The sequence below is a fragment of the Saccharothrix sabaoui genome (assembly GCF_051756985.1).
Taxonomy (GTDB): Bacteria; Actinomycetota; Actinomycetes; order Mycobacteriales; family Pseudonocardiaceae; genus Actinosynnema.
Window position 1 is genome coordinate 1 of sequence record NZ_JBPKJK010000017.1, and the last position, 56,548, is coordinate 56,548.

Consider the following 56,548-nt stretch of genomic DNA (forward strand, 5'->3'; position numbering starts at 1 on the left):
ATCACCCGACGCCGACGTCCTCGCCACCCGGACCGCCGCCCTGCCGGGCCCGCGCGGCCCGGTCGCGATCGACCCGCGCCCGCGCCCTCGCGCCGGTGAACGCCCTGGCCCACCTCGACGACGAGACCGCGCGCACCGAACTCCTCACCCTGGCCCGCTGACCGGCTCCCGCGTCCCGGACCGGCACCGCTCGCACCGGTCGCGCCCGGGGCGCAGGTAGAGCAGCGGGTTGCCGCACGCCGCGCACCACCGGTGCACCCGCTCGGGACCGGCGCCGGCGCCGCGCGCCTCCCCGGCGGGCTCGTACGCGCCGCGCCCGCCGGTCATCTCCCGGAAGCGCGCCAGGTCGCGCACCGGGACGAGGTAGACCCGGTCCGGGACGGGGGCCAGCAGCACGGCCTCGCGGGCCGGGACCTGCTCGGCCACGTCGTCGACCTTCATGCCGGGCCACGGGCGCAGGTACGGGTGGGACCGGCCGCACGGGGTCGACCCCCCGTCGGGGCAACGGTCGAAGGTCAGCACGTCGCACCGCTCCTCGGCCACCCGGCGGAGCCCGGTGGCGGTCAGCGCGCCGCGGCGGGGCACGTCGTCCCAGGAGGTCCTGTTGCAGCCGACCGAGGGCACCCGGTGGAACCACGACGGGGAGCGGTCGGCCCCGGAGAACCACAGCGGCAGCCAGCCCGCGCGGTGCGCCCGGACCGTCCCGCGCGCCACCCGGCCCGGCGGGAGGCGACCGGCCCCGAGCCCGATCGCGGTGTCGGCGAGGCCGTGCACCGCGATGTCCGGCACCGCGACGCCCGGCCCCGCGCCCGGAGCGATCCCGAACCCGGTGCGCGCCCGGAAGCCCGCCGCGGCGGCGGCCCGGAGCCAGTACTCCTCCTGCCGCTTGCGCTCGTCCTCGGCGCGGCGCCCCGCGCGGCCGTCCCCCGACACCCCCATGAGCACCGCCTCCGCGCTCGGCCCTCATCCCTGCATACCGCCGGCCCGGATTCCTGCATACCGCCGGTCCGGCCGGTGCTGTCCGCTTTTCGGGGGGTTCCGCCGAGGTGGCCGGCGCGTCCGCGCGGTCCCGGACCACCGCCGAGCGGTGCGGGAGGGTGGGGCGACCGGGCCGTGACGAGGGCCCGCGCGCCGCCATTGTCCCACATCCGAGCGGGCCCGGCCCCTTCGAGGTGGTGGAGTCGCTCCACGTCGACCGGTGCCCGGACCAGGCGTAACTTCGACCGGGTGACCCCTCAGCTCCCCACCACCGCCGGCGCCCTCCGCGCGGCAGGCCACCTGCCGCGCGGGGTGAAGGCCGAGATCCGCGAGAACCTGCTGGCCGCCCTGCGCGAGGGCCGCGACCCGTGGCCCGGGATCGTCGGCTTCGACCGCACCGTGCTGCCGCAGCTGGAGCGCGCCCTGCTGGCCGGGCACGACGTGGTGCTGCTCGGCGAACGCGGCCAGGGCAAGACCAGGCTGCTGCGCACCGTCGTCGGCCTCCTCGACGAGTGGACCCCCGTCATCGAGGGCGCCGAGCTGAACGAGCACCCGCTCGACCCCATCACGCCCGCCTCCAAGCGCCGCGCCGCCGAACTGGGCGACGACCTCCCCGTGGTCTGGAAGCACCGCGACGAGCGGTTCTCCGAGAAGCTGGCCACGCCCGACACGAGCGTCGGCGACCTGGTCGGCGACGTCGACCCGGTCAAGGTCGCCCAGGGCCGCAGCCTCGGCGACCCGGAGACCATCCACTACGGCCTGCTGCCCCGCTCCCACCGCGGCGTCATCGCCGTCAACGAACTGCCCGACCTGGCCGAGCGCATCCAGGTGTCGCTGCTCAACGTGATGGAGGAGCGCGACATCCAGATCCGCGGCTACACGCTGCGGCTGCCGCTGGACGTGCTGCTCGTCGCCACCGCCAACCCCGAGGACTACACCAACCGCGGCCGGATCATCACCCCGCTCAAGGACCGGTTCGGCGCCGAGATCCGCACGCACTACCCGCTGGAGGTCTCCACCGAGATCGACCTCGTGCGCCAGGAGGCCGACCTGGTCGCGGAGGTCGGCGACCACCTGCTGGAGGTCATCGCCCGGTTCGTGCGGCACCTGCGCGAGTCGTCGGCGATCGACCAGCGCTCCGGCGTGTCGGCCCGGTTCGCGGTCGCCGCGGCCGAGACGGTCGCCGCCGCCGCCCTGCGCCGCAGCGCCCTGATCGGCGAGACGCCGGCCGTCGCGCGCCCGGTCGACCTCGACTCGGTGCCCGAGGTGCTGCGCGGCAAGCTGGAGTTCGAGGCCGGCGAGGAGGGCCGCGAGCAGGAGGTGCTGACCCACCTGCTGCGCCGGGCCGTGGCGGACACGGCGCGCTCGACGTTCGCGGGCCTGAACCTGCGGCCGCTGGCCGAGCTGGTGTCCGACGGCCACCCGGTGGCCACCGGCGAACGCGTGCACGCGGGCGACCTGCTCGGCGCGCTGCCCGAGCTGCCGGTGCTGCACGAGGTGGCGCAGCGCGTCGGCGCGGGCCCCAAGGACCCGGCCGGCCGCATCGCCTCGGGCGTGGAGCTGGCCCTGGAATCGCTCTACCTCACCCGTCAGCTGGCCAAGGACAGCGACGACGACCGATCGGTGTACGGATGAGCGGCTACCGCTACGGCCGGTACGTCGACGGCCCCGACCCGCTGGCACCGCCGACCGACCTGCGCGCGGCGGTGGACGAGCTGGGCCGCGAGGTCATGGAGGGCTCCTCGCCCGAGTCGGCGCTGCGCGAGCTGCTGCGCCGGGGCGTGTCGGGCACCCGCGGCCTGGACGACCTGACCGCGCGGCTGTGGCGGAAGCGGTCCGCGATCACCCGGCGGCACCGCCTCGACGGCACGTTGCAGGAGGTCCAGCGGCTGCTCCAGGAGGCCGTCCAGGCCGAGCGGACGGCGCTGTTCCCCGACCCGGACGACGACGCCCGCTTCCGCGAGGCCGTGCTCGACGCGCTGCCGCAGTCCACGGCGGCGGCCGTGCGCGAGCTGGCCGAGTACGACTGGCGCTCGCCGCAGGCGCGCGAGTCGTACGGCAAGATCCAGGACCTGCTCGGCCGGGAGCTGATGGACCAGCGCTTCCAGGGCATGAAGCAGGCCATGGCGAACGTCGGCCCCGAGGACGTGCGGCGCATCCAGGACATGCTGCGCGACCTCAACGACCTGCTCGCCGCCCACGCCCGGGGCGAGGACACCACCGAGCGGTTCCAGGAGTTCATGGGGGAGCACGGCGAGTTCTTCCCGGAGAACCCGAGGACGGTCGACGAGCTGGTCGACGCGCTCGCCGCCCGGGCGGCCGCCGCCCAGCGGGTGATGAACTCGATGACCGAGCAGCAGCGGCAGGAGCTGGCCCAGCTGTCGCAGCAGGCGTTCGGCGACTCCGGGATCGGCTCCCAGCTCGGCCGGCTCGACTCGCTCCTCCAGGGCATGCGGCCCGGCGAGGACTGGAACGGCTCGGCGCGCTTCCGCGGCAACACCCCGATGGGACTCGGCGAGGGCGCCCAGGCGATGGCCGACCTGGCCGAGCTGGACGCGCTCGCCGAGCAGCTCGCCCAGTCCTACCCGGGCGCCGGCCTGGAGGACATCGACGTGGAGGCCCTGGTCCGCCAGCTCGGCGCCGAGGCGGGCGTGGACGCCCGGAGGCTGGCCGAGCTGGAGCGCGAGCTGCGGTCGCAGAACCTGCTGGAACGCGCGCCCGACGGTTCGCTCCGGCTCACCCCCAAGGCCCTGCGGCGGCTGGGGGAGACGGCGCTGCGCGGCGTCGTCGACGGCGTGCGGGCGCAGGGGCAGCGGGACAACAGGTCGGCGGGCGCGGCCGGTGAGCTGATCGGCTCGACCAGGCCGTGGGCGTTCGGCGACACCGAGCCGTGGAACGTGCCGCGCACCGTCACCAACGCCGTGCTGCGCTCGGCGGGCGGACCGGTGTCGCTGGACGTGGTCGACGTCGAGGTCAGCGAGACCGAGCAGCGGTCGAGGGCGGCGGTGGCGCTGTGCGTCGACACGTCGTGGTCGATGGTCCAGGACGGCCGGTGGGTGCCGATGAAGCGCACCGCGCTGGCCCTGCACCACCTGGTGCGCACCAGGTTCCGCACCGATGCGCTGGAGCTGATCACGTTCGGCCGGCACGCCGAGGCGGTCGACATCGGGCAGCTCACCGCCCTGGAGGGGGTGTGGGAGCAGGGCACCAACCTGCACCACGCGCTGCTCCTGGCGGGCAGGCACGTCCGCCGCCACCCCGACGCCCAACCGGTGGTGCTGGTGGTGACCGACGGCGAGCCGACCGCGCACCTGGAGGCGACCGGCGAGGCCGAGTTCCACTACCCGCCGCTGGACCGGACGCTGGGCAAGACCCTGGTGGAGGTCGACAACCTGGCCCGGCTGGGCGCGTCGATCACCGTGTTCCGGCTGGGTGACGACCCCCGCCTGACCAGGTTCGTGGACACGGTGGCCCGCCGCTCGGGCGGTCGCGTCGTGGCCCCGGACGAGGACGGGCTGGGCGCGGCCGTGGTGAGCGACTACCTGAGGTCCCGCAAGCGCCGCTGACGGCCGGGAGGCCGCCGGTGCGGGATGATCGGGTGCGTGGAACCTCGACGAGCGGGGCCGGTCGGACGCGGTGAGGGCGATCCCGCCCCCGCGCCGGCCGGCCCGGCGCCCGTCGGGGCCGCGTCGAACTCCTTCGACGGCACCGGCCCCCACGCCCGGGTCGTGCAAGCGGGCGTCGTCAACGGGGGCGTCCACCACTACGGCGCCCCGGCGCCCGGGACCCCCGACGAGGGGCGGTTCCCCCGCAGGTTCGGCCGGGTGCCCCTGCTCGCGGACGCGTTCCAGGTGCGCGGCACCGACATCGGCCCGGCCGGGTCCGACCCCCGGCACCACGTCCACGTCCTCTCCGGGATGGGGGGAGTGGGCAAGACCCAGCTGGCGGCCGATTACGCCGAGCGCGTCTGGGCGGACCGCGCGGTCGACCTGCTGGTGTGGGTGACCGCGTCGTCGCGGGAGGCGGTGGTCGGGGACTTCGCCCGACTGGCCGCGGACGTCACCGCGGTCGAGGACGACGACCCGGAGACGGGTGCGGACCGGCTGCTCGCGTGGCTGGCGACGACACCGAGGTCCTGGCTGGTGGTCCTGGACGACGTGCAGGACCCGGCCGACCTGCACGACCTGTGGCCGCCGCGCACCGACTCCGGTCGGGTGCTGGTGACGACCCGGCGCCGGGACGCCGCGTTGCGCGGCAACGGGCGCCTGCTGGTCGACGTCGGCCTGTTCACCCCGGCGGAGGCGAAGGCGTACCTGGAGGTGAAACTCGCCGACCCGGTCGCCGCGGCCGGCGGGGCCGGGGAGCTCGCCGACGCGCTGGGTTACCTGCCGCTCGCGCTGGCCCAAGCCGCCACCTACCTCCTGGACCGGCGTCTGACCTGCACCGAATACCTGGAGCGGTTCGAGGACCGGCGGCGTGAGCTGCGCGGGCTGCTGCCCGATCCGCGGGCGCTGCCCGATCAACACCGCGACACGGTGGCCACGACGTGGGCCCTGTCCGTCGACATCGCCGACCAGCTCCAGCCCGCGGGCCTGGCCGCCCCGCTGCTGGAGGTGATGGCGCTGCTCGACCCCAACGGCATACCGGTAGCCGTGCTCACGGGGCCGGCCGTGCTGTTCCACCTCCGGGGCGTGACGGGGGACCAGGTGACCGAGGAGCAGGCCAGGGACGCGCTGACCTGCCTGGACCGCCTGAGCCTGATCACGTTCGGCCCCGCCGCCCCCCACGTCGAGGTCGCCGTCCACGCCCTGGTGCAGCGCGCCGTTCGCGATCGGTGCCCCCGCGAGCGCCTGGTGGCGCTGTCCACGGTCGCGGCGGACGCGTTGTTGCACAGGTGGCCCTCGGTGGTCGACGCCGCGCTCCTCCGGTCGTTCCGGGCCAACGCCGCGGCCGTGCGCGCCGCCGCCGGGGACGGGTTGTGGCAGGACGGCAGGCACTCGTTGCTCGCCAGGGCCGGCGCCGAACTGGGCGGGAGCGGGCTGGTCGGCGCGGCGTGCGACTACTTCGAGCAGTTGCTCGCGGAGGCCGAGCACCACCTGGGCCGGTACCACCCCGACACCGTGGCGACGCTGGGCGACCTGGCCTTCTGGCTGGCCGAAGCCGGGAGGCCGGAGGCCGTGGCCGCGCACGAGCGGTGGTTCGCCGCGCTGCTCGCGCTGCGGGGGCCGAACCACCCCGAGACGCTGGCGGCTCTCGGCGACCTCGCCCACCACCTCGCCGAGGCGGACCGGGCGACCGAGGCCGCCGACGCGTTCCGGCGGTTCCTCGCCGACCACACGTCGGCCCTGGGGCCCGACCACCCGCTCACCCGGGGGCGGGGCGGCGACCAGTCCACGCGCGACGTCTCGTTGAGCGTGTCGACCCACGAGGCCCTGCTGCGGGTGCAGTCGACGGTGCTCAGCCCCGACGACCCCGCCGTCCTGACCACCCGCGGTCGTCTCGCGCGGTGGCTGGACAAAGCCGGGGACCGCCGCGCGGCCCGGTCCGCGTTCGAGGCGTTGCTGGCCGACCGGCAGCGGGTGCTGGGACACGACCACCCCGACACCCTCGCCACCCGCAACGAGTTGACCTTCTTCACGGGCGAGGGCCTGCCGGGTGAGGTCGGCGATCCCGCGGGTGCCGCGAACGCGTTGCGGGTCCTGGTCGCGGACCAGGAGCGCGTCCAGGGCCCGCGGCACCCGGACACCCTCGCCACCCGCAGCAACCTGGCGTTCTGGCAGCGGGCCGCCGGGGACCTGACGGGAGCGGTGCTGCTGTTGCGGCACCTGCTCGACGACCAGCGGGACACCCTCGGCCCGGACCACCCGAGCACGTTCACCACTCGCGGCCACCTGGCGCGGTGGCGCGGCGAAGCCGGTGACCCCGCCGGCGCGGCGGCCGACTTCGAGCTGCTGCTCGCGGATCGGCTGCGGGCGCTGGGGCACGAGCACAGGAGCATCCGGACCACCCGCAGCAACCTCGTCCACTGGCGCAGCAGGGCCGAGGAGGACCGGCGGACCGGAAGGGCCGGTCGCTGATCGACCTCACCGGCCCCGGTCGGCCGTCGCCGGCGCGGGGCCGCCGGTCGGCCGGCCTCGTGGTCAGCCGGACTCGCGGTCGGTCGGGGCCAGTGCCTTCTCCGTGGCCGGGTCGGTGCCCGCGCGGTGCGCGGCGCGGGAGCGGGAGAGCGAGAAGTGGGCCTCGTCGCGCATCCGCTCCACCATGTGCGGGTAGTGCAGCTCGAACGCCGGGCGCTCGCTGCGGATGCGGGGCAGCTCGGTGAAGTTGTGCCGCGGCGGCGGGCAGGAGGTCGCCCACTCCAGCGAGTTCCCGAAGCCCCACGGGTCGTCGTGCTCCGCCGGGTCGCCGAACCGGTAGCTGCGGAACACGTTCCACACGAACGGCAGCACCGAGGCACCCAGCAGGAATGCCCCGATCGTGGAGATGGTGTTCATCAGGGTGAACCCGTCGGACGGCAGGTAGTCGGCGTAGCGGCGCGGGAAGCCCATGTTGCCCAGCCAGTGCTGGATGAGGAACGTGAGGTGGAAGCCGAGGAACGTGGTCCAGAAGTGCAGCTTGCCCAGCGGCTCGTCCAGCATCCGCCCGGTCATCTTCGGGAACCAGAAGTAGATCCCCGCGTAGGTGGCGAACACGATCGTGCCGAACAGCACGTAGTGGAAGTGCGCCACCACGAAGTAGGTGTCGGTGACGTGGAAGTCCAGCGGCGGCGAGGCCAGGATGATGCCGGTCAGGCCGCCGAGCAGGAACGTCACCAGGAACCCGACGCTGAACAGCATCGGCGACTCCAGCGTGATCCGCCCCCGCCACATGGTGCCGATCCAGTTGAAGAACTTGATGCCCGTCGGCACCGCGATCAGGAACGTCATCAGCGAGAAGAACGGCAGCAGCACCGCGCCGGTGGCGAACATGTGGTGCGCCCACACCGCCACCGACAGCGCCGCGATCGCGAACGTGGCGAACACCAGCCCCTTGTAGCCGAACAGCGGCTTGCGGCTGAACACCGGGAAGATCTCGCTGACGATGCCGAAGAACGGCAGCGCCACGATGTACACCTCCGGGTGACCGAAGAACCAGAACAGGTGCTGCCACAGGATCACCCCGCCGTTGGCCGGGTCGAACACGTGCGCGCCCAGGTGGCGGTCGGCGGCCAGCCCCAGCAGGCCCGCGGTGAGGATCGGGAACGCCAGCAGGATCAGGATCGAGGTGACGAAGATGTTCCAGGTGAAGATCGGCATCCGGAACAGGGTCATGCCGGGCGCGCGCAGGCAGCACACCGTCGTCACCATGTTCACGCCGCCGAGGATCGTGCCGAGGCCGGACACGGCCAGCCCCATGATCCACAGGTCCGCGCCGACGCCCGGCGAGTGCACCGCGCTGCTCAGCGGCGTGTAGGCGGTCCAGCCGAAGTCCGCCGCGCCGCCCGGCACGAGGAACCCGGACAGCACGGTGAGCCCGCCGAACAGGAACAGCCAGTAGGAGAACGCGTTGAGCCGCGGGAACGCCACGTCCGGCGCGCCGATCTGGAGGGGCAGCACGTAGTTCGCGAACCCGAACAGGATCGGGGTGGCGTAGAGCAGGAGCATGACCGTGCCGTGCATGGTGAACAGCTGGTTGTACTGCTCGGTGGACAGGAACTGGAGCCCCGGCCGGGCCAGCTCGCCCCGGACCAGCAGCGCCATCAGGCCGCCGACCATGAAGAAGAAGAACGACGTCACCAGGTACAGCAGCCCGATCTGCTTCGGGTCGGTGGTGCGGAGCAGGCCCAGCAGCACCGCGCCCTTGGGCCGGCGGCGCGCCGCGCCGGGGTGGACGACCACGGGTTCCGGCCTGAGCGCGGTCATGACCGCCTCCCTCGTCCGACGACGTGAGCCGCGCCACATGCTCCTCCGTCGCCGGGCACGGGGCAATCGCGCTCCCGGGGGTGTCCGGGGCTTCCCGGCAGGTGGACGTTCTTCCCCCGCCCGACCCGCGAGTTAGGGTCGAGGGCATGCAGACCTGGTCATCCACCCCCGTCCCGCGGGTTGCGGGCGAGCCGCGCCCGCTGCGGCTGTACGACACCGCCACCGGCGAGGTGCGCCCGACCGCCCCCGGCGACACCGCCAGGCTGTACGTCTGCGGCATCACCCCCTACGACGCCACCCACCTCGGCCACGCGGCGACCTACCTGGCGTTCGACCTGGTCCACCGGGTGTGGCTGGACAACGGGCACGACGTGCACTACGTGCAGAACGTCACCGACATCGACGACCCGCTGCTGGAGCGCGCCGAGCGCGACCAGGACGACTGGGTGGTCCTCGGGATGCGGGAGACCGCACTGTTCCGCGAGGACATGGTGGCCCTGCGCGTCCTGCCGCCGCGCGACTACGTGGGCGCGGTCGAGGCGATCCCGGAGATCGTCGAGACCATCGCCAAGCTGCTGGCCGACGGCCACGCGTACCGCGTCGACGACGCCGAGTTCCCGGACGTGTACTTCGACCACGCCGCCTCGGGCCGCTTCGGCTACGAGTCGAACTACGACGCCGGCACCATGGCCCGCTTCTTCGCCGAACGGGGCGGCGACCCCGACCGCGCGGGCAAGCGCCACCCGCTCGACGCCCTGCTCTGGCGCTCCGCGCGCCCCGACGAGCCCTCGTGGACCACGGAGCTGGGCCCGGGTCGCCCGGGCTGGCACGTCGAGTGCAGCGCCATCGCCCTCAACCGCCTGGGCACGTCGTTCGACGTGCAGGGCGGCGGCTCGGACCTGATCTTCCCGCACCACGAGTTCTCGGCGGCCCACGCCGAGGCGCTGACCGGCGAGCACCCGTTCGCGCGGCACTACGTGCACGCGGGCATGATCGGCCTCGACGGCGAGAAGATGTCCAAGTCGCGGGGCAACCTGGTGTTCGTCTCCAAGCTGCGCGCGGAGAAGGTGGACCCGAACGCGATCCGCCTGGCCCTGCTGGCCGGCCACTACCGGACCGACCGGCCGTGGAGCGCGGAGCTGCTGGCGTCCGCCGAGGCCCGCCTGGCGACCTGGCGGCGCGCCGCGGCCCTGGCGACGGGCCCGAGCGCCCAGGGCACCGTGGCCCGCCTGCGCGACCACCTCGGCGACGACCTGGACACGCCGCGCGCCCTGGCGGCCCTCGACGGGTGGGCGGCGGAGGCCCTGTCGTCGGGCGGTCCGGACGCGACGGGCCCGACCCTGTTCCGGGCGGCGGTCGACTCGCTGCTGGGCGTGGAGCTGTAAGCCGTGGAGCTGTAGTCGACGGACGGGGCCGTCACCCGCTGGACGGGTGACGGCCCCTCGCTCAGGTCACGCGTCGAGCGTCCAGCTGTTGATGTAGCCGGTGTCCAGGGACGCGGCGTCGCGCACCCGGAGCTGCCAGGTGCCCGCCGCCGTCTCGGACGACGCGTTCACCGTGTAGGAGCGGTTGATGTTGTCGGTGCTGCTGCCGCTGCGGTTGTGCAGGTTGTAGACCGAGCCGTCGGGCGCGACGAGGTCCACGACGAGGTCACCGATGTAGGTGTGCACGATGTTCACCTGCACCGTGGTGGTGGCCGACGCCGTGCCCGAGCAGGTCAGGGCGATCGGGCTGTTCACCGTGCTGTTGTCGCCGATCGCGACGTCGGTGCCGTTGGTGACCGGGTCGCAGCCCGCGCCGACGGCGGTGACCGTCCAGGTGAACGAGGCGGTGCCGGTCCGGCCCGCCGAGTCCGTCACGGTCACGGTCACCGACGAGGTGCCGGTGGCGGTGGGCGTGCCGGAGATCAGGCCGGACGCGCTGATCGACAGGCCGGCGGGCAGGCCGGTCGCCGAGAACGAGTACGGCGCGGTGCCGTTGGTGGCCGTGAGCTGGAGGCTGACGGCGGTGCCGACGGTGGTGGACTGGTTGCCCGGGTTGGTCACGGCCGGGGCGCCGGGGGCCGAGGTGCCGGTGTAGAGCAGCTTGTTCGGCGAACCGGTGCCGGGCGAGGTGATCTTGTTGGACGTCGCGGCGGCGACGATCGCCGCGTTCACCGTCGGCGGGGTGGCCGTCGGGTTGGCGCCCAGGTAGAGGGCCGCCGCGCCGGCGACGTGCGGTGCCGCCATCGACGTGCCGCTGATCGTGTTCGTCGCGGTGTCGTTGGTGCTCCACGTCGAGGTGATGTTCTGGCCCGGCGCGAAGATGTCCGTGCAGGTGCCGTAGTTCGAGAACGAGGCGCGCGCGTCGGTGTTGGCCGACGCGTTCACGCTCAGCGCCTCGGCCACGCGGGCCGGGGAGAAGTTGCACGCGTCGGCGTTCGAGTTGCCCGAGGCCACCGCGTAGGTGACGCCCGACGCGATGGAGTTGCGCACCGCGGTGTCGAGCGCGGTGTCCACGCCGCCGCCCAGCGACATGTTCGCGACGGCCGGCTTGACCGCGTTCTGGGTGACCCAGTTGACGCCGTTCACGACGCCCGCCGTGGTGCCCGAGCCCGCGCAGTTGAGCACCTTCACGGCGATGAGCTGCACGCCCTTGGCGACGCCGTGCAGGGTGCCGCCGACCGTGCCGGCGACGTGCGTGCCGTGGCCGTTGCAGTCGGTGTTGTTGGTGTCGACGGTGTTGGTGCCCCAGGTCGCCCGCCCGCCGAAGTCGGAGTGGGTCGTCCGGATGCCCGTGTCGATGATGTACGCCCGCACGTTGGGCGCCGAGCCGTCGGCGTAGTTGTTGTCCAGCGGCAGGTCGCGCTGGTCGATGCGGTCCAGGCCCCACGACGGCGGGTTGGGCTGGGCGTTCAGCTTCACCGGCAGGTCGGCCTGCACGAACGCCACCCGCGGGTCGGCGGCCAGGCGACGGGCCTGGCCCTCCGACAGCGAGGCGTGGAAGCCGTTCAGGGCGTGCTGCCAGGCCACGCGGACCTGGCCGCCGTACTCGGCGACGAGCGAGGACGCCGTCGAGGCCGAGGCGGACCTGGGCGAGGCGGAGTCGTTCAGGGCCACGATGTACGACCCGGCGACGGCGTCGGCGCGCTCGGCGCCGAGCACGGGGCCCTCGGCGGCGGCGGCGACGCCGGTGTTGGCGAAGGCCAGGGCCGCGGCCGAGACCGCTGCCAGGCCGAGGACGGCGAGTCTTCCTGTGGTGCGGGCGTCTCCCATGACGGGGTCTCCCTCGGGCAGGGCTGCTCGACCGCGCCGGCGGGGTGCCGGTCGGTGCGAGCGTGCAGGGATGGGGACGTTCGCGCGAACGGGGTGTTGCGACCTGGTCACAAGCATGATCGGGACAAAAACGGCCCGGCAGTAGCGCCGTTAGTCGTAAATATTCCGAATCACAGGGGTCGGTTCGGGCCGAACTTCTCCTCGCGGTGCGCGCGCCAGCGCTCCAGCAGGGTCGGCAGCTCGCTGTGGACGAACTGGAAGAAGGCCCGCATCTCGGCGATGCGGCGACCGGCCGTGGTGTGCTCGCCGAGGGTCGCGACGCCCTCCTTGAGCGGCACCTCCCAGCGGCGGAACATGTCGTCGCGGCGGAACAGCGCCTCGTACCAGACGTCGTCGAGCACGGTGTAGACGTCGCGGCGGGTGCCGGTCTCGCGCTCGCGGCCGATCAGGCGCACCTGGTCGAGGTAGCGGACGGCCCCGGAGATCGCGGCGGGCGACACCCGGAGGAGTTCGGCCAGCTCGGCGGAGGTCATGCGCCCGCGGTCGGAGGCGAGGAGGGCGGTGAACACGCGGGCGGGCATCCTCGGCACACCGGCCTCGTTGAACACCGCGGCGAAGCGCTCGACGAACCGCAGCACGGCCTCGTCGTCACGCTCGGGCACGTCGGCCACTGGCGCATCATCCTTCCCCGGGGCGGCGGAACGGGGGGAGTTTATACGCTTCCTTAACTTCACGACTTTCTGAAAGCACTGTAACTTGCTGGTCATGACATCCGCGATATCCGTGTCGGGCCTGGTCAAGACCTTCGGCTCGACACGCGCGCTGGACGGTCTGGACCTGACCGTCCGGCAGGGGGAGGTGCACGGCTTCCTCGGCCCCAACGGGGCGGGCAAGTCGACCGCCATCCGGGTCCTGCTGGGGCTGCTGCGGGCCGACGCGGGCTCCGCGTCGCTGCTGGGCGGCGACCCGTGGCGCGACACCGCCGCGCTGCACCGCCGGCTGGCCTACGTGCCCGGCGACGTGGACCTGTGGCCGAACCTGACCGGCGGCGAGGTCATCGACCTGCTCGGCAGGCTGCGCGGCGGGCTCGACGAGAAGCGCCGCGCGGACCTGCTGGAGCGCTTCGAGCTGGACCCGCGCAAGAAGGGCCGCACCTACTCCAAGGGCAACCGGCAGAAGGTCGCCCTGGTCGCCGCGCTCGCGAGCGACGTCGAGCTGCTGATCCTGGACGAGCCGACCTCCGGGCTGGACCCGCTGATGGAGGCCGTGTTCCAGGACTGCGTCAACGAGCTGCGCGGCGAGCGCACCGTGCTGCTGTCCAGCCACGTCCTGGCCGAGGTCGAGGCGCTGTGCGACCGGGTCAGCATCATCCGCAACGGCCGCGCGGTCGAGTCCGGCACGCTCGCCGACCTGCGCCACCTCACCCGCACCAGCGTGTCCGCCGAGCTCGTCGCCGCGCCCGACGGCCTGGCCGACCTGCCCGGCGTGCACGACGTCGCGGTGGAGGGCTCGCGCGTCCGGTTCGAGGTGGACACCGACCACCTCGACGGGGCGCTGCGCCGCCTCGTGCAGGCGGGTGTGCGCACGCTCACCAGCCGGCCGCCGACGCTGGAGGAGCTGTTCCTCCGCCACTACCGGGACGACCTGCGCGAGGTGTCGTCGTGACCGGCCCGCTGACCGGCCTCGGGCCGCTGCTCGGCCTGGCGCTGCGCCGCGACCGGGTGCTGCTCGCGGCCTGGGTGCTCGGCCTGGTCGGCACCACCCTGGCCACCGCCTCGGCCATGGCCGACCTGTACGGCGCGGTCGAGTCGCGGCAGCAGCTCCAGGCCACCGCGGCGGTCACCCCCGCGTTCCTCGCCCTGATCGGCCCGCTGCACGACGCCTCCACCCTCGGCGGCCTGCTGGCCTGGCGCTGGGGCGTCTTCGGCGCGCTCCTCGCGGCCCTGATGAGCACGTTCACCGTCGTCCGGCACACCAGGGCGGAGGAGGAGACGGGCCGGGCGGAGCTGATCGGCTCGGCCGTCGTCGGGCGGCACGCGCCGCTGGCCGCGGGCGTCCTCACCGCGCTGCTGGCGAACACCGCCATCGGCCTGCTGATCGCGCTCGGCCTGGTCGGCCTGGGGGAGGGGGCGGCCGGGTCGGTCGCGTTCGGCGCGTCGTTCGCGACGGTCGGCTGGGCGTTCGCGGGCGTCGCCGCGGTCGCCGCCCAGCTGTCCGGGAGCGCCCGCGCGGCCAACGCGGTCTCCGGCGCGGTGCTGGGCCTGGCCTACCTGCTGCGCGCGGTCGGCGACGCGGCGGGCGACCGGGGCCCGACCTGGCTCACCTGGACGTCCCCGCTCGGGTGGGCGAGCCTGACCAGGCCGTTCGCCGACGAGCGCTGGTGGGTGCCGCTGCTGCCGCTCGCGCTGTGCGCGGTCCTGCTGGCGGTCGCCTCGGTGCTGGTGGCCCGGCGCGACTTCGGCGGCGGCCTGCTGCCGACCCGCCCGGGACCGGCCCGCGCGCCCGCGTCGCTGGGCGGCGCGCTCGGCCTGGCGTGGCGGTTGCAGCGGGGGGCGCTGCTGGGCTGGGCGCTCGCCCTGCTGGTGCTCGGCGGCGTGTACGGGTCCGTCGCCCGGGGTGTCGAGCAGATGCTGGCGGACAACCCCGCGCTGGCGGGCGTGATCGACCGCATGGGCGGGTCCGACGTGGTCGTGGACGCCTACCTCGCCGCGGTCCTCGGCATCATCGGCCTGTTCAGCGCGGTCTACGCGGTGCAGGCGCTGCTGCGGCTGCGCGCCGAGGAGACCGGGAACCGCGCCGAGCCGGTGCTGGCCACGGCCGTCAGCCGGTACGCGTGGGTCGGCGGGCACCTGGTGCTCGCGGTCGTCGGCACGGCCGTGGTGCTGGCCGCCGCCGGGCTGGGCGCGGGCCTGGTGCACGGCGCGCGCGTCGGCGACGTCGGCGGGCAGGTGGTCCGGCTGGTGGGCGCCTCGCTGGCGCACGCGCCGGCGGTGTGGGTCGTCGCGGGCGTGACGCTGGTGCTGTTCGCGCTGGTCCCGAAGCTGTCGTCGGCGAGCTGGGCGGTGCTGGTGGTGTGCCTGGTGCTGGGCCAGCTGGGTCCGCTGCTCCAGCTCGACCCGTGGGCGCTGGACCTCTCGCCGTTCACGCACGTCCCGAAGGTGCCGGGGGCCGAGCCGGCCGCCGCGCCGCTGCTGTGGCTCACCCTCGTCGCCGCGGCGCTGGTGGCGGTCGGGCTCGTCGCGTTCCGCCGGCGGGACGTCGGCCGCTAGGACCCGGGAGGACCCGGGAGAACCTTGAGCCGACCTTGAGGAAGCGCTGAGGAACGACGGAGGTCCGCGCTCCACGCTCGGTACCACCACCGAGTGAGGAGCACGAAATGCAGGAGAACCGCCGTCGTCCGGTCTGGCGCCCGATCGCCCTCGCCGCCATCGGCGGGTCCGTCCTCGTCGCCATGGGCGTCGGCGTCTGGGCCACCCTGACCGCGACCGCCGCGAACGTCACCCCCGAGCAGGTCACGAGCGGCACGCTGAAGCTGGCCCTCGGCAACAACGGCGCGGGCTTCGGCCAGAGCATCACCAACCTGGCCCCCGGCGACGTGGTCAACCGCTACGTGACGCTGACCAACAGCGGCAGCCTCGACGCGCAGGCGCTGACCGTGCAGGTCGCCGCCACCGGCTCGTCGGCGCTCATCGCCGACGGCGCCACCGGCAAGGCCCTGCGGGTCACGATCACCAAGTGCACCGGCGGCGCGTGGACGCCCGACACCGGCGCGTGCGGCGGCACCAAGTCCGTGCTGCTGACCGCCACCCCGCTGAGCGGCCTGGCCTCCGCCGCGTCCCTGCTGCCCGCCGTCACGACCGCCGGCGAGGTGCAGAACCTCCAGGTCTCCGTGCAGCTGCCCGACCAGAACGAGACCACGGTCAACGGCGTGCTGCCCGCCAACACCGTCCAGGGCCAGTCGGTGAACCTGACCTACACCTTCAGCGAGACCCAGCGGTCCGCGACCACCACCAACTCCTGACCCGCCCACCCGAACGGGGGAGACGATGACGGCGACCACCCGGCGACGCGCGAGCGCGGTGCTCGGCGGCGCCGCCATCGCCTGCCTGCTGGGCACCGGGGCCGCGGACGCGGCGGTCACGGCGTCGGCCGCCGCCGCGTCCGCCACCGGCACGCTGAGCTGGTCGGCCACCCTGACCGACCCGGGCGGCACGCTGCTCACCGGCCGGCCCCACACCGCCAACTACACCTCCCTGGCGCCCTTCACCACCTACCTGACCAGCCGCAACACCGGCACCGCCGCGCTGACCGGCCAGGTGTACTCGGTCACCGGCTCCGGGTTCGTGCTCTCCGGCGCGTCCCTGAACGCCTGCACGTCCGGCCCGTGGCAGAACGGCACGTGCCCCGGCGGTCAGGTCGTGCCGATCACCAGCGGCGCGACCGCCGCCCTGCCCGTCGCGCCCGGCGCCGCCGTCGGCCTCCGGCTCACGCTGCCCGCCGGGATCGGCATGTCGGTCTCGCTGTCCGTCGCCACCACCCGCGCGCACGTCCGCGCGGCCACCACCACCCAGTCCTGAGGAGCCGGTCGTGCGCCTGCTGTCCAACCTGGTGCTCGCCACCGCCGCACTGGGCGCGGTCGTCGCCTCGGCGCTCGTGGTGGTGCTGCACGTCGGGTTCGCCCCCGTGCTCTCGCCCAGCATGGAACCGGACTTCGCCCCCGGCGCGCTGCTCGTCACCAGGGCCGTCCCGGCGGCCGACGTGGAGGTGGGCGACGTCGTGGTGCTGCCCCGCCCCGACGCCGAGGGCGAGAGGTACGCCCATCGGGTGATCTCGAAGGACACCTCCAGCGGCGCCGTCGTCGTGCGCACCAAGGGCGACGCGAACGAGGCGGCCGACCCGCAGGCGCTGCGCATCGTCTCCGACACCGTCCCGGTCGCCGTCGGTGACGTGCCGTTCGCCGGCCGGGCGGCCCTGCTCGGCCGGTACGCCGGCGTCGAGGTCGCGCTCATCGTCCTGATCGGACTGGCCCTGCTGGTGGCCGCGAAGCGCGCCCTGCTGAGGCCCGCGCGGTGATGCCACCGCCGGCGCGACCCACCACACTGGACGGTGTGGGCGCCGCCAAGGTGATGGTCGTCGAGGACACGCCGGAGATCCGGCTCGTGGTCGAGCTGGCGCTGTTCGACGCGCTGTTCGACGTGCGCGCCGCCGAGGACGGCGACACCGCGCTGGCGCTGGCCCGCTCGTGGGACCCGGACGTGGTGGTGCTGGACCTCAACATCCCCGGCCCGGACGGGCTGGAGGTGTGCCGCCGGCTGCGCCACTTCTCCACCGCCTACGTGATCGTGCTGACCGCCCGCGCGGACGAGGTGGACAAGCTCGTCGGCCTGTCCGCGGGCGCCGACGACTACCTGACCAAGCCGTTCTCGCCGCGCGAGTTGGTCGCCCGCGTCCACGCCGTCCTGCGCCGCCCCCGCACCGCGCCGGAACCGGCCGCCCCGCCCGCCGACCGGCGCGTCCTGGGCCCGGTCGAGGTCGACCTCGACGCCCGCGAGGTCGTCGTCGGCGGCACCCGCGTGCCCACCACCCGGATCGAGTTCGAGCTGCTGGCCGCCATCGCCGAGCACCCGCGCCAGGTGCGCACCCGCGAGCAGCTGCGCCGCCGCGCCTGGGGCGAGGACTGGCTGGCCGACGACCACGCCGTCGACGTGCACCTGTCCAACCTGCGCCGCAAGCTCGCCGCCGCCGGCGCGCGGGACGTGATCACCACCGTCCGCGGCGTCGGCTACCGGGTCAACCAGGACCTCCTCCGGTGACCCGGCTGCTCGTCGTCGACGACGACCCGGACGTGCGCGAGCTGCTCGTGCTGTCCCTGCTCGGCACCGGCTGGGAGGTGGACTCCGTCGGCGCGGGCGACCAGGCCCTGGCCCGCGCGGACCGCGTCGACGGCATCCTGCTCGACCTGGAGATGCCCGGCCTGTCCGGGCGCGACGTGCTGCTGGCCCTGGCGGGGCGCGTGCCCGTCGTGGTCATCACCGCCGCCGCCCGCGACCCGGTGCTGGAGGCCGAGCTCGTCGCGCTGGGCGCGTTGGCCGTGCTGGCCAAGCCGTTCGACCCGCTGGGCATCGGCGAGCAGGTCGGCCGCCGGTTCGGCTGGGTCACCACCACGGGCGGTCCACCTGCGGCCCCGCCGCCGGCAGGCTCACGGTGAACGTGCTGCCGCCAGTGCCCGACCGCACCGACACGGTGCCGCCGTGGGCGTCCACGATGCCGCGAGTGATCGTCAGCCCCAACCCCGCCCCGCCCGGCCCGAGCTGCACGAACGGCTCGAAGATCCGCTCGACCTGATCGGCGGGCACACCGCCGCCCCGGTCGGACACGTGCACCAGCGCGTGCGCCCCGCCGGACTCGCACCGCACCCGCACCACCCCGCCCGGCGGCGACACCTTCACCGCGTTGGCCAGCAGGTTCGTCACCACCTGCACGAGCCGGTCGGCGTCACCGCGCACCCCCACCCGCGCGCACTCCGCCTCCAGCCGCACCCCGCCGCGCTCCGCCGTGCCCTCCACGGCGTGCACCGCCTGCCGGACCACCTCCCCCAGCTCCACGTCGTCCGGCCGCAGCCGCAGCCGCCCGCTCTGCACCCGCGACAGGTCCAGCACGTCGTTCGCCAGCCGCACCAGCCGGTCGGTGTTGTCCACCGCGATGGTCAGCAACCGCCCGGCCTGCGGCGGCAGCTCGCCGAACCGGCCGGACGCCAGCAGCTCCAGCGACCCGTGCACCGAGGTCAGCGGCGTGCGCAGCTCGTGGCTGACCAGCGCGGTGAAGTCCTGCTTGGCCCGTTCGGCGTCCCGCGCGGCCAGCGTCGACTGCACGACCGCGCACTCCAGCTCGGCCCACGCGGCCAGGTCGCGCAGCTGCCGGCGCTGCGCGTCGGACAGCCGGCGGACCCGCCGGTCCAGCACGCACAGGGTGCCGATCCGGTGCCCGGACGGCGCGCGCAGCGGGTGCCCGGCGTAGGAGCGCGCGCCGTGGTCGGTGACGATCGGGAAGTCCGCGAACCGCTCGTCGGCGAGCAGGTCGGGCACCTCGAACACGTCGTCGCCGCGGATCGCCCACGAGCACACCGACACCCCGCGCGGCGTCTGCTCCTCGGACAGCCCGACGCACGACTTGAACCACTGCCGGTCGAGGTCCACCAGGGACACCAGCGCGATGGGCGCGTCCAGCAGGTCGCCCGCGATGCGCGTGATCCGGTCGAACCGCTCCTCGCGCGGCGTGTCGAGCAGGCGCATCGCCCGCAGGGCCGCGACCCGGTGGACCTCCGCGTCCCAGGAGTCCTCGTTCACCCCACCGAGTATCAGGGGGCCGTCGGGGCGGTGCCGCGCCGTGACACCTTCGGGTGAAGCAGCGCGGCGGGGACGGTCAGCACCAGGGCCGCGGGCACCAGGAACGCGGTCAGCGGGTCCAGGTGGTACAGCGGCACGAACGCCACCGGTGACAGGGCCGCGCCCAGGAACCGCAGGGACTGCACCACCGACACCGCGCCGCCGGGGTTGCCCTCCTCGGTCGACAGCACCAGCGCGTTCAGGCCGACCACGACCGCCTGGCTGAACGCGCCCGTCACCGCCCACAGCGCCCACGGCCACCACCGACGGCAGCACGCCGACCCCGGCTGGCAGCACACCGCCCGCGACCGCGCCGACCAGCGCGCACCGCCGCGCCCCGACCCGGTCGACCAGCCACCCGGTGACCCGCGCCGTCACGATCGCGACCAGCCCGAACCCGGTCAGCACCAGCCCGCGCCGCCCCGAGCCCAACCCGAACGAGTTCCCCAGCCGCAGCGCCACCAGGAACGACACCCCGCCCGGGCAGCCCCACGCCACGAACCCCGCGGCGGCCGGCAGCAAGGTCCCCGCCCGCCACGCGCTGCGCAGCGGCGGCCGGTCCCCGCCGCGCGCCGGCGCGTCGGGCAGCCCGATCGCGGCCGGCACGACCGCCACCACCGCCGCGCCGACGAACGCCCACCGCCACGACACCTCGGCCGCCACCCCGCCGAGCAGCGGGGCGAACGCCTGCCCGGTGGCCTGCATCGACGCGAACAGCCCCGGCGAGCGCCCCAGCCGCTCGCGCGGGGCCACCGCCGCGACCGCGGCCAGCAGCAGGGGAGTGGTGAACGCGTTCGCCGCGCCCTGGAGCGCCCGCCCCGCCGGGAGCGACCATGCCACCGCGCACAGCACCGACGCCACCGCGTACGCGACGTGGGCCAGCCGCACCGACCGGGACGCGCCCCACCGGCCGCCCAGCGTGCCGGACACGAGCACGAGCAGCGAGAACGGCAGCACGTAGCCGGTCAGCGTGGCCGCCGCGGCGCCCGCCGACGTGCCGAAGTCCGCACCGACCCCGGGCAGCACCGAGGCGGTCATCGCGCCGCCGAACGGCCCGAGGAACCCGCCCGCGTGCAGCGCCGCGAGCCGGAGCCGGGTCACATCCCGGTCGGCCCGCGACCCGGTCCGCGACCGCGCCGGCGCAGGTAGCGCTCGAACTCAGCGGCGATGTCGTCACCGCTGGCCTCGGTGATCTGGATCTCCGCGTCGCCGCGCTCCTCCAGCGCCCGCACGTAGTTGCGCACGTCCTCGTCCTCGTCGGCCATCTCGCTGACCGTGCGCTCCCACTCCTCGGCCTGCTCCGGCAGCGCCCCGAGCGGCACCTCCACGTCCAGGACCTCCTCGACGCGGTGCAGCAGCGCCAGGGTGGCCTTGGGGGACGGCGGCTGCGACACGTAGTGCGGCACGGCCGCCCAGAACGAGATCGCCGGCACGCCCGCCTGCACGCACAGGTCCTGGAACACGCCGACGATGCCCGTGGGCCCCTCGTAGCGGGACCGCTCCAGCCCGTACTTGGCGGCGGCGGCCGGGTCGTAGGCCGTGCCCGTCACCGGCACCGGCCGGGTGTGCGGGGTGTCCATCAGCAGTGCGCCCAGGGTGACCACCGTGGTCACACCCAGGTCCTCGATGTGGCCCAGCAGCTCGGCGGCGAACTTCCGCCACCGCATGTTGGGCTCGATGCCGTGCACCAGGACGACGTCGGTGGCGGAGCCGGGCGGGCGGCACACGGACAGCCGGGTGGTCGGGAATTCCACCCTCCGGGTGATGCCGTCGACCATCCGGACCGTGGGGCGCGTCACCTGGAAGTCGTAGTAGTCGTCCGGGTCGATCTCCGCCAGCGGCGTCGCGTCCCACGTCAGTTGCAGGTGCTCGATCGCGGTGCTGGCGGCGTCACCGGCATCGTTCCACCCCTCGAAGGCCGCTACCAAGATCGGGTTGGTGAGCGGTTTGCCGGGGTTGGAGGGGGTCTGGGCGGCCTGGTCCGGATCGGTCACGGCGTCAGACTACGACCCCCGGCGCGGACCCGACGCCGTAGGCTTGGCGCATGTCGGCCCGTGTCCCGCCGGTGCCGCCGGGGACGGCTGCCGACGACGCGCCCGTGGCGGGCGGAGGTGTGCCGACCACGTCTCCGACCCCGGGCGACTTCGCAGGTCACGGCGTGTTCGGGGTGCCGAACCCCGCGCCGGGGCCGCTTCGGAAGGGTGGAGATGACGGTCGAGGCTGTGCTGTGGGACATGGACGGCACGCTGCTGGACTCGGAGAAGCTGTGGGACGTCCCGCTCGCCGAGTTCGTGGGGAAGCTGGGTGGCGAGCTGTCCGCCGAGACCCGGCGATCACTGGTCGGGTCGAGCGTGCCCAGGACCATGGCGCTGCTGTTCGGCGAGGTCGGCCTGGTGCCGACGGAGGAGGACGCCGCGGACGGCGCGGCCTGGATCTCGCGCCGCACCGAGGAGGTGTTCCGGGCCGGGCTGCCGTGGCGGCCGGGCGCCCAGGACGCGCTGCGCGCGGTGCGCTCGTCGGGCGTGCCGATGGCGCTGGTCACCTCCACCGAGCGCAGGCTGACCGAGGTGGCCCTGGACACCCTGGGCCGGGACCTGTTCGACGTGGTCGTCTGCGGTGACGAGGTCGACGGCCGCAACAAGCCGCTGCCCGAGCCCTACCTGAAGGCCGCCCGCCTGCTGGGCGCCGACCCGGCGCGCTGCGTGGCGGTCGAGGACTCGCCGACCGGCGTGGCCGCCGCCGTGGCCGCCGGCTGCACCGTCCTGGTCGTGCCGTGCGAGGTCCCCGTGGACCAGGGCGAGCGCCGCGTGTTCCGCGACTCCCTGACCGGCGTGGACCTGCCCGCCCTAACCGCCCTCCTCCCCTGACCCGCCCCACCCCCCACCCGCCCACCCCCGAGAGTCCAACGCCCAGACCCGGCGAGTCCTACGCTCAGGACCGGTGAGTCCTACGCTCAGGACCCCCGAGTCCTACGCTTAGGACCCCCGAGTCCTACGCTCAGGACCCCCGAGTTCTGCGTTCGTGACCCCGGGTCGGGCCGCGACGGCGGTGTTCACCCGGTGCGCGGCAGGGGCGACCAGCAGGCCGAACACCACGCCCAGACCCAGCCACAACGTGGCCGTCTCGGCGGAGGCCAACCGGAAGTCCCACAGCACCCCGCTGGGCACGTCGTCCGGGTGGGCACGCCCGGCCTCAGTGGCACGGCACGCCGAGCGCGTGGCGCCCGTCGTGGAAGAACTCGTGGACGGTCTCCGCGGCGTGGCCGAGGGCGACGCCGTTCTCCTGGAGCACCACCCAGGTCACCAGCAGCGCGACGGCGTAGGCCCACTTGGGCACGTGGATCGGGGCGGGCTGCGCGGCCAGTGACGTTCTCGGCGGGTCGGCTCCCCGGTCGCAGTGGCGAGGACCGCGCCGGATTCCCACCGGCTCCCCGTCCGCCGCGGCGCCCGCACGGTAGGTGTGGATCGTGGTCGGGCACAACCGGCCGGACGAGTTGTCGTGCGCCTCGCCCCACGTGGTCAGCGGGCGGGCAGCGGGCAGTCGCCGCACGTCCCGCCGCCGTCGAGCCGGTAGTAGAGGCAGCAGCTGCGCCGCCGGAACGCGACCTCGCCGGGGAACGGCACGAACTCGCCGGTGCCCCGCAGCGGCGGTTCGGCGAACAGCTCCCCGCCCAGCTCCACGCACGCCTCGGCGCTCGCCGTGCCGGTGCGCGCCACGACCCGCAGCGCACCCGCCGCGGACGACGCCGCGTTGCCCCACAGCAGCCCCGGCGCGACCGGCGCGACCGCCCGCACCGCGTCGACCACGGGCGCGAGCGACTCGACGAGACCCACCCCCACCAGGGGTTCCTTCAACCGCACCTGGAGGCCGTCGGGGCCGTAGCGCCACCACACGTTGCCCGGCCGCACGTCCGGCACCGCGCCGTCGACGGCCCGCGCCGCCACCACCGGGCTCAGCAGCCGGGCCGTCCAGCCGAGGAAGAACAGCGACGCCGCCACCCGCGGCTCGGCGGTGCGGTAGCGGGCGGCGACGCGGTCGAGCGCGTCGGGCAGCGCGGGACCGGACGGCAGCGCGTCCCCGTCGTGCCAGCCCTCGTCGGGTCGGCCGACGTCGAGGGCGAAGAAGGGGCTCAGGCCGCGCACCCGTCGCAGGGTGGCCAGGACTCGGGCGTACTCGGGCACGTGACCTAGTCTGCCCGGCGTGGACTCCCTGGGGCTGGGCCTGACCCTCGGCCTGGCGGCGAGCATCAGCCCCGGACCGCTGCTGGTGCTGGTCGTCACGTCGGCACTGCGCTCGGGGTGGCGCGCGGGCGCTGCGGCGGCGTGCGCCCCGCTGCTGTCCGACGCCGTCGTCGTCGCCACGACCCTGCTGCTCCTGGACCGGCTGCCGCCGCGCGCGCTGGGCGTGCTCGGCGTCGTCGGCGCGGTGTTCGTGGTGTGGAGCGGGGTGCGGACCGTCCGCGAGTCGCGGTCGGCGACCCTCGGCGCGACCGGCGAACCCCCGGCGTTCCGGCGGGCGGTGCTGGTCAACGTGCTGAGCCCGCACCCGTGGGTGGCGTGGGCGACCGCCCTCGGCCCGCTGACCGTCAGCACGTGGCGCACGTCGTCCGCGGCGGCGGTGGCGCTGCTGGTCGGCTTCTACCTGACCCTGGTCGGCGGCAAGGTCCTGATCGCGCTCCTGGTCGCGCGGGGCAGGCGCCGGCTCGGCGACACCGGCTACCGACGTGCCCTGGCCTGCGCGGGCGTGCTGCTGGTGCTCGCGGGCGTGGCGCTGGGCGTGGAGTTCGCCGGGTACGGGTGGTAGCGGCTCAGGGCAGGTAGAACGTCATGATGTCGGCGCGCACCGGCGGGAACAGGGTGTGCATCAGGTCCGCGTTCGGGCCCGGGTAGACGTCGGGGTGGCGGGCCGTGAGGCCCTTGAGGCCGTGCGGGCCGAACAGCAGCGACGCCAGCAGGTCCGGCGCCACGCCCGCGCCGCCCGCCGCCCCCGGTGCCTGCATCGTGCCGCCCGCCACGACCGGGCCGACCTCGCCCGCCGTGAACGGCAGCCGCACGTGCGACCCGTAGAACGACACCACGGCCTCGCCCTCCCGGTCGGCGAACGCCCCCGACGCCGCGAGCCGCGCCCCGAACACCGGCCGCAGGTGCTCCAGCAGGGCGACCGGGTCGGCGACCCGCACGTAGTGGGAGTTGGTCTCCTCGGCGGCCGGCGCCAGGAACGGCTCCAGCGCGGCGCCCGCCACCGTGCCCGGCCGCTCGGTGGCCTCCCGCGCGCCGGTCAGCGCGAGCAGCGCGTGCCCGGCGGCCTCGTCGGTCGCGGCGGCCTCGGCCAGCCGCAGGCCCTCGTCGGGCGGGGTGGTGCGGCCCGTCGCGACCGGCACGCCGTCCCGTTCGACCAGCCACTGGGTGCTGCCGTCGCGGGAGATCAGCCAGCGCCACAGGGCGGGGGAGTGCGGCATGGACAGGTCGGCGCGCGCCTGCTCGGCGTCCTGGAGCCGGGCCATCGCCGGGATGTCGTCGACCGTCGCCTCGCGGATCGCGTGCGCCCCCGCCGCCGGGTGGCCGGTCACCGGGCGCGTCGCCGCGATCGGCACCGCGTAGGTGTAGCCGAACTTCCGGTAGAAGTACGGGATGCCGAGCATGACCTGCACCAGGTGCCCCCGGGCGGCGGACCGCTCGTGCGCCCAGCCCATCAGCGCCCGGACCAGGCCGCGGCCCTCGTAGTCGCGATCGGTGGCGACCAGTTCGACCTGGCCCGCCGGGATCTCCAGCCCGGCCAGCACCAGCGTCTCGTCCAGCAGGGTCGCGGTGGACACCACCCGGTCGCCGTCCACGACGACCGCGCACGACTCCCACCCGGCGTCCGGGTCCTCCACCACCAGCAGGTGGTCCACGGCGTCCGCGGGGTCGCCCCGGTCCGCCAGCAGCGCGCCGATCCGGTCGAGGTCGTCGGGGCGCGCGGTCCGCAGCACGAGGCCGTCCAGGGAGGTCACCGCAGCAGTGTGGCCCCGGTCACGTCGCGTGCCAACGGATTTTCGGTGGCGCGCCCGGCGGCCGGCCACGCAGAATCCCGCGCATGGCCTGGCTCCCCGCTGACTTCGTCCACCCGAACCGCGTGCCGCTCGATGCCGAGCACCACCTGCGACCCATCCGCGAGTCCGATGTGGACATCGACTTCCCGGCCGTGGTGGGGTCGCGGGAACGGCTCTGGTCGCTCTACGGCGAGGCGTGGGGCTGGCCGCCCGCCACCATGACCCGCGAGCAGGACCGCGTCGACCTGGCCCGCCACGAGCAGGAGCAGAACGACCACCTGTCGTTCAACTACGCCTTGTTCAACGCCGACGAGACCGAGCTGTACGGGTGCGTCTACATCGACCCGGAGGGCACCGAGGCGCTGATCTCCTGGTGGGTCGTGGACGACAAGGTCGGCACCGACCTGGAGCGCGCGCTCGACGCGTTCGTGCCGAAGTGGATCGCCGAGGCGTGGCCGTTCACCGCCCCGCGCTACGGCATCTAGGGTTCGCGGGGTGAGCCCGCTCGCCAAGTGGACCGTCGTCGCCCTCAGCCTCACCGTGCTGGCCGTGCTCGTGCCGTGGTCGCACTACGGGCAGGTCGACGTCGAGCTGTCGCGGCTGCCCCGGTGGTGGCTCTACCTCGGTGCGGCGGCGCTGCTGCACGCGTGCGCGCTGCTGCCCGCCCGGTCCGGCCCCGTGCCCGGCCTGGTCGTGGGCGCGGTGGCGCTCGCGGCGGCGGTGCTCGTGGCGTCCGGGTACGACGGCGCGTCCTGGGCCGGGGTCGTCCCGGTGGCGGTGCCGCGCCCCGGGCTGGGCGTGCTGTTCGCCGCGGCGTCGGTGGTGGCGCAGGTCGTCGGGCTGCGCGCCCGGACCCGCGTCCCGGTCGGCTGAACCGGGGTCCCCACCGGCCTGCCGCCGTTCGGGGGATGCGAGGATCAGACCCCGTGAAGACCTTCGACGAGCTGTTCGCCGAGCTGAGCGAACGCGCACGCACCCGCCCTGAGGGCTCCGCCACCGCCGCGGCTCTGGAGGCCGGGGTGCATGCGCAGGGCAAGAAGGTGCTGGAGGAGGCCGGCGAGGTGTGGATCGCCGCCGAGCACGAGTCCGACGAGCGGCTCGCCGAGGAGGTCTCGCAGCTGCTGTACCGCGTGCAGGTGCTGATGCTCGGCCGCGGCCTCACCCTCGAAGACGTCTACAAGCACCTGTGATCCTGGAAACCGCGACGCTCGACGTCCGCCCCGGCCTGGAGGCGGACTTCGAGCGGGCGTTCGCCGAGGCCCGCGACGTCGTCGCCACCTCGCCGGGCTTCGTCTCGCTGGACCTGCGGCGGTCGGTCGAGCAGCCGTCCCGCTACCTGCTGCTGGTGTGGTGGGAACGCCTGGAGGACCACACGGTCGGCTTCCGGCAGGGCCCGCTGTACCCGCGGTGGAAGGCGCTGCTGCACCACTTCTACGACCCGTTCCCGACCGTCGAGCACTACCGCGCGCTCGACGCGCCCTAGCGCTCCCGCACGAACAGCGACTGCGCGCCGCGACCCACGGGACCCGACTCGTCGTGCAGCTCGCTGGTCGCCACGCCGACGCCCGCCGGGCCGATCACCGTGCGCGCGTCGAGGGCGAACCACTCGCCGACCGGCTCCCGGTGCGGGTGCACGGTCAGGTCGGTGTTGATCGAGTACCACTTCGCGACGTCCAGCCGGCTCGACACGCCGCCGGCCGAGTCGGCTATCGCGAACAGCCGCTGGAGGGCGGTCGGTTCCTCGCCCGCCACCACCGGCACCCGCGGTCGCGCCCACACCACGGCGTCGCCCGGCCCGAAGGCGCCGCCGACCGACCGCCACTCCACCGCCCGCACCAGCAGCGCCGACGGCGGCCCGAGGTGCTGGCTCTCGCCCGACCACGGACCCGACGTGTGCGGGGTCGAGGCGAACCGGCCCTCGTCGAGCCGCTCGTAGAACGCCACTAGTCCGCCCTGTCCAGCACCGTCTCCACGCCCGCGTCCGGCTCCGGCCAGCCCGGGTAGGGCGGCGGGGTGCCGTCGAACGCCGGGCACAGCGCCTTGTGGTCGCAGTAGGAGCACAGCTTGCTCGGGTTCGGCCGGAAGTCGCCCGTCTTCGCCGCGCGCAGGATGGCGTCCCAGATCGCCTCCAGGGTGCGCTCGAACCGGGCCAGCTCCGCCTCGTCCGGCTGGTAGGCCAGCGCCTGCCGGTCGGCCAGGTACATCAACCGCAGCTGGCGGGGCACCTCGCCGCGCAGCCGCCACAGCACCAGCGCGTAGAACTTCATCTGGAACAGCGCCTTGGCCTCGCCCACCTCGCGCGGCGCGGCGCCCGTCTTGTAGTCGACCACCCGGATCTCGCCGGTCGGCGCCACGTCCACCCGGTCGACGTAGCCGCGCAGCAGCACCCCGGACGGCAGCTCCCACTCGACCAGCAGCTCGCGGGCGTCCGGGTCGAACCGGCGCGGGTCCTCCAACCCGAAGTAGCCGTCCAGCAGCCCCTCGGCGGAGGCCAGCCACGTCTCCTGCTCCGGGTCGTCGGCCTCGAACAGCCCGGCGAACTCCGGCCGCTCCGCCCGCACCCGCTCCCACGCGGGGCCCACCAGCTCGCGGGCCCGCTCCGGGACCCGCTCCCGGGCGGGCAGCCCGAACAGGTCCTCCAGCACCGCGTGCACCACCGTGCCCCGCACCTGCGCCCTGGTCGGCTTCTCCGGCAGCCGGTCGACGGCGCGGAACCGGTAGAGCAGCGGGCACTGCTTGAAGTCGCCCGCACGGGACGGGGAGAGCGCTGGCCTGCGAACGGGGCGCTCGGTTGTCGGCACTGCCATGGCGGGAACGATAGGCCACCCCACCGACAAGATCACCTCCAAACGCCCTGGTCGGGATCACAGCGCTGATACACCGGGGCACCTAGGCTCTGGACGTGGCGACGACGGGTTGGCGACGGCAGGTCGGCCGGGACGGTGGGCTGCCGCTGTTCCGCGCGGCCGGGATACCGGTGCTGCTCGCGCCGTCGTGGTGGCTGGGGTCGGCGGCCATCGTCGTGCTCTACGCCCCGATGGTCGGGCGCCTCGCCCCCGGCGCGGGCGGGATCACCGGCGTGCTGCTCGCGGCCACGTTCGCCGTCTTCCTGGGCCTGTCGGTGCTCGCCCACGAGCTGGGCCACAGCCTCGTCGCGCTGCACCTGGGCCTGCCGGTCCGCCGGTTGCGGCTGTTCCTGCTGGGCGGCGTGTCCGAGGTGATGCGCACCCCCGCCAAACCCGCGCACGAGGGCGCCATCGCCGCGGCCGGACCGGTGGTCTCGATCGTGCTGGCGGGGGCGTTCGCGCTGGCCGCCGCCGCGATCCCGCGACCCGACGCGGTGTGGCTGCTGATCGCGCAGACCGCGTTCGCCAACGCCGCCGTGGCGGTGTTCAACCTGCTCCCGGGGCTGCCGCTGGACGGCGGGCGCATCCTGCGCGCCGGCGTCTGGGCCGTCACGGGCCGCCGAGCGGCGGGTACCAGGGCCGCGGTGGTCGGCGGCGGGGCGGTGGCCGCGCTGCTGGTGGCGTGGGCGCTGTGGGGCCTGTTCGACGGGGCCGAGGACCGCTGGATCAGGTTCGGCGTGTGCCTGCTCACGGCCTGGTTCGTGCTGGCCGGCGCGCGCGGCGAGCTGGCCGCCGAGCACCGGCGGACCTGGCCGGAGGGCCTCACGCTCACCGAGCTGGTCCGCCCCGTGCTGCAACTGCCCGCCGAGAGCCCCGTGTCGGGCGCGCTGACCGCGTCCGCGGGCCGGGGCGTGGTGCTGGTCCGCGCGGACGGCGTCGCGGCCGGCCTGCTCGACCGGGAGATGGCCCGGCAGCTCGCCTCGACCTCGCCGCACGCGCCCGCCGAGCAGGCCGCCGTGCCGATCCGGCCGGAGACCGTGCTGCTGGAGAACGAGAGCGGCGACGAGGTGGTCGAGCGCGTCCGCGGCACCGCGGCCTGGGAGTACCTGGTCGTCGACCTGGAGGGCAGGCCCGCGGGCGTGCTGCGGCGCGAGGACCTCAAGGCCGCCCTGGACCGCCGTTGAGCCCGGACCGCTGTCGGCCCGGACCGCCTACCGACCGCCGCTGAGCAGGTTCGCCTCCTGGGCCAGGATCGCCGCCTGCACCCGCGACCGCAGGTCCAGCTTCGTCAGCACCCGCGACACGTGCGTCTTCACCGTCGTCTCGCCGATGTGCAGCTTTCGCCCGATCTGGTGATTCGACAGCCCTTCGCCGAGGCAGCGCAGCACGTCGACCTCGCGCTCGGTCAGCGAGTCCAGGCCCGCCGGGCGGGTCCGGGGCGCGGCCGAGGCGAACTCCCGCATCACCCGCCGCGTCACGCTGGGCGCGAGCACGCCGTCACCCGCCGCGACCCGCCGCACCGCCTCCACCAGCGCGGGCGCCTCCACGGACTTCAGCAGGAACCCCGCCGCGCCCGCCCGCAGCGCCCCGGACACGTACTCGTCCAGGTCGAACGTCGTCAGCACCAGCACGTCCGCCACGTCGCCGATCTGCCGCGTCGCCTCGATGCCGTCCGTGCCCGGCATCCGGATGTCCATCAGCACCACGTCGGGCCGCAGCGACCGGGTCATCCGCACCGCCGTCGCGCCGTCACCCGCCTCGCCGACCACCTCGACGCCGTCCGCGCCGCCCAGGATCATCACGAGCCCGGCCCGGATCGCGGCGTGGTCGTCGGCCACCAGCACCCGGATCACAGCGGCAGCTCCGCCCGCACGACCCACTCGCCGCCGTCGCGGCCCGCCGAGAACGACCCGAGCACCGCCTGAGCGCGTTCCGCCATGCTCACCAACCCCGTCCCGGTGCCCGGCTCCACCTCGTCCGCAGGGTTGCGCACGACCAGCACCAACCGCCTGACCTGCCGTTCCAGCTCCACCGACGCGTGCGCGCCGGACGAGTGCTTCACCGCGTTGGTCAACGCCTCCTGCACGATCCGGTAGGCCGCGACGTCCACCGCCACCGGCAGGTCGTCGACGTCCGCGCCCCGGAACTCCACGTCCAGCCCGGCCGCCCGCGCCGACTCCACCAGGCGGTCCGCGTCGGACAGCCGCACGGCGACCGGCGCGTCCAGCGGTTCCTCCGCGCGCAGCACGTCGATCATCATCCGCATCTCCTCCAGGGCGCGCACGCTGTTCTCGCGGACCGACTTCAGCACCGTGCGCGCGGTCTCCGGGTCGCCGTCGCGCAGCGAGAGCACCGCCTCGGACTGGATCGCGATGGCGGACAGGTGCCCGGCGACCACGTCGTGCAGGTCACGGGCCATGCGGGTGCGCTCGGCACCCACCGCCGCCCGCCGGTCCAGCTCGGCGATCCGGGCGACCTGCTCGGCCCCCTCGCGGTGCTGCCGCACGTTCGTCGCCCACCACACCGGCGCCACGAGCAGCGAGAACACCTGGAGGCCGGCGTAGAACGACGACCGCCAGTCGCCGACCACCGCGACCACGGCCGCGGTGCCCAGGGTCAGCGCGCCGACCGCGCCCACGAGCACCTGGTGCAGCCGCCGCGGGCCGTGCAGCGCCGCCGCGAACAGCACGTCGACGCACACCAGCACCACCGAGAGCCGCAACCCCAGGGACAGGTCGACCGCCGTCGCGGCGAAGACCACGACGAGGGCCGCGACGGGCACCGTGCGGCGGAACACCTGGCCCGCGCACGCCACGCCGAGCACGGCGAGCCGGGTGCCGAGGGGTACGTCCGCGTCCCGGCCGCCGAGCACCAGGTCGATGTTGAGCAGGTGGAGGACCAGCCCCACGGCGAAGAACGCCACCGCGGTGAGCAGGTCGCGGCGGATCCGCTGGAGCTGCACGCCGCCATCACAGCACAGCACCCGGACGGGGGCGTCATACGAAGTGATGACACCCGGGTGGGTCGCACCGACGACGCGCCCGCCGGCGCGCACGACCACGCTGGGACCGTGGTCGAACCGTTGTTGGTCATCATTGTGGCGTGCGAGATCGGGTTCTGGGTCGTGCTGGTAGCCGGCCTGTTCGCCCGGTACGTGCTGCGGATGCGCAGGCTCAGCTCGGTCCTGCTGGTGTGCACCCCCCTGGTGGACGTGGTGCTGCTGGTCGCGACCGTCGTCGACCTGAGGAGAGGGGGTGAGGGGAACGCGGCGCACGGGTTGGCCGCCATCTACCTGGGCATCAGCGTGGCGTTCGGGCACAGCGGGCTGCGCTGGCTCGACCAGCGCTTCCACCACCGCTTCGCGGGCGGTCCGCCGCCGGTCAAGCCGCCCAAGCGCGGCCCGGCGAAGGTGCGCTACGAGTGGCGCGAGTGGGGCAAGTTCGCGCTGGCCTGGGCCATCGCGGGCGCCGTCGTGCTGCTGCTGGTGCACGTCGTCTCGACGCCGGAGCGCACCGGGACGCTGCTCGACCAGATGGGCGTGATGACCGTGGTCGGGATCATCTGGCTGCTCGGCTGGCCGGTACACCACTCGTTCACCGAGACCGGGAAGTCCCGCCGGTAGCGCGCCGCGGCGGCCGTGCGACGATCGTGCGCTGTTGACGCGCGTCCAAGCAGGAGGTTCGCCGCGGTGAGCACCGCCAGTGGTCCGTTCCAGCCCGGAGACCGGGTGCAGTTGACCGACCCGAAGGGACGGCACTACACCATCGTGCTCGAACCGGGCAAGGAGTACCACACCCACCGCGGTGCCCTGCCGCACGACAAGCTGATCGGGCAGCCCGAGGGGTCGGTGGTGGTCTCCGTCGGCGGCACGTCGTTCCTGGCCCTGCGACCGCTGCTGGCCGACTACGTGCTGTCCATGCCGCGGGGCGCCCAGGTGATCTACCCCAAGGACGCCGCCCAGATCGTCATGTACGGCGACATCTTCCCCGGTGCCCGGGTGCTGGAGGCCGGCGCCGGTTCCGGGGCCCTGACCTGCTCGTTGCTGCGCGCGGTCGGCGAGAAGGGCAGCGTGATCTCCTACGAGGTGCGCCAGGACCACGCCGACCACGCGATCCGCAACGTCGAGCAGTTCTTCGGCGAGCGGCCCGGCAACTGGTCGCTGACCGTGAGCGACCTCGTCGAGCACGAGGGCGAGGTCGACCGGGTGGTCCTCGACATGCTCGCCCCCTGGGACGTGCTGCCGACCGTGTCGAAGAACCTGATCCCCGGCGGCGTGCTGGTCGTCTACGTGGCGACCACGACCCAGCTGTCCAAGGTCACCGAGGCCATCCGGGAGCAGCAGCACTGGACCGAGCCCCAGTCGTGGGAGACCCTCGTGCGGCCGTGGCACTCGGTGGGCCTGGCCGTGCGGCCCGAGCACCGGATGATCGCCCACACCGCGTTCCTGCTGACCACCCGCAGGCTCGCCGACGGCGTCACCCCGCCCCGCCCGCAGCGCCGGCCGTCCAAGGGCTGACCAGGCACGACGGCCCCGTCCACCAGGTGGTGGGCGGGGCCGTCGGACGTCGTGGGGCCGGTCGCGGCGGGGTTCAGTTGCCGCAGGCGACCCAGCCGTCGTCGGTCTTGGTGAACGAGACCGTGTCGGTCTGCGAGTCCTTCATCATCCCCTGCATGTCGCCGGGGATGCCCTCCAGCTTGATGGTCATGGTCGCCTCGGCCTGGGTGTCGCTCTTCTCCTCGACCTTGTCGACGGTGGCGACGATCTTGATGTCCTTGATCGCCTCCTGCATCTTCCTGGCCTGCTCCTTCGCCTCCTCGGGCAGGCCTTCGAGCTGCTTGTCGATCTCGGCGCTCATCGCGTCCGGGTCGAACGCCTTCTTCAGGTCCTCGACGTCCTTCTGGTCCTCGGCGCAGGTCAGCTTGCCGAGCTTCTCGTAGTCCTTGGCCGAGACGGCCGCCGCGAAGCCGTCCGCCGCGTCCTTGGCCGTGCCGTTGCTCCCGCCGCCCAGCGTCAGCACCAACGTGACCACCACGCCGATGACGACCAGCGCGCCGACGCCCCCGAGGACCCACGGCAGCGGGCTCTTCTTGGGCGGCGCGCCGTACGGGTCGCCGAAACCACCCGGTTGGCCGTAACCGGGCTGGTTGAACTGGCCTTGCGGTCCGTACGGCTGCTGGCCGTAACCGGGCTGTCCGGGCTGCTGGGGCTGCCCGTGGGCGCCGGGCGGAGGGCCGTAGCCGGGCTGCGGCTGCCCGGCCGGCGGGGTCCCGTAGCCGGGCTGCTGTCCACCCTGTGGGAAGCCCTGGGGCGGTGGCGGGTACCCGCCGGGCTGCTGGCCGTACCCCGGCTGCTGACCGAATTGGCCTGGTTGTTGGCCAAATGGACCCGGCTGCTGACCGTGGGGTTCCGGCTGCTGCGGCGGGACGGACATCACGTTCTCCTAGAACTTTGCGCTGGTGGCAGTGGAGACTGCCCGGACCACGCACGTGGCACTCGTGTTAGAGACGCACCGTAGCGGGTAGGAGGTTCCGGCTGACACCGGTATGGAGCAGTTCATCCGGCCGAGCGGGCGGAATGCGTGATCACGCGACGCCCGGGAACTCGCAGGGTGGCGGCTTTTGTCGGTGATCGCCGGTACCGTTGTCGTACGTACACGGGAGGAGGGTGCCGACATGCAGCACGGTCATCCCGGCAGCCAGCCCGATGAGGGCGGCGAGCTGAACAAGGGCAACAACTCTGGTGAGCTGACTGCGCAGATCCGGTTCCTCGAGGACGAGATCGCGTTGCTGCGCCGCAAGTTGACGGAATCCCCACGACACGTCCGCCTGCTGGAGCAGCGGTTGGCGGAGGCGACGGAGCGCGTCAGCCAACTGACCGAGCGCAACACGAAGCTCATCGACACCCTTCGAGAAGCACGGAGCCAGCTGCTCGCGCTGCGCGAGGAGGTGGACCGCCTCGCCCAGCCGCCCAGCGGCTACGGCGTGTACCTGGCGCGGTTCGAGGACGGCACGGTGGACGTGTTCACCTCAGGCCGTCGGATGCGGGTGTCGGTCTCGCCCGCGGTCGAGACGTCGTCGCTGGTCCTGGGCCAGTCGGTGCGCCTGAACGAGGCGTTGACCGTGGTCGAGGGCGGCGGCTTCGAGCGGACCGGCGAGGTCTGCACGCTGCGCGAGGTCCTCGAGTCGGAAGAGGCCGACACCACGATCGGTCGGGCCCTGGTCGTGGGCCACGCCGACGAGGAGCGGGTCGTCTGGCTCGCCCAGCCGCTGATGGACTCGCCGCTCAAGGCGGGCGACTCGCTGCTGGTCGACTCCAAGGCCGGGTTCGCCTACGAGCGGGTCCCCAAGGCCGAGGTCGAGGACCTCGTGCTGGAGGAGGTGCCGGACGTCAAGTACGAGGACATCGGCGGCCTGTTCCGGCAGATCGAGCAGATCCGCGACGCCGTGGAGCTGCCCTTCCTGCACGCCGACCTCTTCCGCGAGTACAAGCTGCGCCCGCCCAAGGGCGTGCTGCTGTACGGCCCTCCCGGGTGCGGCAAGACGCTCATCGCCAAGGCGGTGGCGAACTCCCTGGCCAAGCAGGTCTTCGCCGCGCGCGGCGAGGGCCACCGCGAGGCCAAGAGCTACTTCCTCAACATCAAGGGCCCCGAGCTGCTCAACAAGTTCGTGGGCGAGACCGAGCGGCACATCCGCTTGATCTTCCAGCGGGCGCGCGAGAAGGCGTCCGAGGGCACCCCGGTGATCGTGTTCTTCGACGAGATGGACTCGATCTTCCGCACCCGCGGTTCGGGCGTGTCCTCCGACGTCGAGACCACGATCGTGCCCCAGCTCCTCAGCGAGATCGACGGCGTCGAGGGCCTGGAGAACGTGATCGTGATCGGCGCCTCCAACCGCGAGGACATGATCGACCCGGCCATCCTGCGTCCCGGCCGGCTCGACGTGAAGATCAAGATCGAGCGCCCGGACGCCGAGGGCGCGAAGGACATCTTCAACAAGTACCTCACGCCCGACCTGCCGATCCACGCCGACGACCTCGCCGAGTTCGGCGGCGACCCGGTGGCGTGCATCGACGGCATGGTGCAGCACACCGTCGAGCGGATGTACGAGGAGTCCGAGGAGAACCGGTTCCTGGAGGTCACCTACGCCAACGGTGACAAGGAGGTCCTGTACTTCCGGGACTTCAACTCCGGCGCCATGATCCAGAACATCGTCGACCGCGCCAAGAAGGCGGCCATCAAGAGCCTGCTGGACACCAAGCAGCCGGGCCTGTCGGTGCGCCACCTGCTCGACGCGATCGTCGACGAGTTCGCCGAGAACGAGGACCTGCCCAACACGACCAACCCGGACGACTGGGCGCGGATCTCGGGCAAGAAGGGCGAGCGGATCGTCTACATCCGCACGCTCGTGACCGGCAAGAACCAGGAGTCGGGTCGGGCGATCGACACCGCCACCAACACCGGTCAGTACCTGTAGGGCCGCTCCACCGAACGTCGGTACCGACGAGGAGCCCGTCCGGCCACCGTGCCGGGCGGGCTCCCGCCACTTCTCCACCACTACACCTACCGGGCGCGGGTGGCGGACCGGCCAACGCCGGGTGTACCGGCTAGGACCGGGCGGTGACCAGGCCCGACTCGTACGCCGCGATGACGAGCTGGGCCCGGTCGCGGGCCTGGAGCTTGTGCAGCAGCCGCCCCACGTGGGTCTTCACCGTGCCCGCCGACAGGTGCAGCTCGGCCATGATCTCGGTGTTCGACAGCCCCCGCGCGATGAGGAGCAGCACCTCCCGCTCGCGCTCGGTGACGCCCTCCAGCCGGACCTCCCGCTGCTCGGGGGCGCGCGCGAACTCCGCCACCAACCGCCTGGTCACCGACGGCGACAGCAGCGAGTCGCCCGCCGCCACGACCCGGATCGCGGCCAGCAGCTCGGCCGGGGGAGTGTCCTTGAGCAGGAACCCGCTCGCCCCGGCCCGCAGCGCCGAGTAGACGTACTCGTCCAGGTCGAAGGTGGTCAGGATCAACACCCTGGCCGAGGTCGAGGCGACCACCTCGCGGGTGGCCGTGATGCCGTCCACGCCCGGCATGCGGATGTCCATCAGCACCACGTCCGGCGAGGTCCGCCGCACCACCGACACGGCCTCCGCGCCGTCACCGGCCTCGCCGACGACCCGCAGGTCGGGCGCGGAGTCCACGAGCACCCGGAAGCTGCCGCGCAGCAGCGCCTGGTCGTCCACCACCACCACGTCGATCACGGCGGCATCGATCACGTCGGCGTCGATCACGGCAGCGGCACCTCCGCCCGCACCTCGAAGCCGCCGCCCGTCCGCGGCCCGGCCGAGAACGTCCCGCCGTACACCGCCACCCGCTCCCGCATCCCGATCAGCCCGTGGCCCTCGCCCCGGCCGGTCGCGATCCGCTCGCCGGGGCCGTCGTCCACCACCGCCACCGACACGGACGAACCGGACACCTCGACTTCGGCGGCGCACGACGCGGGCGCGGCGTGCTTGACCACGTTCGTGATCGACTCCTGCACGATCCGGTACACCGTGAGCGCCAGCACCTCCGGTACGTCCCCCCGCACCGACAGGTCGACGGTCACCCCGGCGAGCGAGGCCCGCGACACCAGCTCCGGCAGGTCGGTCATGCTCGGCATGGGCGCCAGCTCCGCCTCCGCGTCCTCCGAGCGCAGCACGCCGAGCAGCCGGCGCATCTCCACCAGGGTGCCGCGCGAGGCCGTCTCGATCACCCGCAGCGCCTCCTCGGACACCGCCGGGTCGCGCACGTGCGCGGCGGTGCCCGCCTGGACCGCGATGAGGCTGAGGCTGTGCGCGACCACGTCGTGCAGCTCGCGGGCGATCCGCATCCGCTCCTCGATGACCGCCCTCGACGCCGCCTGGGCCGCCCTGCGCGCCTCGTAGGCGCGCCGGACCCGCGTCACCCGGCCCAGCGCCCACGCCGTGCCCACGCACAGCGAGGCGAACAGGACCAGCCCGATGTCGTCCGGCCACGGCTCGCCGATCGTGATGGCCCCCGCCGCGAGGCCCAGCGACACCACCAGCGACCACACCGCGACCCGGCGCGGGCTCGTCGCCGCCACCATGTACATCGCGAACGCCGTCGCCCCGTAGGGCTCCAGGGTGATGTGGGCGATCGTGGCGACGTTCTGCGCCACGAGCACGATGCCGAGGGTGAGCAGCGGCCGGCCGCGCCGCATCGCCAGCGGCGCGCCCACGAGCACCGCGAGCGGGTAGCCCAGCCACAGGGGGGCGGTGCTCATCTCGGCGAAGCTGAGGTAGGCCAGCACGAAGACCACCGAGACCACCACGTCCAACAGGTACGGGTAGGCGGTGGGCAGCAGGCGCAGCAGGCGGGACTTCACGGGCCGAACCGTAACCGGGGTCCGCCGGCCGGGGCATCGGACCACGGTCCGATCCGAGAGACCGGACCCTCGTCCGATCCGCCCACCCCACCCGCCTCGGCAAGCTTCACCCCATGATCCAAGTCAGGCACTTGACCAAGCGGTACGGCAGCACGAGGGCCGTCGACGACCTGAGCTTCGAGGTGGAGCCCGGCTACGTCGCCGGGTTCCTCGGCCCGAACGGCGCGGGCAAGTCGACCACCATGCGCGCCATCCTCGGCCTGGACCGGCCGACCAGCGGCGAGGCGCTGGTCAACGGCCGGCGCTACGCCGCGCTGCGCAGACCCGTGCACGAGGTGGGCGCGCTGCTCGACGCGGGCGCCGTCCACGGCGGCCGAACGGCGTACGACCACCTGCGGGTGCTGGCCCGCGGCAACGGCATCCCGGACCGCCGGGCCGCCGAGACCCTCGAACAGGTGGGTCTCGCGAGCGTCGCGAAGCGTCGGGTCGGCACCCTGTCGCTGGGCATGCGGCAGCGCCTCGGCGTGGCGGCGGCCCTGCTGGGCGACCCGGGCGTGCTCCTGTTCGACGAGCCGGTCAACGGGCTCGACCCGGAGGGCATCCGCTGGATCAGGCACCTGATGCGCGACCTGGCCCGGGAGGGCCGCACCGTGCTGGTGTCCAGCCACCTGATGAGCGAGATGGCGCTGACCGCCGACCGGGTCGTGGTGGTCGGGCGGGGCAGGCTCATCCTGGAGGCGTCCATGAAGGACCTCCAGGAGAAGTTCAAGAGGGACGTCCTGGTGCGCTCGCCCAGGGCGGACGCCCTGCTCCGCGTCCTCGCCGAGGCGGGCGCCTCGGTCACCGAGGACGAGGACGGCGCCCTGCTCGTGCACGGGCTCGACGCGCCCGGCATCGCCGACCTCGCCGCCCGGCGGCAGATCCCCGTCCACGAACTGACCCCGCGCAGCGCGTCGCTGGAGGACGCCTACCTCGAACTGACCGAGGACAGCGCGGAATACCGCACGAAGGAGGGCGCGCGATGACCGGCGTGCTGAGCTCGGAACTGCTGAAGATCAGGTCGGTCCGCTCCACGACCTACCTGCTGCTGGCCATCGCGCTGACCCTGCTCGCGGGCGCGGTGATCTCCTACCTGATGACCGCCGACTGGGACACCGCCCCACCCGACCGGCAGCAGCGGTTCGACCGCGCCGACCCGAGCGTGATCGTCGTCCCGTTCGCCCAGTTCTGCCTGGGCGCGCTGGGCGCGCTGGCCGTCACCTCCGAGTACGGCACCGGCATGATCCGGGCGGCGCTGGTCTCGGTCCCGAGGCGAGGGGCGTTCCTCCTGGCCAAGACCGCCGTGGTGGCCGCGGTGGCCCTGGTCGTGGGAGCCCTGGCGGTGGGGGCGTCCTACGCGGCGGGCGAACTGATCACCGGCGACCGCCCCGAGCCGATCTCCGCCCACGCCTCCCTGGGCGACGCCCTGCCGACCCTGCTCGCCGACACGGCCTCCCTGGTCCTGCTCGCCCTGGTGGGCCTGGGCCTGGGCTTCCTGCTCCGCTCGACAGCGGGCGCCCTGGTGACCCTGTGCGCCCTCCTGTTCATCCTCCCGGTGGTGACCCTCCTGCTGCCCCCACCGTGGAACGAACGGGTCTACGCGGTCATGCTGCCCAACCTGGCCCCCCAACTGGCGGGGACGGTCCCCGAACCCCCGCTGACGCCCTCGGCCGCGGCCCTGACGATGGTCGTCTACCTGGTCCTGGTCCTGGGAGCCGGCGCGACAGCCCTGCTGCGCCGGGACGCGTGAAACCGGGTGCGGGGCGTCGGGGCGGTGGTGTGTGATCGGGGGCATGACGATCGTGCTGGGCACGCCGGGGGTCGACGGGCTGGGCGAGGTCGCGGGCGTGCTGCGGGAGTGGCAGCACGACGGGGCGCCCGCGCAGTTGCACCCGGGGGACCTGGGCTGGTTCTGGCGGTTCGGCGCGGAGGCGACGGCCGCGGCGGTCCGGACGTGGAGCCGGGACGGGCGGGTGCTCGCCGTCGGGTTGCTGGACGGTGCCGAGCTGGTGCGGTTGACGGTCGCGCCGGACGCGCTGCGGGACGAGGAGTTGGCGCGGCGGGTGGTCGAGGACGTGGCCGACCCGGAGCGCGGCGTGCTCCCGGCGGGCGGGGTGGGCGTGGAGGCCCCGGTGGGCGCGCTGGTGCACGACCTGCTGTCCCGGGAGGGGTGGGGTGTCGCCGAGCCGTGGACGCCGCTGCGCCGCGACCTCGCGGAGCCGGTGGGGGAGCCGGGGGTGCGGGTCGAGGTGGTCGGACCGGAGCGGGCGCGGGTGCGGGCCGCCGTGCAGCGGGCGTCGTTCGACGGGTCGACGTTCACCGACGAGCGGTGGCGGGCGATGGCGGCCGGGGTGCCGTACTCCGACGCCCGGTGCCTGGTCGCGTACGACGACGGGGGCGAGGCGGTGGCGGCGGTGACGGTGTGGTCGGCCGGGCCGGGGAGGCCGGGGTTGCTCGAACCGATGGGCGTGCACCGGGAACACCGCGGCCGTGGCCACGGCAGGGCGATCACCGTCGCCGCGGCGGCCGCGCTCCGGCGGCTCGGTTCGTCGAGCGCGCTCGTCTGCACCCCGAGCGCCAACGTCGGGGCCGTCGCCACCTACGAGTCGGCCGGCTTCCGGCGGCTCCCCGAGGTCCGGGACCGGTGCCGGACCGCCTGAGGTGCCGGAACACCCCGGCAGGGCGCCCGGACGCGCTGTCGGGTGTTGTCGACCGGCTGCCGGGCGCGTGGACGGCGGTCCCCCGGGACCGGCGGTTACCGTGTCCGGGTGCCCGACTTCGCCCTAGGACTCGCCGCCCTCGGCCGCCCCGCCTACATCAACCTCGGCCGGGACGGCGCGCTCCCGGAGCACCGCGACGTGGACGCCATGCGCGCCCAGTGCCACGCGGTGCTGGACGCCGCCTACGGGGCGGGCGTGCGGCGGGTCGACGCGGCCCGCTCGTACGGCCGCGCCGAGGAGTTCCTGGCCGGGTGGCTGGCCGACCGCGGCCACCGGGACGTGCGGGTGTCCAGCAAGTGGGGGTACGCCTACGTCGCGGACTGGCGGCGCGACGCCGACGTGCACGAGGTCAAGGAGCACTCCCGCGCCCGCTTCACCCGGCAGTGGCAGGAGACGCGGGACCTGCTCGGCGCGCACGTCGGACTGTACAAAGTGCACTCGCTGACCGACGACAGCCCGCTGTTCGGCGACGTCGACCTGCTCGTGGCGCTGGGGGAGCTGCGCGACTCCGGTGTCCGGCTGGGCTTCTCCACCTCCGGTCCCCGGCAGGCCGAGACCGTGCGGCGCGCCCTGGACATCGAGGTCGAGGGGCGGCGGCTGTTCGACGCCGTGCAGTCCACCTGGAACGTCCTGGAGACGTCCGCCGGCGAGGCGCTGGCGGCGGCGGGCGCGGCCGGTGCGGAGGTGTTCGTCAAGGAGGGCATGGCCAACGGCCGCCTCGCCGTGGACCCGCCCGCGCGGGTGCGGGAGCTGGCCGACCGGCACGGCGTGGGCCCGGACGCCGTCGCGCTGGCCGCCGTGCGCGCCCAGCCGTGGGTGGACGTGGTGCTGTCCGGTGCGGCGAGCGTCGACCAGCTGCACGCCAACCTGCGGGCGGGCGAGGTGGAGCTGGACCCGGACGAGCTGGCCGGCCTCGCCGAGCCCGCCGAGCGGTACTGGGCTACTCGGGCGTCCCTGGCCTGGGGGTGAGCCGCACGGAGCCGGACGCCAGGTCGATCGGGCCGCGCGGCGGGGCGCCGACCTCCTCGTCGTCGCGCAGCACCAGCTCGGTCTGCCGCTGGTCCAGCTCGACCTGCTTGCCGCCGGTGAACAGGGTGGTGAACTGGTCCACGCCCGCCGCGACCGCCACCGGGTGGCCCTTGCGCCGCCGCGCCCACCGCACGGCGCGCTCGACCGCCGCCAGCACGACGAGCAGCACGGCCAACCCGGGGATGGACATCGCGAACATCATCCCGACACCCACGCGAACCACTCCTTGACCAGGAACCGGCCGTCCGGGACGACCGGCCAGTCCGGGTCGTCCGCCTTCGCGCGCACCTCCGCCAGGTCCACCCACCCGCCCCACGCGACCTCCTCGGGCTGGTGGGTGAACGGGCCGTCGCTGCGCACCTCGTAAACGTGGGCGACGTACCGGATGGTTCCATCGGTGAACGTCGTCCGGAACCGGAACGCCGGGACGGCCCGCACACCCAGCTCCTCGGCCAGCTCGCGCGCCGCGCACTCGCCGGGCGCCTCGCCCGCCGCGACCACGCCGCCGCACGTCGGGTCGTACAGGCCGGGGTAGACGTCCTTGGTGTCGGTCCGGCGGTGCACGTACACCCGTTCGCCGTCGGTTGACCGCACCACGACGGCCGCGCACGCGTGCCACAGCCCTTCGGCCCGCACCCGCGCCCGCGACGCCGAGCCCACCGGGTTGCCGTCGGGGTCGACGATCTGCACCTGTTCCACGCGGTGATCCTCCCCAGGTCGTACCGGCGGGTGCTACTCCGGGCCGACGCCCGCCGACACCCGCTGTTCCTACCGTCGTGCCGTTCGCGTCACGAGGAGGAGTTGTGCCCACATCCCTGCGGCTCGCGGTCGCCGAGTTCCGCGACCGTCCCGGCCGCGCCGTGCTGCCCGGTGTCGCCCTGGTCGTCGGCGTCGCGTGCCTGCTGGCCGCCCTGATGCTCAGCGACGCCATGGTCCGCGCGACCGCCGAGGGCGCGCCGGTCGTGCCGCCCGGGGTGGACCTGGTGGTCCGCCCGGCGCCGCACGACGACGCCGTGCTGGACGGCTCGGTCGCCGACCGGGTCGCGGGCGTCGCCGGGGTGACCTCGGTGCGGCAGGTCCGGCAGGTGCGCGTCGACCTGCTGCTCGACGGCCGGGCCGGGGCGCGCCGCAGCGACGCCGACGTCGAGGTCGACCGGGCGGACCAGCGGCGCGTGCCGCTGCTGGAGGGCCGCACGCCGGGGCGCGACGGGGAGATCGCCGTCGACCGGGTCACCGCCCACGAGCACGGTCTCGCGCCGGGGTCGGCGGTGCGGGTCGCCGACGCCGAGGGGCGGGCGCTCGACGTCGTCGTCCGGGGCGTCACCAAGCGCGGCTCGCTCGCCGAGGAGCCGGTGATCGTGGTCGGCGAGGACCTCGCGGCGAAGCTCGACCCGACGCCGAGCGTGCTGTCGCTGCACGTCACCGGCGGTGACGCGGCCGCGGTGGCCGCCGCCGCGGGGCAGGGCTTCCGGGTGGACACCGCCGCTTCGGTCTCCGCCGAGGAGCCGGGCCAGGACATCGCGCTGATGCTCCTGCCGTTCAGCATCCTGGCCCTGGCCACGTCCGTCTTCGTCGCCTCGGCGACCTACCGCGCCGTCTACCTCCAGCGGCAGCGGCACACCGCCCTGCTGCGCTGCCTCGGCGCCCACCGAGGACCACTCGTCCGGGCGAACCTGCTCGAAGCGCTGCTGACGGGCGCCGTCGCGGGCGCGGTCGGCGCGGTGCTCGGCGGCGCGGTGGCGTGGCTGCTGGCCAGGCTGTTCGACGTCACCGGCCTGTCCTCGATCATGGGCGCGGTGGCGCTGAGCCCGGCCCTGCTGCCGAACGCGGTCCAGTTGACCACCGGTGTCGTCACCGCCGCCGCGCTGAGCGCGTTCGCCGCCGTGCGGCCCGCGCTCGCCGCGTCCAGGGTCTCGCCGCTGGCCGCGCTGCGGACCTCCGAAGGGCAAACGCCGGACGCGGCCGTCGTCCGCCGCCGTCGCGTGTTCGGTGTCGTCCTCGTCGTCCTGGCCGCGGTGCTGGGCGCGCTCGGCGTCCTCGCCCAGGGCTCGATCGCGGCGATCTTCCTCGTCCTGTTCTCCGGCATCACCGCCGTGTTCGGCCTGTTCGGGGTGCTCGGGCCGGTCGTCGTGCCCGGCCTGGGCCGGGTCTTCGGGTCGGTCGCGAGCCGCTTCGGGGGCGCGCAGTGGAAGCTCGCCGCGGCCGAGGTGCGGCGGGTGCCGCAGCGGTCCGCGTCCGTGGCGATGCCGCTGCTGCTGGCCGCCTCGATGGTCACGTTCTTCGCCGTCACGGTCGGGTCCGCGCAGCGGATGGAGGAGGAGTTCGACCAGGAGCCCAAGCCCGACGCGGTGGTCGTGGACTCCGCCTGGCGCCCGCTGGCCGGTGACGTCGGCGCGGCGGTCAACCAGCCGCAGGCCGCGCGCACCGTCGTGGTGCACGGCGTCGAGGTCGAGCAGCGCGACCCCGAGGGCTACGGGTTCCCCACGCAGGTCGCGGGCGTCGACCCGGCGGCCCTGCGGGACTGGCTGGGCGCGCGCGGCGTCGACGCCGGCGGGTTCGGGCCGGGCGGGGTGCTGCTGAGCGACTGGTACGCCGAGCGCTTCGGGGCGCGCGTCGGCGAGCCGTTCACCGTGGAGGGCCTGCCGGGCGGGGCGCGCACCGCCACCGTCGCCGGCACCTACGCCGGGTCGCTGCTGGACGACGCGGACGTGGTGCTGCCCGACCCCGGCCTCGCGCCCGCCTCGAAGGTCCTGGTCGTCCTCCGGGACGGCGCCGACCCGGCGGCCTACCAGGCCGCGGTGGAGGCCGCGCTGCCCGCGTCGCCCACCGTCCTGGTGAACACGAGGGCGGCCGAGAGCGCGCAGAACCAACGTTATCTCGACCTGGGGATCGTGTTGCTGATGGTGCTGCTGGGGCTGTCCGTCGCGGTCGCCGTGACCGGTATCGGCACCGCCCTGACGATCTCCGTGCAGGAGCGCCGCAAGGAGCTGGCGCTGCGCCGCGCCCTCGGCGTCACCAAGGGCGGGCTCCAGGGTGGCGTGCTGGCCGAAGCGGTGCTGTTGTCGCTGGTCGGGGTGCTGGGCGGGGGTCTGTTCGGTCTCGTCTACGCCGAGCTGACGCTGGCCGCCGTCGGGCTGTTCGTGTGGCCCACCGCGGCCCTCGCGCCGCTGCTGCTCGGGGGCCTCGGCGTGGTCGCCCTGGCGGTCCTCGCCGCCCTGGGGCCGGCCCGCGGCGCGGCGCGCATCCGACCCGCCGCCGGACTCGCCGCCGGCTGAAAAGTGACCTGGGTACCGGCGTGGTGGTGGTGTCAGGTCGTAGGCTGCGACGTATGCGGCGGATCATGGGGACCGAAGTGGAGTACGGCATCTCGGTGCCGGGTGACGCGACGGCGAACCCGGTGCTCACCTCGACACAGGTGGTGCTGGCCTACGCGGCCGCCGCCGACATACCGCGGGCGCGCCGGGCGCGCTGGGACTACGAGGTCGAGTCGCCGCTGCGCGACGCGCGCGGCTTCGACCTCGGCGCGCCCGGCCACCACCCCGGCGACAACGACGTCGAGGACCTCGGCGCGGCCAACGTCATCCTGACCAACGGCGCGCGCCTCTACGTCGACCACGCCCACCCGGAGTACTCGGCGCCCGAGGTCACCAACGCGCGCGACGCCGTGATCTGGGACAAGGCGGGGGAGCGGATCATGGAGGAGGCGGCCATGAAGGCGGCCACCGTCCCCGGCCAGCCCCGCCTCCAGCTCTACAAGAACAACGTCGACGGCAAGGGCGCCAGCTACGGCACCCACGAGAACTACCTGATGCAGCGCAGCACGCCGTTCACGGCCGTGATCGCGGGCCTCACGCCGTTCTTCGCGTCCCGGCAGGTCATCACCGGTTCCGGTCGCGTCGGCATCGGCCCGGCGGGCGAGGAGGCCGGCTACCAGCTGTCGCAGCGCTCCGACTACATCGAGGTCGAGGTCGGCCTGGAGACCACGCTCAAGCGGGGCATCATCAACACCCGCGACGAGCCGCACGCCGACGCCGACAAGTACCGCCGGCTGCACGTCATCATCGGCGACGCCAACCTCGCCGAGTACTCGACCTACCTCAAGTGCGGGACCACCTCACTGGTGCTGGACATGATCGAGGCGGGCCGCCGGTTCGACGACCTGCGGCTGCTCGACCCGGTCCGCGCCGTGCACCGGATCAGCCACGACCCGACGCTGAAGACCCGCGTCGAGCTGGCCGGCGGGCGCAAGTTCACCGGCCTCGACATCCAGTTCGCCTACTACGAGCGCGCCTCCGAGTTCGTCGAGAAGGAGGGCTACGGCGACCGCGACGTGCTGCGCGTGTGGGGCGAGGTGCTCGACGCGCTGGCCCGCGACCCGCAGGAGTGCGCCGACCGCCTCGACTGGGTGGCGAAGCTGCGGCTGCTGGAGGGCTACCGGGCCCGCGACGGCCTGGCCTGGGGCTCGCCCCGGCTGTCCCTGGTCGACCTCCAGTACTCCGACGTGCGCCTCGACAAGGGCCTCTACAACCGGCTCGTGGCCCGCGGCTCGATGAAGCGCCTGGTCAGCGAGGAGGAGGTGCGCGCGGCCGTGCTGGCGCCGCCGGAGGACACCCGCGCCTACTTCCGCGGTCGCTGCCTGGAGCGCTACCCCACCTCGGTGGCCGCGGCCTCGTGGGATTCGGTGATCTTCGACCTCGGTCGCGAATCGCTCGTCCGCATCCCCACCCTGGAACCGCTGCGCGGCACGAAAGCGCACGTCGGGGCCCTGCTGGAGGCGTCGGACACGGCCGAACAGCTGGTCGAGGCGCTCACCAGGGGCTGATCAACAGACCCGAGTGGCAGACACACATCGTCGTGCCTGGTGGGTAGTGTTGAACCCCTAGGACCGAGAAGGCGGGAGGGTCGTCATGTCCCAGGAACAGGTCCAGAAGCAAGGCGGCGGTGACGGCGACGACGGCGGTGACGGCGCGGCGGCCGCCGGCCAGGAGCGCCGGGAGAAGCTCGGCGAGGACGTCGACGCCATCCTGGACGAGATCGACGACGTGCTGGAAGAGAACGCCGAGGACTTCGTCCGCGCGTACGTGCAAAAGGGCGGCGAGTAGGCCGCGGCGGGACAGGAGAAGAAAGCACACATGGATCACAGCTCGACCGGGCGCTACCCGGCCGCGTCGCTGCCCCCGGCCTACCTCAGGCCGGGGTCTTCGTCGTTCACCGATTTCCTCCGCGCCCAGGCGCCCGACCTGCTGCCCTCGTCCGGCAAGTTCCCCGAGGGCACCGTCCAGGCCCCGCACGGCACCACGATCGTGGCGCTCACGTTCCGCGGCGGCGTCGTGATCGCGGGCGACCGGCGCGCCACCATGGGCAACGTGATCGCCCAGCGCGACATGAAGAAGGTGTTCATCACCGACGACTACTCGGCGGTGGGGATCGCGGGCACGGCGGGCATCGCGGTCGAGATCGTGCGGCTCTACGCCGTCGAGCTGCGCCACTACGAGAAGATCGAGGGCGTCTCGCTGTCCTTGGACGGCAAGGCGAACCGGCTCTCCGCGATGATCAAGGGCAACCTCGACGCGGCCCTCGCGGGCCTGGCCGTCGTGCCCCTGTTCGCGGGCTTCGACGTGGACGCCACCGACCCGGAGCGCGCGGGCCGCATCATCTCCTACGACGTGACCGGCGGTCGCTACGAGGAGTCCCAGGGCTACCAGGCCGTGGGGTCCGGTTCGCTGTTCGCGAAGTCGGCGCTCAAGAAGCTCTACGACCCGGACGCGAACGCCGAGGGTGCCGTCCGGGCGGCGATCGAGGCGCTGTACGACGCGGCGGACGACGACTCGGGCACCGGTGGCCCGGACGTCATCCGCAGGATCTACCCGGTCGTCGTGACGATCACCGCGGACGGCGCCGCGCACCTGCCCGACGAGCAGACCGCGGCGCAGGCCGAGGCCGTCGTCGAGGGTCGGCGGACCCGCCCGGCGGGCTGAGCCGTGACCGACTTCGACCCCACCCCCACCCGCATCCGCCGAGCCCGGGAGCCGCACCAGTGACGATGCCGTTGTACGCCTCACCCGAGCAGGTGCTCCGCGACCGCTCGGAGTACGCCCGCAAGGGCATCGCCCGCGGCCGCAGCGTCGTGGTGCTCCGCTACGCCGACGGCGTGCTGTTCGTGGCCGAGAACCCGTCCAGCACGCTGCACAAGGTGTCGGAGATCTACGACCGCATCGGGTTCGCCGCGGTCGGCCGGTACAGCGAGTTCGAGAACCTGCGGCAGGCGGGCATCCGGTTCGCCGACATCCGCGGGTACCAGAACGACCCGCGCGACGTCACCGGCCGGTCGCTGGCCAACGTCTACGCCCAGACGCTGGGCTCGATCTTCACCGAGCAGATCAAGCCGCTGGAGGTCGAGATCTGCGTGGCCGAGGTCGGGCACACGCCCGAGCAGGACACGCTGTACCGCCTCACCTACGACGGTTCGATCGTCGAGGAGCCGCTGTACAGCGTGATGGGCGGCCAGGCCGAGGCCACCGGCAACGCCCTGAAGGAGGCCTACGCCGAGGGCCTGGCGCTGGCCGAGGCCGTGCAGGTCGCCGTGAAGGCGCTGAGCGCGGGCTCCACCAGCACGGGCAACGGCAAGCCGGACCTGCTGGACGGCGCCAAGCTGGAGGTGGCCGTCCTGGAGCGCCACCGCCCGAGGCGCGCGTTCCGCCGCATCACGGGTGCCGCGCTGACCGACCTGCTGCCCGCGGAAGCCGAACCGGCCCCGGAGCCGGAGGCCCCGGCGGGCAAGACGGGTGCGGCGGTCAAGAAGAAGCCGGTGACGGACGTCGACCTGCCGCCGAACGACGACAAGCCCTGATCCACGCGCACGTCGAAGGCCCCCGGTCACCGCGACCGGGGGCCTTCCGCGTGGTCAGAGGAAGATCTTGACCAGCTGCTCGCGCCCCTCGGCGTCCCGGAGCACCACCTGGTTGCCCGCGCGCAGCTCCTCGTCCACGAACTCGTAGACCAGCAGCGCCCGGTTGACCAGGTCGACCTTCTTCAGGCCGGTGCGCCCCTGCAACTTCGCCAACGCCTCCACGGCCTCCGCGATCAACGCGACGTTGACCCGGTCCACGACCGCGGGCCGGTCGGCTGCGCCCTTCTCGACCGACGACATCGCGCACCTCTTCTCCGCCGGCGTACCGCCACCGGCCACTGTTCAGGGTACACCGCTGCTACACATTTTCTGTGTGGGAAGTGTGGCGAATCGCTTCCGCAGCGGTGTACTGTGTGAAGTGGCCCACCTGCCAGGTGGGTGCTCCAGGTGCTCGTGGTGACGCTGCACCGATCGGATGCCCGTGGGGGGCAAGCAAGGGGCGAGTGGCCGGTCTCCGTCGAGGGGACGGAGGCGGACCGCTCACGCGTCCGGTCGGAAGGAAGGCGCACATCATGGGTACTGCACTGCCGGACAGGGGTGTCCCCGCGTCCGGGAACGACGCGGACTGGGGCGAACCCAGTCGTGAGGCGCGGGTGCGCGTGGAGAAGGCGGGACTCAGGGTGGAAGTGGCGGTGCCCTCCGCCCAGGCGCCCCGCCTGCTCACCACCGCCGTGCTCGCGCTGGTCCTCATCGGTGCCGTGGTCTGCCCCGCGCTCACGCTCAGGGGAGTCCCGGTGGATTTCCCGGTGTGGGCCGCAGTCGGCCTGGTCGGCGGTCAGATCGGCCTGTTCGTCCTGGTCGCGCTGATCGTGCGCCGCGCCTTCGGTCCCGGGGAGAGGACCGGAGCGCGGGGCTGACGCGGGAAGGGGCACCCGGAGTGGTCCGGGTGCCCCTTCCCCGCGGGCGTCAGGCGCTCAGCGCCAGCAGCTCGCCCGTCCGCTCCCGCACCGCCGGCGTGTCCAGCCCGCGCACCACCACCGTGGTCCGGCGCCGCAGCACGTCGTCCACCTCGGTGGCCCACTCGAAGCGCCCGGCGTGCGCCACCTGCGCCCAGATGTCCGGCCCGTCCGGGTGCACCCGGTCGAGCAGCGACGGGTCGTCCGCGGCCAGGGCCAGCACCTCGTGGCTCACCGTGCCGTAGTGGGTGGCGAGGTGCGCCAGCACGTCGTCCGGCAGCGAGGGCAGCTCGCGCCCCAGCTGCGCCGTCACGCGATCGGGCAGGGCCGCGCCGGGCAGGGTGGCCGGGACGCCGTCGGAGAACGCCCCCGACAGGTCGCGGCCCAGGGACTCGCCCACGCGGGCCAGCACCTGCGCCCCGATGCGCCGGAACGTCGTCCACTTGCCGCCCGCCACGCTGATCATGCCGCCGCGGCCCGCGGTGATCACCGTTTCGCGCTTGGCGTGGCTCGTGTCGCCCGAACCGCCCGGCAGGACGCGCAGGCCGGCGAACGAGTAGGCGATCCGCGACCGGTCCAGGGCCTCGGCGGAGATGCCGGTCGACGCCTCGCCCAGGATCTGCGCCACGTCGGCGTCCGTGCACCGCACGTCGGCCGGGTCGCCCTCGTACGCCTCGTCCGTCGTGCCCAGGAGCAGCTGCCCCTCCCACGGGATCGCGAACGACACGCGCACGTCGTCCACCGGGATCGTCATCGCCGCGCGCCACGGCGAGTCGGTCCGCAGCACGAGGTGCGCGCCCTTCGACAGCCGGACGCTCGGCGCGGCCGACGGGTCCTCCATGCGCCGCAGCACGTCCAGCCACGGCCCGGTCGCGTTCACCACGACCGCCGCGTCCACGCCGAACGACGACCCGTCCACCCGGTCGCGCAGCTCGACGCCGGTCACCCGCGACCCGCTCTTCCGCACCCCGACGACCTCGACGTGGTTGAGCAGCACGCCCCCCTCCGCCGCCGCCGCGCGGGCCGCCGTGATCGCCACGCGCGCGTCGTTCATCTGGTGGTCGTGGTAGAGCGCCGCCCCGCGCAGGCCCTCGGTGCGCAGGTGCGGCACGTACTCGACGGCGCGCCGCGCGGACAGCACCCTGCCCAGCCCGTCGCCGAACCCGGACAGCGCCGAGTACAGCACCACGCCCGCGCCGAGCACCGGGCGCGAGTGCGGCCCGCCCCGGTAGACCGGCACCAGGAACGGCAGGGGCCGGACCAGGTGCGGCGCGAGGTGGTCGCCCAGCGCGCGCCGCTCGGCGTGGTTCTCGCGCACCATCGGCACCGCGCTCGGTCCCATCGCCAGGTACCGCAGGCCGCCGTGGACCAGCTTGGACGACGCGCTCGACGTGGCGCCCGCGAAGTCGCCCGCCTCCACCAGCGCGACCCGCAGGCCGGCCCGTGCCGCCGCCCACGTGGTGGCGATGCCCAGCGCGCCGCCGCCGATCACCACCAGGTCGAACGCGCCGTGCCCCAGGGCCTCGCGGGCACGTGCCCGTTGCTCACTCATCGTTGTCGTCCTCGTCAATCCAGCCGACGGTCCGCTCGACCGCCTTCTTCCACTTGCGGTAGCCCTTGTCGCGGGTCCGCTGGTCCATGGTCGGCAGCCACTCGGCAGCCTTGTGCCACTTCTCGCGCAGGGTGTCGGTGTCCGGCCAGTAGCCGACCGCGAGCCCCGCCGCGTAGGCCGCGCCCAGGCACGTGGTCTCGGCGACGATCGGCCGCACCACCGGCACGTCCAGCACGTCCGACAGGAAGCCCATGAGCAGGTTGTTCGCGGTCATGCCGCCGTCGACCTTGAGCGTGGTCAGCTCGACGCCCGAGTCGGCGTTCATCGCGTCCACGACCTCGCGCGTCTGCCACGCGGTGGCCTCCAGCACGGCGCGCGCGATGTGCCCCTTGCCGGTGTACGCGGTCAGGCCGGCGATGACGCCGCGCGCGTCGGACCGCCAGTGCGGCGCGAACAGGCCGGAGAACGCGGGCACGAAGTACGCGCCGCCGTTGTCGTCCACCGACCGCGCCAGCGTCTCGATCTCCGGCGCGCTGCCGATGAGCCCCATCTTGTCGCGGAACCACTGCACCAGCGCGCCGGTCACCGCGATCGCGCCCTCCAGCGCGTACGACGCGGGCTGGTCGCCGATCTTGTAGCCGACCGTGGTGAGCAGGCCGTTCTCCGAGACGACGGGCTTGTCACCGGTGTTGACCAGCAGGAAGCTGCCGGTGCCGTAGGTGCACTTGCCCTCGCCGGGCGAGTAGCAGGTCTGACCGAACAGCGCCGCCTGCTGGTCGCCCAGCGCGGACGCCACGGGCACGCCCTCCAGGGTGCCGGTCGCGGTGCCGTAGACCTCGGCGGAGGAGCGGATCTCGGGCAGCATCGCGCGCGGCACGCCGATCGCCTCGACCAGCTCGTCGTCCCAGTCGAGCGTTTCCAGGTTCATCAGCATGGTGCGGCTCGCGTTGGTCACGTCGGTGACGTGGCGGCCGGTGAGCTTCCAGATCAGCCAGGTGTCCATGGTGCCGAACAGCACCTCGCCGCGTTCGGCGCGCTCGCGCAGGCCGTCGACGTGGTCGAGCAGCCAGCGCACCTTCGGCCCGGCGAAGTAGGTGGCCAGCGGCAGGCCGCACTTCTCGCGGAACCGGTCCTGGTCGCCCAGCTCCCGGACCAGCTGGTCGGTGCGGGTGTCCTGCCAGACGATCGCGTTGTGCACCGGCTTGCCGGTCTTCCGGTCCCACACCAGCGTCGTCTCCCGCTGGTTGGTGATGCCGACGGCGGCCAGGTCGTGCGGGCTCAGCGACGCCTTCTGGAGGGCGCCGTGCACGACGTCCAGGACGTTGGCCCAGATCTCCTCGGCGTCGTGCTCGACCCAGCCGGGGCGAGGGAAGACCTGCCGGTGCTCCTTCTGCGCGACGGACACGATCGCGCCGCCGTGGTCGAAGACGATGCACCGGGAGGAGGTGGTCCCCTGGTCGATCGCGGCCACGTAAGGGCGGGTGGAGTGGGTGGTCACGGGGGTTCTCCTCAGTAGACGGCGATGTCGACCAGGCCGGCCAGCGCTCCACCGAGCAGCGGACCGGCGACGGGGATCCAGGCGTAGCCCCAGTCCGATCCGCCCTTCCCGGGGATCGGCAGGACGGCGTGCGCGACGCGGGGGCCGAGGTCGCGCGCGGGGTTGATGGCGTAGCCGGTGGGGCCGCCCAGCGACATGCCGATGCCGACGACCAGCAGCGCGACGATCAGCGCGCCCGTGCCGGAGGTCTCCAGGCCCTTGGTCTGGCCGGTCGCGAGGATGACGAACACCAGCACGAACGTGGCGATCACCTCGGTGGCGAGGTTCTGCACGGGGTTGCGGATCTCGGGGCCGGTGGCGAACACGCCGAGCACGTCGCCGTTGCCCTCGCGGAACTGGCCGTAGTAGGCGAGCCAGCACAGCACCGCGCCGGTGAACGCGCCGAGGAACTGCGCGGCGAGGTAGACCGGGGCGGTGGACCAGTCGCCGTTGTGGATGGCGAGGCCGACGGTGACGGCCGGGTTGAGGTGCGCGCCGGACAGCGGGGCCACCGCGTAGGCGCCGGCGAGGACGGCGAAGCCCCAGCCGAACGTGACCACCACCCAGCCCGCGCCGTTCGACTTGGACCTGGCCAGCACGACGCCCGCCACCACGCCGTTGCCGAGCAGCAACAGCAGGGCGGTGCCCAGGAACTCCCCGATGAAGATCGACTGGTTGGTCATCCGCGCACCCTCTCCGGCTCCGATGCCGTTCTGAACGCCGTTCGACAATGTCGTACGGTTCGAGCGCATCCTGTGCCCGGCCCCACGAGATGTCAACCCTCCCGGGCTCTTACCAGGGGATGGCGCCGAGTTCGCGCGAGATGGACCGCGCGGCCTCGCGGACGTAGGACACCAGCTCGGTGCGCGGTCGCTTGTCGCCGTCGCACAACCGCTCGACCGGCCCGGAGATCCCGACCGCGCCGACCGTCACCGCCCGCCGGTCCCGGATCGGGGCCGCGAGCGACACCTCGCCCTCGACCAGCTCCTCCACGTCCGCCGCCCAGCCGCGTTCCCTGACCTGCTCCAACGCCTCACCCAGCGCGTCCGGGTCGGTGATCGTGCCGGCGGTGTAGCCCTTCAGCGGCTCGTCGTCGGACCGGCCGACCGGGTCGTCGGCGAGCAGCACCTTGCCCAGCGCGCACGCGTGGGCCGGCAGCAGCGCGCCGACCTCCATCACCTGGCGGGAGTTATCCGGGCGGAACACGTGGTGCACCACCAGCACCTGGTTGTCGTGCAGCGTGCCGATGCGCACCGACTCCATGCTGCGCGCGGCCAGCGAGTCCGACCAGTTGAGCGCCCTGGTGCGCAGCTCGTTGCCGTCGAGGTAGCTGCTGCCGATGTGGAACAGCGCCGGGCCGAGCTGGTACTTGCCGGTGTCGGGCGACTGCTCGACGAACCCGACCAGCTGCAACGTCCGCAGGATGCCGTGCACGGTCGGCTTGGGCAGCTCCAGGGCCCGCGCGAGTTCCGCGACCCCCATCCGGCGCGCGCCGCTGGCCAGCAGCCGCAACACCGCGGCTGCCCGCTCGATGGACTGGATCGGACCGGGCACGACCCAACCCTACCCCGTGGCCGTTCGACCATGTCGAACTGTGCGGAAGTCGAACCGGGCGGCGGTCGGCCCGCTCGTCCGGGCGGTCACGGGTCCGGCGACGCCGTCGGCGGGACCGACCTCAGCCCTGCGTGCGGTAGACGCCCAGCGCGGCCGGCCGGGAGCGGAACTCGAAGCTGGAACCCGTGGGGCCGACCTCGCCGTCCGTCGCGATGGCCACCGAGCCGCGCAGCACGGTCACGTCGAGCCAGCGCGTCTCCTGGTGCCGGTACGTGCGGCTGCGGTGCAGCGAGCCGAGGAGCGCGCCGGCGAAGAAGCGGGTGCGCGACCAGCGGCGGTCGGCGCGGATGTAGCGCACGTCCATCAGGCCGGCGTCCAGCGCGGGCCGCATCGTCGGGGCGAAGCCCTTCGGCCGGTACGGGCCGTTGCCGACGAACAGCATCCAGATCAGGTGCCGCTCGCCGTTGATCTCCACCGGCAGGGGCCGCGACGTGCGCAGGACCCGGAACATGGCGATCGCGGCGGCCGGCCACTTGCCCCACCGGCCCTGCAGCTGCTCGCGCAGCCGCACCATGTCGGGGTAGCCGCCGAGGCTCGCGGTGTTGACGAACCAGCGCGGGCCCGCGCCGTCCACCGACACGGCCGCCAGGTCCACCAGCACGCCCGTGCCGTCCGCGACCGCCCGCGCCGTGTCGTCCAGGCCCGCCACGCCGACGTCGCGCGCGAAGTGGTTCAGCGTGCCCGCCGGGACCAGCACCAGCGGCAGCCGGTTGGCCGCGGCCAGGGCGGCGACGGCGGCCACCGAGCCGTCGCCGCCCGCCACGCCCAGGGCGCGCGGCGCGTGGTCGGCGATCACCGTGCCCAGGTCCTCGATGCCCACGACGGTCGCCTTCGGCCACTCCGCGACGACGGCCTCGGTCGGGTCCACCCCGCCGAGCCCCGCGCCCACGCCCGCGCCCGGGTTCACCACCACGACCAGGCCCTCGCCGTCGACCAGCGGGTCCAGGGCGGCGTTCTCGCGGGCCGTGGCGGCGTCCGCCCGGTGCCGGGGCCACCAGCGCTGCGTGAGCAGGGCCGCCCCCGCGCCGATCGCGGCCCCCGCGGCCACGTCCGAGGGCCAGTGCACGCCCGTGTGCACCCGCGAGTACGCCACCGCCGCGGCCAGCGGGGCGACCGCCACCGCCAGCCCCGGCGACTCCATCGCCAGGGCCGTGGTGAACGCCGCCGCCGACGCGGCGTGACCGGACGGGAACGACGACGACGTGGGCCGCCTGGCCAGCCGCCGGTCCTCGCGCACCAGCTCCGCGGCGGGTCGGCGGCGCGGGAACAGGCGCTTGGCCACCAGGCTCGCGCTGAAGCTCGCCCCGGCGATCGAGGCCACCCCGCGCAGGGCCCCGCGCCTGGTCACGCCCTTGCGGGCGGCCAGCGCGCCGGCCAGCACGAGCCACAGCGCACTGTGGTTCGCGGCCCTCGACAGGCGTTTGAGACCACCGTCGGCGGGGGTGGCGCGCAGTGCGCCGGATCGCCTCATGAGGGCCTGGTCCAGGCTGTTCACTCGTCGGAGCACACGGGAACGTTATCGGCGAAAACGACGCGACGCCCGATTGGATCACTGAGGAAAGCGCCGAATGCGCCTACTGTTGAGGGATGCAGCGGCGGATCTTCGGCATTGAGACTGAGTTCGGGGTGACCTGCACCTTCCACGGGCAGCGCAGGCTGTCCCCGGATGAGGTCGCGCGTTATCTGTTCCGCCGGGTCGTCTCGTGGGGACGCTCGTCGAACGTCTTCCTGCGCAACGGCTCACGGCTCTACCTGGACGTCGGGTCGCACCCCGAGTACGCGACCGCGGAGTGCGACGACCTCGCGCAGCTCGTCACGCACGACAAGGCGGGCGAGCGCATCCTCGAGGACCTGCTCGTCGACGCCGAGCGCAGGCTCGCCGACGAGGGCATCGGCGGCGACATCTTCCTGTTCAAGAACAACACCGACTCCGCGGGCAACTCCTACGGTTGCCACGAGAACTACCTGGTCGCGCGGGCGGGGGAGTTCTCCCGCATCGCCGACGTCCTGCTGCCGTTCCTGGTGACCAGGCAGCTCATCTGCGGCGCGGGCAAGGTGCTCCAGACGCCGCGCGGAGCGGTCTACTGCCTGTCGCAGCGGGCCGAGCACATCTGGGAGGGCGTGTCCAGCGCCACCACCCGGTCGCGGCCCATCATCAACACCCGCGACGAGCCGCACGCCGACGCCGAGCGCTACCGCAGGCTCCACGTCATCGTCGGCGACTCGAACATGTCCGAGGTCACGACCCTGCTCAAGGTGGGCAGCGCCAACCTCGTGCTGGAGATGATCGAGCAGGGCGTGCAGTTCCGCGACTTCAGCCTCGACAACCCGATCCGGGCGATCCGCGAGATCAGCCACGACCTGACCGGCCGCCGCACCGTCCGCCTGGCGGGCGGCAAGGAGGCGTCCGCGCTGGACATCCAGCGCGAGTACTTCGAGCGCGCCGTCGAGCACGTGGCCAAGCGCGCCCCCGACCCGATG

Annotated in this window: 57 protein-coding genes and 2 pseudogenes (1 of these 59 cut by a window edge); 33 read left to right on the top strand and 26 right to left on the bottom strand. The window is 73.9% G+C overall.

What is annotated here, in order from left to right; genetic code table 11:
• Positions 1–144 precede the first annotated feature (144 nt).
• Complete coding sequence (locus ACR807_RS07740; protein ID WP_438920516.1) at positions 145–939, bottom strand: hypothetical protein; 795 nt, start codon at positions 937–939, stop codon at positions 145–147.
• A gap of 288 nt (positions 940–1,227) precedes the next feature.
• On the opposite strand from ACR807_RS07740, the gene ACR807_RS07745 reads away from it, so the two are divergent.
• Genes ACR807_RS07745 through ACR807_RS07755 form a run of 3 tightly spaced genes read left to right on the top strand, consistent with a single transcriptional unit; the run spans position 1,228 to position 7,055 of the window.
• On the top strand, positions 1,228–2,613 hold the full coding sequence (locus ACR807_RS07745; RefSeq protein ID WP_438920517.1) for a sigma 54-interacting transcriptional regulator: 1,386 nt from the start codon (positions 1,228–1,230) through the stop codon (positions 2,611–2,613).
• On the top strand, positions 2,610–4,544 hold the full coding sequence (locus tag ACR807_RS07750) for a vWA domain-containing protein (protein WP_438920518.1): 1,935 nt from the start codon (positions 2,610–2,612) through the stop codon (positions 4,542–4,544). The genes ACR807_RS07745 and ACR807_RS07750 overlap by 4 nt, the downstream gene beginning before the upstream one ends.
• A gap of 36 nt (positions 4,545–4,580) precedes the next feature.
• Positions 4,581–7,055, top strand: a complete 2,475-nt coding sequence (locus ACR807_RS07755; RefSeq protein WP_438920519.1) for a tetratricopeptide repeat protein — start codon at positions 4,581–4,583, stop codon at positions 7,053–7,055.
• A 63-nt stretch (positions 7,056–7,118) separates the two neighbouring features.
• Here the strand turns inward: ACR807_RS07755 and ctaD are convergent, their stop codons facing one another.
• Positions 7,119–8,879 (bottom strand): aa3-type cytochrome oxidase subunit I, encoded by a 1,761-nt coding sequence (gene ctaD, locus ACR807_RS07760; RefSeq protein WP_438920520.1) that lies wholly within the window; start codon positions 8,877–8,879, stop codon positions 7,119–7,121.
• Positions 8,880–9,025: 146 nt separating this feature from the next.
• On the opposite strand from ctaD, the gene mshC reads away from it, so the two are divergent.
• A complete protein-coding gene (mshC, locus tag ACR807_RS07765) occupies positions 9,026–10,264 on the top strand; it encodes a cysteine--1-D-myo-inosityl 2-amino-2-deoxy-alpha-D-glucopyranoside ligase (RefSeq protein WP_438920521.1) in 1,239 nt (412 codons plus the stop codon).
• A 66-nt stretch (positions 10,265–10,330) separates the two neighbouring features.
• On the opposite strand, the gene ACR807_RS07770 is transcribed toward mshC, so the two are convergent.
• Positions 10,331–12,133 (bottom strand): S8 family peptidase, encoded by a 1,803-nt coding sequence (locus ACR807_RS07770; RefSeq protein ID WP_438920522.1) that lies wholly within the window; start codon positions 12,131–12,133, stop codon positions 10,331–10,333.
• A gap of 170 nt (positions 12,134–12,303) precedes the next feature.
• Positions 12,304–12,804 (bottom strand): GbsR/MarR family transcriptional regulator, encoded by a 501-nt coding sequence (locus ACR807_RS07775; RefSeq protein ID WP_438920523.1) that lies wholly within the window; start codon positions 12,802–12,804, stop codon positions 12,304–12,306.
• A 94-nt stretch (positions 12,805–12,898) separates the two neighbouring features.
• Here ACR807_RS07775 and ACR807_RS07780 point away from each other — a divergent pair.
• The 8 genes and pseudogenes from ACR807_RS07780 to ACR807_RS07815 all read left to right on the top strand — a co-directional run.
• Positions 12,899–13,447, top strand: a pseudogene (locus tag ACR807_RS07780) (ABC transporter ATP-binding protein); the annotation flags it as partial.
• The gene (locus ACR807_RS07785) at positions 13,442–13,798 is read left to right on the top strand and encodes an ATP-binding protein DrrA1-3 family domain-containing protein (protein ID WP_438920590.1); all 357 of its coding nucleotides are present in this window, start codon (positions 13,442–13,444) and stop codon (positions 13,796–13,798) included. The pseudogene ACR807_RS07780 and the gene ACR807_RS07785, both read left to right, overlap by 6 nt.
• Complete coding sequence (locus ACR807_RS07790; protein WP_438920524.1) at positions 13,795–15,402, top strand: ABC transporter permease; 1,608 nt, start codon at positions 13,795–13,797, stop codon at positions 15,400–15,402. Before ACR807_RS07785 ends, ACR807_RS07790 begins: the two co-directional genes overlap by 4 nt.
• 107 nt (positions 15,403–15,509) lie before the next feature.
• Entirely contained in the window at positions 15,510–16,154 is a 645-nt protein-coding gene (locus ACR807_RS07795; protein WP_438920525.1) for a TasA family protein, read from the top strand.
• Positions 16,155–16,179: 25 nt separating this feature from the next.
• Entirely contained in the window at positions 16,180–16,710 is a 531-nt protein-coding gene (locus tag ACR807_RS07800; RefSeq protein WP_438920526.1) for a hypothetical protein, read from the top strand.
• A 10-nt stretch (positions 16,711–16,720) separates the two neighbouring features.
• Entirely contained in the window at positions 16,721–17,206 is a 486-nt protein-coding gene (locus tag ACR807_RS07805; protein WP_438920527.1) for a signal peptidase I, read from the top strand.
• Between the two features lie 35 nt (positions 17,207–17,241).
• Positions 17,242–17,946: a response regulator transcription factor gene (locus ACR807_RS07810; protein ID WP_438920528.1), complete on the top strand. Its 705-nt coding sequence runs from the start codon at positions 17,242–17,244 to the stop codon at positions 17,944–17,946.
• Positions 17,943–18,341, top strand: coding sequence for a response regulator (locus ACR807_RS07815; RefSeq protein ID WP_438920529.1), 399 nt, complete (start codon positions 17,943–17,945; stop codon positions 18,339–18,341). Before ACR807_RS07810 ends, ACR807_RS07815 begins: the two co-directional genes overlap by 4 nt.
• On the opposite strand, the gene ACR807_RS07820 is transcribed toward ACR807_RS07815, so the two are convergent.
• The 4 genes and pseudogenes from ACR807_RS07820 to ACR807_RS07835 form a co-directional block, all read right to left on the bottom strand.
• Entirely contained in the window at positions 18,289–19,479 is a 1,191-nt protein-coding gene (locus tag ACR807_RS07820) for a GAF domain-containing sensor histidine kinase (protein ID WP_438920591.1), read from the bottom strand. The genes ACR807_RS07815 and ACR807_RS07820 overlap by 53 nt on opposite strands.
• An 11-nt stretch (positions 19,480–19,490) precedes the next feature.
• Positions 19,491–19,757, bottom strand: a complete 267-nt coding sequence (locus ACR807_RS07825) for a hypothetical protein (RefSeq protein ID WP_438920595.1) — start codon at positions 19,755–19,757, stop codon at positions 19,491–19,493.
• 82 nt (positions 19,758–19,839) lie between these two features.
• Positions 19,840–20,556 (bottom strand): annotated as a pseudogene (locus ACR807_RS07830) (MFS transporter); the annotation flags it as partial.
• A 59-nt stretch (positions 20,557–20,615) separates the two neighbouring features.
• Complete coding sequence (locus ACR807_RS07835) at positions 20,616–21,512, bottom strand: PAC2 family protein (RefSeq protein WP_438920530.1); 897 nt, start codon at positions 21,510–21,512, stop codon at positions 20,616–20,618.
• Between the two features lie 213 nt (positions 21,513–21,725).
• Between ACR807_RS07835 and ACR807_RS07840 the strand changes: the two genes are divergently transcribed.
• On the top strand, positions 21,726–22,385 hold the full coding sequence (locus ACR807_RS07840) for an HAD family hydrolase (protein ID WP_438920531.1): 660 nt from the start codon (positions 21,726–21,728) through the stop codon (positions 22,383–22,385).
• A gap of 325 nt (positions 22,386–22,710) precedes the next feature.
• Here ACR807_RS07840 and ACR807_RS07845 read toward each other — a convergent pair whose 3' ends face one another.
• Positions 22,711–23,067, bottom strand: coding sequence for a hypothetical protein (locus tag ACR807_RS07845; RefSeq protein ID WP_438920532.1), 357 nt, complete (start codon positions 23,065–23,067; stop codon positions 22,711–22,713).
• Positions 23,037–23,699 carry a (2Fe-2S)-binding protein gene (locus ACR807_RS07850; RefSeq protein ID WP_438920533.1) on the bottom strand — a complete coding sequence of 221 codons (663 nt, stop codon included), beginning with the start codon at positions 23,697–23,699 and terminating at the stop codon, positions 23,037–23,039. The genes ACR807_RS07845 and ACR807_RS07850 overlap by 31 nt, the downstream gene beginning before the upstream one ends.
• A 19-nt stretch (positions 23,700–23,718) precedes the next feature.
• On the opposite strand from ACR807_RS07850, the gene ACR807_RS07855 reads away from it, so the two are divergent.
• Complete coding sequence (locus ACR807_RS07855; protein ID WP_438920534.1) at positions 23,719–24,321, top strand: LysE family translocator; 603 nt, start codon at positions 23,719–23,721, stop codon at positions 24,319–24,321.
• Between the two features lie 4 nt (positions 24,322–24,325).
• On the opposite strand, the gene ACR807_RS07860 is transcribed toward ACR807_RS07855, so the two are convergent.
• Positions 24,326–25,510 (bottom strand): GNAT family N-acetyltransferase, encoded by a 1,185-nt coding sequence (locus ACR807_RS07860; protein ID WP_438920535.1) that lies wholly within the window; start codon positions 25,508–25,510, stop codon positions 24,326–24,328.
• A gap of 83 nt (positions 25,511–25,593) precedes the next feature.
• On the opposite strand from ACR807_RS07860, the gene ACR807_RS07865 reads away from it, so the two are divergent.
• The 4 genes from ACR807_RS07865 to ACR807_RS07880 are packed head-to-tail and all read left to right on the top strand — an operon-like array spanning position 25,594 to position 27,032.
• Positions 25,594–26,034 carry an N-acetyltransferase gene (locus tag ACR807_RS07865; protein ID WP_438920536.1) on the top strand — a complete coding sequence of 147 codons (441 nt, stop codon included), beginning with the start codon at positions 25,594–25,596 and terminating at the stop codon, positions 26,032–26,034.
• 10 nt (positions 26,035–26,044) lie between these two features.
• The gene (locus ACR807_RS07870; protein ID WP_438920537.1) at positions 26,045–26,422 is read left to right on the top strand and encodes a hypothetical protein; all 378 of its coding nucleotides are present in this window, start codon (positions 26,045–26,047) and stop codon (positions 26,420–26,422) included.
• A 53-nt stretch (positions 26,423–26,475) separates the two neighbouring features.
• On the top strand, positions 26,476–26,739 hold the full coding sequence (locus tag ACR807_RS07875; protein WP_033434999.1) for a phosphoribosyl-ATP diphosphatase: 264 nt from the start codon (positions 26,476–26,478) through the stop codon (positions 26,737–26,739).
• Complete coding sequence (locus ACR807_RS07880; protein WP_438920538.1) at positions 26,736–27,032, top strand: antibiotic biosynthesis monooxygenase family protein; 297 nt, start codon at positions 26,736–26,738, stop codon at positions 27,030–27,032. Before ACR807_RS07875 ends, ACR807_RS07880 begins: the two co-directional genes overlap by 4 nt.
• On the opposite strand, the gene ACR807_RS07885 is transcribed toward ACR807_RS07880, so the two are convergent.
• Positions 27,029–27,493: a thioesterase family protein gene (locus ACR807_RS07885; RefSeq protein WP_438920539.1), complete on the bottom strand. Its 465-nt coding sequence runs from the start codon at positions 27,491–27,493 to the stop codon at positions 27,029–27,031. The two genes, ACR807_RS07880 and ACR807_RS07885, sit on opposite strands and share 4 nt — an antisense overlap.
• Positions 27,493–28,356, bottom strand: a complete 864-nt coding sequence (locus ACR807_RS07890) for a RecB family exonuclease (protein WP_438920540.1) — start codon at positions 28,354–28,356, stop codon at positions 27,493–27,495. Before ACR807_RS07890 ends, ACR807_RS07885 begins: the two co-directional genes overlap by 1 nt.
• A gap of 95 nt (positions 28,357–28,451) precedes the next feature.
• Between ACR807_RS07890 and ACR807_RS07895 the strand changes: the two genes are divergently transcribed.
• On the top strand, positions 28,452–29,579 hold the full coding sequence (locus ACR807_RS07895; RefSeq protein ID WP_438920541.1) for a site-2 protease family protein: 1,128 nt from the start codon (positions 28,452–28,454) through the stop codon (positions 29,577–29,579).
• 27 nt (positions 29,580–29,606) lie between these two features.
• Here the strand turns inward: ACR807_RS07895 and ACR807_RS07900 are convergent, their stop codons facing one another.
• On the bottom strand, positions 29,607–30,248 hold the full coding sequence (locus tag ACR807_RS07900; protein WP_438920542.1) for a response regulator: 642 nt from the start codon (positions 30,246–30,248) through the stop codon (positions 29,607–29,609).
• Positions 30,245–31,357, bottom strand: coding sequence for a sensor histidine kinase (locus tag ACR807_RS07905; protein ID WP_438920543.1), 1,113 nt, complete (start codon positions 31,355–31,357; stop codon positions 30,245–30,247). The genes ACR807_RS07900 and ACR807_RS07905 overlap by 4 nt, the downstream gene beginning before the upstream one ends.
• A gap of 108 nt (positions 31,358–31,465) precedes the next feature.
• On the opposite strand from ACR807_RS07905, the gene ACR807_RS07910 reads away from it, so the two are divergent.
• Together ACR807_RS07910 and ACR807_RS07915 are read left to right on the top strand one after the other, a co-directional pair.
• Positions 31,466–32,017, top strand: coding sequence for a hypothetical protein (locus ACR807_RS07910; protein ID WP_438920544.1), 552 nt, complete (start codon positions 31,466–31,468; stop codon positions 32,015–32,017).
• 66 nt (positions 32,018–32,083) lie between these two features.
• Complete coding sequence (locus ACR807_RS07915; RefSeq protein ID WP_438920545.1) at positions 32,084–32,911, top strand: tRNA (adenine-N1)-methyltransferase; 828 nt, start codon at positions 32,084–32,086, stop codon at positions 32,909–32,911.
• 73 nt (positions 32,912–32,984) lie between these two features.
• On the opposite strand, the gene ACR807_RS07920 is transcribed toward ACR807_RS07915, so the two are convergent.
• Complete coding sequence (locus tag ACR807_RS07920) at positions 32,985–33,827, bottom strand: hypothetical protein (protein WP_438920546.1); 843 nt, start codon at positions 33,825–33,827, stop codon at positions 32,985–32,987.
• A gap of 241 nt (positions 33,828–34,068) precedes the next feature.
• Between ACR807_RS07920 and arc the strand changes: the two genes are divergently transcribed.
• The gene (gene arc / locus ACR807_RS07925; RefSeq protein WP_438920547.1) at positions 34,069–35,868 is read left to right on the top strand and encodes a proteasome ATPase; all 1,800 of its coding nucleotides are present in this window, start codon (positions 34,069–34,071) and stop codon (positions 35,866–35,868) included.
• A gap of 130 nt (positions 35,869–35,998) precedes the next feature.
• On the opposite strand, the gene ACR807_RS07930 is transcribed toward arc, so the two are convergent.
• Together ACR807_RS07930 and ACR807_RS07935 are read right to left on the bottom strand one after the other, a co-directional pair.
• Positions 35,999–36,643, bottom strand: coding sequence for a response regulator (locus ACR807_RS07930; protein WP_438920592.1), 645 nt, complete (start codon positions 36,641–36,643; stop codon positions 35,999–36,001).
• A gap of 26 nt (positions 36,644–36,669) precedes the next feature.
• On the bottom strand, positions 36,670–37,770 hold the full coding sequence (locus tag ACR807_RS07935; protein ID WP_438920548.1) for a sensor histidine kinase: 1,101 nt from the start codon (positions 37,768–37,770) through the stop codon (positions 36,670–36,672).
• 113 nt (positions 37,771–37,883) lie between these two features.
• On the opposite strand from ACR807_RS07935, the gene ACR807_RS07940 reads away from it, so the two are divergent.
• The 4 genes from ACR807_RS07940 to ACR807_RS07955 all read left to right on the top strand — a co-directional run bounded on the left by ACR807_RS07940 (position 37,884) and on the right by ACR807_RS07955 (position 41,498).
• Positions 37,884–38,795 (top strand): ABC transporter ATP-binding protein, encoded by a 912-nt coding sequence (locus ACR807_RS07940; protein ID WP_438920549.1) that lies wholly within the window; start codon positions 37,884–37,886, stop codon positions 38,793–38,795.
• On the top strand, positions 38,792–39,559 hold the full coding sequence (locus ACR807_RS07945; RefSeq protein WP_438920550.1) for an ABC transporter permease: 768 nt from the start codon (positions 38,792–38,794) through the stop codon (positions 39,557–39,559). Before ACR807_RS07940 ends, ACR807_RS07945 begins: the two co-directional genes overlap by 4 nt.
• 43 nt (positions 39,560–39,602) lie before the next feature.
• Positions 39,603–40,469, top strand: a complete 867-nt coding sequence (locus ACR807_RS07950) for a GNAT family N-acetyltransferase (protein WP_438920551.1) — start codon at positions 39,603–39,605, stop codon at positions 40,467–40,469.
• A gap of 108 nt (positions 40,470–40,577) precedes the next feature.
• The gene (locus ACR807_RS07955; RefSeq protein ID WP_438920552.1) at positions 40,578–41,498 is read left to right on the top strand and encodes an aldo/keto reductase; all 921 of its coding nucleotides are present in this window, start codon (positions 40,578–40,580) and stop codon (positions 41,496–41,498) included.
• Here ACR807_RS07955 and ACR807_RS07960 read toward each other — a convergent pair.
• Positions 41,470–41,772 carry a DUF6191 domain-containing protein gene (locus ACR807_RS07960; RefSeq protein ID WP_438920553.1) on the bottom strand — a complete coding sequence of 101 codons (303 nt, stop codon included), beginning with the start codon at positions 41,770–41,772 and terminating at the stop codon, positions 41,470–41,472. The two genes, ACR807_RS07955 and ACR807_RS07960, sit on opposite strands and share 29 nt — an antisense overlap.
• The gene (locus ACR807_RS07965) at positions 41,757–42,257 is read right to left on the bottom strand and encodes an NUDIX hydrolase (RefSeq protein ID WP_438920554.1); all 501 of its coding nucleotides are present in this window, start codon (positions 42,255–42,257) and stop codon (positions 41,757–41,759) included. Before ACR807_RS07965 ends, ACR807_RS07960 begins: the two co-directional genes overlap by 16 nt.
• Positions 42,258–42,361: 104 nt before the next feature.
• Between ACR807_RS07965 and ACR807_RS07970 the strand changes: the two genes are divergently transcribed.
• From ACR807_RS07970 to prcA, 5 genes are all read left to right on the top strand, one after another.
• The gene (locus ACR807_RS07970) at positions 42,362–44,833 is read left to right on the top strand and encodes an FtsX-like permease family protein (protein ID WP_438920555.1); all 2,472 of its coding nucleotides are present in this window, start codon (positions 42,362–42,364) and stop codon (positions 44,831–44,833) included.
• A 53-nt stretch (positions 44,834–44,886) separates the two neighbouring features.
• On the top strand, positions 44,887–46,380 hold the full coding sequence (gene dop / locus ACR807_RS07975) for a depupylase/deamidase Dop (RefSeq protein WP_438920556.1): 1,494 nt from the start codon (positions 44,887–44,889) through the stop codon (positions 46,378–46,380).
• Between the two features lie 85 nt (positions 46,381–46,465).
• A complete protein-coding gene (locus tag ACR807_RS07980; protein WP_310307956.1) occupies positions 46,466–46,660 on the top strand; it encodes a ubiquitin-like protein Pup in 195 nt (64 codons plus the stop codon).
• A gap of 30 nt (positions 46,661–46,690) precedes the next feature.
• Positions 46,691–47,536, top strand: coding sequence for a proteasome subunit beta (gene prcB / locus ACR807_RS07985; RefSeq protein WP_438920557.1), 846 nt, complete (start codon positions 46,691–46,693; stop codon positions 47,534–47,536).
• A gap of 59 nt (positions 47,537–47,595) precedes the next feature.
• Positions 47,596–48,408 carry a proteasome subunit alpha gene (prcA, locus tag ACR807_RS07990; RefSeq protein WP_438920558.1) on the top strand — a complete coding sequence of 271 codons (813 nt, stop codon included), beginning with the start codon at positions 47,596–47,598 and terminating at the stop codon, positions 48,406–48,408.
• A gap of 54 nt (positions 48,409–48,462) precedes the next feature.
• Here prcA and ACR807_RS07995 read toward each other — a convergent pair whose 3' ends face one another.
• A complete protein-coding gene (locus ACR807_RS07995; RefSeq protein WP_438920559.1) occupies positions 48,463–48,708 on the bottom strand; it encodes a hypothetical protein in 246 nt (81 codons plus the stop codon).
• 272 nt (positions 48,709–48,980) lie between these two features.
• Here ACR807_RS07995 and ACR807_RS08000 point away from each other — a divergent pair, with 272 nt between their 5' ends.
• Entirely contained in the window at positions 48,981–49,325 is a 345-nt protein-coding gene (locus ACR807_RS08000; protein ID WP_438920560.1) for a hypothetical protein, read from the top strand.
• Between the two features lie 49 nt (positions 49,326–49,374).
• On the opposite strand, the gene ACR807_RS08005 is transcribed toward ACR807_RS08000, so the two are convergent.
• The 5 genes from ACR807_RS08005 to ACR807_RS08025 all read right to left on the bottom strand — a co-directional run bounded on the left by ACR807_RS08005 (position 49,375) and on the right by ACR807_RS08025 (position 55,574).
• Positions 49,375–50,916, bottom strand: coding sequence for a glycerol-3-phosphate dehydrogenase/oxidase (locus tag ACR807_RS08005; protein ID WP_438920561.1), 1,542 nt, complete (start codon positions 50,914–50,916; stop codon positions 49,375–49,377).
• On the bottom strand, positions 50,909–52,414 hold the full coding sequence (gene glpK / locus ACR807_RS08010) for a glycerol kinase GlpK (protein WP_438920562.1): 1,506 nt from the start codon (positions 52,412–52,414) through the stop codon (positions 50,909–50,911). Before glpK ends, ACR807_RS08005 begins: the two co-directional genes overlap by 8 nt.
• A gap of 11 nt (positions 52,415–52,425) precedes the next feature.
• Positions 52,426–53,136 (bottom strand): MIP/aquaporin family protein, encoded by a 711-nt coding sequence (locus tag ACR807_RS08015; protein WP_438920563.1) that lies wholly within the window; start codon positions 53,134–53,136, stop codon positions 52,426–52,428.
• A gap of 109 nt (positions 53,137–53,245) precedes the next feature.
• Positions 53,246–54,007 (bottom strand): IclR family transcriptional regulator, encoded by a 762-nt coding sequence (locus ACR807_RS08020; protein WP_438920564.1) that lies wholly within the window; start codon positions 54,005–54,007, stop codon positions 53,246–53,248.
• A 121-nt stretch (positions 54,008–54,128) separates the two neighbouring features.
• Complete coding sequence (locus ACR807_RS08025) at positions 54,129–55,574, bottom strand: bifunctional phosphatase PAP2/diacylglycerol kinase family protein (RefSeq protein ID WP_438920565.1); 1,446 nt, start codon at positions 55,572–55,574, stop codon at positions 54,129–54,131.
• 80 nt (positions 55,575–55,654) lie between these two features.
• Here ACR807_RS08025 and pafA point away from each other — a divergent pair, with 80 nt between their 5' ends.
• A protein-coding gene (gene pafA, locus ACR807_RS08030; protein WP_438920566.1) for a Pup--protein ligase crosses the window boundary here: on the top strand, positions 55,655–56,548 show its 5' portion. It continues 465 nt past the right edge of the window; 894 of the gene's 1,359 nt are visible here — the first part of the coding sequence; it begins with the start codon at positions 55,655–55,657; its stop codon lies beyond the right edge, outside the window.

Coding starts and splice junctions, on each gene's coding strand:
- ACR807_RS07740 (WP_438920516.1), bottom strand. CDS start 939: ATGGGGGTGTCGGGGGACGGCCGCGCGGGGCGCCGCGCCGAGGACGAG.
- ACR807_RS07750 (WP_438920518.1), top strand. CDS start 2,610: ATGAGCGGCTACCGCTACGGCCGGTACGTCGACGGCCCCGACCCGCTG.
- ctaD (WP_438920520.1), bottom strand. CDS start 8,879: ATGACCGCGCTCAGGCCGGAACCCGTGGTCGTCCACCCCGGCGCGGCG.
- mshC (WP_438920521.1), top strand. CDS start 9,026: ATGCAGACCTGGTCATCCACCCCCGTCCCGCGGGTTGCGGGCGAGCCG.
- ACR807_RS07770 (WP_438920522.1), bottom strand. CDS start 12,133: ATGGGAGACGCCCGCACCACAGGAAGACTCGCCGTCCTCGGCCTGGCA.
- ACR807_RS07795 (WP_438920525.1), top strand. CDS start 15,510: ATGCAGGAGAACCGCCGTCGTCCGGTCTGGCGCCCGATCGCCCTCGCC.
- ACR807_RS07800 (WP_438920526.1), top strand. CDS start 16,180: ATGACGGCGACCACCCGGCGACGCGCGAGCGCGGTGCTCGGCGGCGCC.
- ACR807_RS07840 (WP_438920531.1), top strand. CDS start 21,726: ATGACGGTCGAGGCTGTGCTGTGGGACATGGACGGCACGCTGCTGGAC.
- ACR807_RS07865 (WP_438920536.1), top strand. CDS start 25,594: ATGGCCTGGCTCCCCGCTGACTTCGTCCACCCGAACCGCGTGCCGCTC.
- ACR807_RS07890 (WP_438920540.1), bottom strand. CDS start 28,356: ATGGCAGTGCCGACAACCGAGCGCCCCGTTCGCAGGCCAGCGCTCTCC.
- ACR807_RS07920 (WP_438920546.1), bottom strand. CDS start 33,827: ATGTCCGTCCCGCCGCAGCAGCCGGAACCCCACGGTCAGCAGCCGGGT.
- arc (WP_438920547.1), top strand. CDS start 34,069: ATGCAGCACGGTCATCCCGGCAGCCAGCCCGATGAGGGCGGCGAGCTG.
- ACR807_RS07940 (WP_438920549.1), top strand. CDS start 37,884: ATGATCCAAGTCAGGCACTTGACCAAGCGGTACGGCAGCACGAGGGCC.
- ACR807_RS07945 (WP_438920550.1), top strand. CDS start 38,792: ATGACCGGCGTGCTGAGCTCGGAACTGCTGAAGATCAGGTCGGTCCGC.
- ACR807_RS07950 (WP_438920551.1), top strand. CDS start 39,603: ATGACGATCGTGCTGGGCACGCCGGGGGTCGACGGGCTGGGCGAGGTC.
- dop (WP_438920556.1), top strand. CDS start 44,887: ATGCGGCGGATCATGGGGACCGAAGTGGAGTACGGCATCTCGGTGCCG.
- ACR807_RS07980 (WP_310307956.1), top strand. CDS start 46,466: ATGTCCCAGGAACAGGTCCAGAAGCAAGGCGGCGGTGACGGCGACGAC.
- prcB (WP_438920557.1), top strand. CDS start 46,691: ATGGATCACAGCTCGACCGGGCGCTACCCGGCCGCGTCGCTGCCCCCG.
- ACR807_RS07995 (WP_438920559.1), bottom strand. CDS start 48,708: ATGTCGTCGGTCGAGAAGGGCGCAGCCGACCGGCCCGCGGTCGTGGAC.
- ACR807_RS08000 (WP_438920560.1), top strand. CDS start 48,981: ATGGGTACTGCACTGCCGGACAGGGGTGTCCCCGCGTCCGGGAACGAC.
- ACR807_RS08005 (WP_438920561.1), bottom strand. CDS start 50,916: ATGAGTGAGCAACGGGCACGTGCCCGCGAGGCCCTGGGGCACGGCGCG.
- ACR807_RS08015 (WP_438920563.1), bottom strand. CDS start 53,136: ATGACCAACCAGTCGATCTTCATCGGGGAGTTCCTGGGCACCGCCCTG.